This window comes from Streptomyces physcomitrii, assembly GCF_012273655.1.
GTDB lineage: Bacteria > Actinomycetota > Actinomycetes > Streptomycetales > Streptomycetaceae > Streptomyces > Streptomyces physcomitrii.
Genome location: NZ_JAAWWP010000030.1, coordinates 1 through 57671, shown reverse-complemented (window position 1 = coordinate 57671; position 57671 = coordinate 1). Strand labels below are relative to the sequence as shown.

The following is a 57671-nucleotide window of genomic DNA, read 5'->3' as shown; positions in this document are numbered from 1 at the left end:
TACAGCGTCCTCGCCTGAGCGCCAGTTCCCGACGGCGGAGCCGCGGTCTCCAACGGCAGAGCCGCGGACGGACAGGCCGGAGACGGACGGCCCGGAGACGAACAGGCCGGAAGACGAATGAGCGCGAAGAAGAACAGGCACGAAGACGAACGTGCACCGAGACGAACGTGCACCGAGACGCACCAGCACCAAGACGCACCAGCACCAAGACGGATAAGCACCAAAGCGAACAAGCATCAAGGCGAACGAGGAGGAAGCCGGTGAGGACCACCGTGGACACCTGGACGCGCAGGCGTTTTCTGAAGGCCAGCGGAGTGTCCGCGGCCGGGGTGCTGCTGGCCGGGGGCGCCGCCTACTCGGCGAGTGAACTCCTTGCCTCCGGTGACGGCGAGGGGGCCGGAGGCGAGGGGGGCGTACTCGTCCTGGTCACGCTGTACGGCGGCAACGACGGTCTCAACACGGTTGTCCCCGCGGCCGATCCGCACTACCGCGAGGCCCGCCCCGACCTCGCCTACGGGGAGGACGAGGTCCTGCCGCTCGGCGAGGAACTGGGCCTGAACCCCGGCATGAAGGGCTTCCACGGCCTCTGGAAGGAGAAGCGGCTCGCCGTGGTCCGGGGGGTCTCGTACCCGAAGCCGGACCACAGCCACTTCCGGTCCATGGCCATCTGGCAGACCGCCTCCCCGGAGAGCCCCGCGCCCACCGGCTGGCTCGGGCGCTGGCTGGACGCCCAGTCGAAGCCGGATCCGCTGACCGCCGTCTCGCTCGGCGCCACCCTGCCGCCGGTGCTCGCGGGGGAGAAGGTCTCGGGGGCCGCGGTCTCCCTGGGCCGGGCGCGGCTGCCGGACGCCTGGCAGACGGTGTGCACCCACCTCGCCGCGGAACAGGCCGGGGTCCATCCGCTCCAGCAGCGCGCCGCCGCCACCCTCGGTGACCTGGTCCGCGTCAACGAGGCCTTTGCCGCGGACGAGGAGCAGGGCTCCGGAGACGGCAAGGGCGGCGACAAGAAGAACGGCAAGGGCAAGGGCGAGGACGGCGAGGGCTCCGACCAGGACGGGCGGCAGAGCCCCGAGGAGGAGGACGAGGACGAGGACAAGCCGGCCGACGGCGCCTCGGCGGGCGGACAGAGCGGGCTCGCCGCCCAACTCGGCCTGGTGGAGCGGGCCTTGGCCTCGGGCGCGCGGACCCGGGTCTACTGCGTCAGCCTCGGCGGCTTCGACACCCACGCCAATGAGAAGGGCACCCAGTCCCGGCTGCTCGGCCAGCTCGACAAGGACCTCTCCGCCTTCCTCGGCCGGATCCGGCGCACCGAAGCGGGCAAGCGGGTGGTGGTCGCCGTCCACTCCGAGTTCGGCCGCCGGGTGCAGGCCAACGCGGGTCAGGGCACCGACCACGGCACGGCGGGCCCGGTCTTCCTCCTCGGCGAACCGGTACGCGGCGGCTTCTACGGGGACCAGCCCAGCCTGGCCAAGCTCGTCGACGGCGACCTCAGCACCACCACGGACTTCCGCGATGTGTACGCCACCCTCCTGGACCGGGTGCTCGACACCGAGCCGGGGCAGATCCTCGACGGCCACGAGAAGACCCTGGCGTTTCTCTGAGCGCGCTCTCCGGGCGGCTCCCGGCTCCCGGTTACGGGCCCGCGGGCGCGGTCCGTCCGCTCACCTCGGCCCCGGGCTCCCGCCTCAACTCCCCTGCGCCGCTACGCTCCCCGGCAGCTCCACCGTGACCGTGGTGCCCTGCCCGCGGGCGCTGCGGACCAGGCAGCGGCCCCGGTGGGCGGCCGCCACCGCGGCGACCAGGGCGAGACCGAGGCCGCTGCCGCGGGTGCGGCGTCCCGCTTCGGCGCGGTAGAAGCGGTCGAAGACATGCGGCAGGGCCTCCGGCGGAATGCCCTCGCCCTGGTCGGTCACCTCGATACGTATCCCGCCGCCGCTCTCCGCGGTGAGGCGCACCTCGGCGGGGGTGCCCGGGGCGGTGTGCACCCGGACGTTGGCGAGCAGATTGTCCAGGAGCCGCCGCAGTTCGTCCTCGTCGCCGGTGACATAGGCCGGGGTCTCCGCCTCGAAGCCGAGCCGCCGCTCCGGGTCGACCACCCGGGCCGCCTCGACGGCCTCCCGGGCCAGACGGGCGAGATCGACCTCCTCGGCCCGCAGTTCGCGCCGGGCGTCGAGGCGGGCGAGCAGCAGCAGGTCGTCCACCAGGCGTGACATCCGCAGCGCCTCGTCACCGATGCGGCCCACGGCCTGGGCGCGCTGGTGCTCCTCGGGCAGGGCGCCCTGCGCGTAGAGGTCCGTGTAGCCGAGTACCGCGCTGAGCGGGGTGCGCAGTTCATGGGAGGCGTCCGCCACGAAGCGGCGCAGCCGCTCCTGCATGCCCTCCTGGCGGGCGAAGGCCTCGCCTTGCTTCTGCAGCATCGTGTTGAGCGCGAGGCCGAGGCGCCCGACCTCGGTCTCCGCCGACTCCCGTATGCGCAAGGGTGCTTCACCGCGGGAGATCGCGTCCGCGTCGCGGGCCATCGCCTCCAGCGGCCGCAGCCCGCGCCGTACGATCCAGAATCCGGCCCCGGCGACCAGGGCGAGACCGGCCGCGGCGCCCGCACCCTCGATCAGCAGCAGCCGCTCCAGCGCGTCGTCGACGGCGGTGAGCGGCACCGCCACCACCAGGACGCCCTGGCGCCCCGGCAGTTTGCGGTTCAGCAGCCGGTAGCCGGGGCCGGAGCCGTCCGTGGCGGAGACCGTCACCGGGGAGCCGCCGGTGCCGCGCGGCGGCTTCGGCACCTCGGGCGGCGCCGCCCCGGGATCCCGCAGCTGGGGCGCCAAGGGGCGTATCGCGCCGGAGGGTTCGCGGATCTCGATGAAGTACCCCGTGCTGCCCAGCATCCGGGCGCCGGTGCCGAGGCCCTCCCCGGGGCGTTCGCCCTCCTTGATCTGCTGGACCACGCGCTGCTGCACCGCCCGCGCGGTGGTGTCGGTGCGGTCGAGGAGGTAGTCCCGCATCGTGGCGTACACGAAGGCGGCCACCGCGAGGAGCACCACGCCGACCGCCGCGAGGAGGGCGAGCAGCAGCCTGCCGCGCAGGGAGCGGGGGAGCGGGGGCCGCCTCATGTCCCCTCCGGCTCCGGCTCGCGCAGCATGTAGCCGACCCCGCGCCGGGTGTGGATCAGCGGTTCGCCGAGCGCGTCGAGTTTGCGGCGCAGATACGACACATAGGTCTTGAGCACCGCCGGGTCGCCCTCCCCGTAGTCCCAGACGCGGTCCATCAGCTGCTCCTTGGTCAGCATCAGGCCGCGGTTGAGGAGCAGGCAGTGCAGCAGCCGGTACTCGGTGGGGGAGAGGTCGACCAGGACGCCGCCGCGCCGCACCTCGTAGGTGGCCGTGTCCAGCTCCAGGTCCGCGCAGCGCAGCACCTGCGGGGCGGCGGCCGCCCCGGTGCGGCGGATCACCGCGCGGACCCGGGCGGCGACCTCGTCCAGCCGGAAGGGCTTGGTGATGTAGTCGTCGGCGCCCAGGTCGAGCCCGGTGACGACGTCCTTGCCGCTCTCCCGGGCGGTGAGGAAGACCACCGGCACCCCGCTGCCGCCCGCGCGCAGCCGCCGGACCACCTCGAAGCCGTCCATGTCGGGCAGCATCACATCGAGGAGGACCAGATCCGGCCGGTTCTCCCGCGCCGCGTGCAGGGCCGCGCGCCCGTCCACCGCCTCGTCGACCGTGTAGCCGAGGAAGCGCAGCGAGGTCGCGAGCACATCGACCAGCGCCGGTTCGTCGTCCACGACGAGCACCCGCCTGCCCTCTCCCTCGGCCACCTCGGCCCCCTTCCGCTCCTGGGCACCCGATCATGCCAGCCCGTACCGTTTCCCGTCGGGGGCGGCCCGAGCCTGTGGAAAACTCTCCGTCCGCGGCCCCGGGAGGCCTCCTCGGAAGGGGAGTTCACCGCATCGAAGCCCCGCGGACCGGGGGTTTTCCGGCGTTCCCCGGAGCGTCTCGGACAGCGGTGCCGATTCCGCGGCCACGACGGGCGGAACAGTGAGAAAGTGCCCCCACGGATGCCAGGGGACATCCGGGCTGCCCCGTTGTGGCGGCGGTGCCGCACGGTTCCCGCGGGGGCGCATCCGCGCCGGGGTGGGCGACTCCCGTACCGGGAAGCGGCGTAGGACAGGAGAATCGGGTCATGAGCAGGATCGAGTGGGTGCGTATCAGTACCGGGGCACGGTCGGTTCCCGAGCCGGTCGCCAACCCGGTGGTCTGGGCGGCGGCCTCCACCGGCGCGCTCATCCTGGTGGCCGTGCTCAACCATCTGGTCGGCCTGCGGCCCGCGTTGGCGCTCCTCGTGCTCTCGCTCTTCGCCGCCGTACTGGGCCTGTGCTCCCGGATGGACGCCGCGCCGGGGACCGCCCTGCTGTGCTGGCTCTTCCTCAACGGCTTCGCGATCCCGCCCGCCGGCACCCTCACCTGGACCGCCTCCCGCGACTCGGCCTGGCTGAGCTGCCTGCTGCTCTCCACCGTGGTCGGCACCGCACTGGCCCGGATCGTCAACGCCCGTGCCGCGTACCGGCGGGTGGGGCCGGGGGAGCGGTTCTAGCCGACAGGCGGGCGCGAGGGTTCAGAGGCACGAAGGCTCAGAAGACGGACAGCCCGGTGAGCGTCGTGAACCTGTCCAGGGCCGAGACCCCGGCCACCGAGTTGCCGCGCCGGTCGAGCCCCGGGCTCCATACGCACAGGGTGCACACCCCGGGCACCACGGCGATGATCCCGCCGCCGACCCCGCTCTTGCCCGGCAGCCCCACCCGGTAGGCGAACTCCCCGGCCGCGTCGTAGGTACCGCAGGTCAGCATCACCGCGTTGACCTGCTTGGCCTGGCTGCGGGTCAGCAGGGCCGAACCGTCGGCGCGGACGCCGTGCCGGGCGAGGAAGGACCCGGCGAGGGCCAGGTCCGCGCAGGACGCCTCCAGGGAGCACTGCCGGAAGTAGGCGGTGAGCAACTCGGGTACCGGGGTGGTGATGTTGCCGTAGGCGGCCATGAAGTGGGCGAGGGCGGCGTTGCGGTCGCCGTGCGCCGCCTCGGAGGCGGCGATCTCCGGCACGAAGTCGATCCCGGCGTTGCCGCTCTCGACCCGCAGCAACTCCCGCACCCGCTCCGCCGCGTTCCCGGTCAGCGACTGGAGCCGGTCGGTGACCACCAGGGCACCGGCGTTGATGAAGGGATTGCGCGGGATGCCGTTCTCGTACTCCAGCTGCACCAGGGAGTTGAAGGGGTTGCCGGAGGGCTCGCGCCCCACGCGCCGCCACAGGCTCTCGCCTTCCAGGGAGAGTACGAGTGCGAGCGCGAAGACCTTGGTCAGGGACTGCGCGGAGAAGGGCCGCCGCCAGTCCCCGGCGCCGTAGACCGTGCCGTCCGGCTCCGCGACCGCCATGCCGAAGCAGCCGGGGTCGGCACCGGCCAGGGCCGGGATGTAGTCGGCGGGGCTGCCGCGGTCGGTGAGCCGCGCCATCTCCCCGGCGATACGGTCGATCACCTCGCGGAACCGCCCGGCGGAGGACGGCACGGCGCAGGAGGGCCCGGCGGGCGCGACCGAACCGCCCGCGCCCGCGGCGCCCCCGGCGCTGCTCGTGCTCTGCGTACGGGCGGGGGCGGCGGCATCGGACACGGCGGTGTTCCTCGGCGTTCTGGGCGGCGGGCGCGGCGGAGGGCGGAGCGCCCGCGAACGGGAACGTACGCCGGTGGCCGGTCGGCCGCCGCCGGGGGCACCCCCGACCCTAACGTTCCCGCCGGTCATGCCCCCTGCCGGTGCCGGGCCCTCAGGCGAGGCCCTCGCGGAGGGTGCGGACGCGTGCGGCGCCCGCGTCGAAGCCGGCCCCGTCGAGCGTGCCGTCCGCGAGGGCGCCGGCCAGCGCGTCCACCGCGTCCTCGCCCTGGCCGACATCTCGGGCCGAGCACAGGATCAGGTCCATCCCGGCCCCGGCGGCCGCCACCGCACGCTCGGCCACCCCGCCGAAGTCCGCGAGGGCTCCGGCCTCCAGGGCGTCCGTGACGGTCACACCGGTGAAGCCGAGCCGGTCGCGCAACTCGCCGACCACGGTGGGGGACAGACCGGCGGGCAGCTCGGCGTCCAGCGCCGGATAGAGCGCCCAGGAGAGCATGACCAGCTTGACGCCCGCGGAGATCGCCGCCCGGTAGGGCGCCTCGTCGACGCTCCGCAGGGTGGCGGCGGAGGTGGAGAGGGTGACCGGCCGCTGGTCGGTGTTCTGGCTCGCCGTGGCGGGGCCGAGTCCGGGGAAGTGCTTGGCGGTGGCCGCGACTCCCGCGTCCTGCTGCGCGGTCACGAAGGCCGAGCCGAGCACGCCCACCGCCTGCGGGTCCTTGCTGTACGAGCGCTCGTACTGGTCGGTGAAGTCGCCCTCCTTGCGGTACACGTCGAGGACCGGGGCGAGGTTGACGTTCATGCCGACGCCCGCGAGGTTCTCGCCCGCGCCGGTCCCGGTGAAGGTCGCCTGGAACTCGGCGTCCGCGGAGGTGCCGACGTCCTTGGCGGAGGCCACCGGCGCACCCGGCAGACGGCGCACCATGCCGCCCTCCTGGTCGGTCATCAGCAGCAGCGGGGCCTTCACGGGGGCGGAGGCGTTCGCCTCGTTCAGCTCCCGGACGACATCCGCGATCTGGTCGAGGCTCTCCACGTTCTCGGTGAAGAAGATCACCCCGGCCGCGCGGCCCGCCCGGATCGCCGAGAGCAGCGAGGCCGGGGGCGTGAGCCCCGGGTACGAGTAGACGACGCGCTGACCGGCGCGCTGCTCCGGGGTGAGTGCCGACAGTCGCGCGGGGTCGGGGCGTCCGGCCGCGGCCGAGCGGTCCGCCAGTCCGAGACCGGCGGCGAGGGCGGCCGTCCCGGCGAGCAGAGCGCCGCGTCGGCTGAGGGGCTGCTGTGCGGAGCTCATGACCATCTCTCTTTCGCGAACGGCCGGTCGGGGCCCGGCCCGTGGGGGATCCGAAGGTGGGGGAGATACGGGGTGCGGGAGGTACGGGGGTGCCCGCGGGCACCGGAAAGACACTGGCGGAGCGGGCCCACACCGGCCCGCTCCGCCAGGGAGCCGATCAGACAGCCGTCACGCGGTGTTGTTCGCCAGGGCGAGCAGGCGCGAGCGGTCGCCGTTGAAGCGGTCCCGGTCGACGTTCCCGGAGACACCGGACACCGAGCCCGTGGAGGTGTACTGCCAGATCGTCCAGGACGAGAACCCGTTCGGGATGCTCGGGCTGCCCGCGGAGGTCCAGTGAGCCGTCCACAGCGGGCTCTTGGCCTTCATGCCGCTCCAGCCGCCGGTGCAGGAGTTCCACCAGCTCGGGCTGGTGTAGATCACCACGTCGCGGCCCGTCCTGGCCTTGTACGTGTTGTAGAAGTCGAGGATCCACGACTGCATCGCGGCGGGCGTCTTGCCGTAGCAGCTGCCCTCGATGTCCAGCACGCCCGGGAGCGTGAGGTTGTCGCGGGACCAGGCGCCGCCGTTGCTGGCGAAGAAGTTCGCCTGCGCCGCACCGCTGGAGGAGTCGGGCCGCGCGAAGTGGTACGCGCCCCGGATCACCTTCGCGTTGTAGGCGCCGCTGTAGTTGGCGCTGAACTGCGGGTCCTTGTACGTGGTGCCCTCGGTCGCCTTGATCCAGGCGAACTCGATGCCCGCGTTGCGGACCGAGCCCCAGTTGATCCCGCCCTGGTAGTGCGAGACGTCGATGCCCGCCGGGTTCGCCAGGAGGTCCGTGCCCGGGGCGCCCTTGAGGGCACCCTGGGTGTCGGGCTTGAAGTCCTTGCTGTCCTGCGTGTAGCCGACACCCATGTAGCCCTGGCCCACCGGCACCGGGTTGTCGTCGGGCAGCGGCGCCGAGGAGGCGGTGCCCGAGGTCATGCTGAGGGTCATGGCCACGCTCGCGCCAAGCACACCGGCCACAGTGAGTCTTCGCTGCACGGACTTCGCGGAAAGGATTCGGGAGAACAAGGCTTCCTCCTGCTGATCGAGGGGTGAGATGCAGTGGTGGTCGGTGATCCTTCGGTGCGGTGGCGCCTGCCGCGCCCCAGGGAGCGGAACGCGGCGGACAAAAGGGCTCAGGGGTTTCTTCCGCCGTCGCGAGCGGATGGTCCCGGATGCCGTGGAAATCGCCCCTTGCCCACATTTCCGGAAATGCTGCTCATGGCGCCGCCACCGCTGTATTGCCGTAGGCGAACGGTGTATTGCCGTGGACGAGCGACCGGGAAAAGCAGGACTCGGTCGGGAGCAACGCTGCCTCCTGGCGCATCTGTGGAGCACGCGGCACGGGGGCGGGACCCTCGTTGGCGCGCACGGCCGAGTGGGCGGAACGCATGGGCGAGCAGATGGGGCGCATCCTCCTCAAGCGGACCGCCGCGCGCTTCCCGCACTCCAACTGCGGTCTACGCGCGTCTACTTGAGGCGGACACGTCATAGTGAGCCATGAAACGAGGGTGCGGTAAAGGGGCTTCCGGCTCGTTAGTGGTCTAGACCAATTAGGCACTTCGGTGAGCTGCGGAAACAGAAGCAAACACACGGAACTTTTAGAAATGGCGAAGCGGCTCCCGCGTACCCCGAATTGGGCAAATGGCACATGGAGTTCGCCATGGGGGAGATCGGCCCGCCGAATGACCCCCGGCGCCGGGCGGTCCCGGACAGCACCGCTGCCGCACTCGTCCCGACTCGTACGTCAGAACAGGTGCGGCAGCGGTGAGCGGTCTGCCCGTTTCGGCGCGGGCTCCTACTCGGTGATCTGGACCAGCTTGTTCGGGGTGCCCTCGCCCGGGTCGGTGATGCGGTCGGCCGCGGCGGCGTCACCGAGCGCGGTGGCGACCTCCTCCGGGGTGGCCTCCGGGTGGCCGGCCAGGTAGACGGCGGCGGCACCGGCCACGTGCGGGGTGGCCTGCGAGGTGCCGGAGTACGTGGTGGTGGCGTCGTCACCGGTGTTGAAGTCGGAGACGATGTCCACGCCCGGCGCGTACAGGTCCACCGAGCTGCCGTAGTTGGAGAAGTAGGCCTGGCCGTCCGCGTCGTCACTGGCCGCGACGGTCAGTGCCTCCGACACCCGGGCCGGGGAGTAGTCGGCGGCGTCGTCGGCGGAGTTGCCCGCGGCGACGGCCACCGTCACGCCGGAGGCGACGGCCTCGCGGACCGCGGTGTCGATGGCCTCGTCGGCGCCGCCGCCCAGGCTCAGGTTGGCGACCGAGGGGCCCTGGTGGTTCTGGGTCACCCAGTCGATGCCCGCGACGACCTGCTCGGTGGTCCCTGAACCGTTGTCGTCGAGCACCCGCACGCCGACGACCTGAGCCTTCTTGGCCACACCGTGGGCCGCCCCGGCGAGGGTGCCGGCGACATGCGTGCCGTGGCCGTGGCCGTCCGAGGCGTCGTCGTCCCCGTCGACCGCGTCGTAGCCGGAGGAGGCGCGGCCCTCGAAGTCGCTGTGGGTGGTGCGCACACCGGTGTCGATGACGTACGCGGTGACGCCCTCGCCCGCGGAGTCGGGGTAGGTGTAGGCGTCGTTCAGGGGCAGGTCGCTCTGGTCCACGCGGTCCAGGCCCCAGGACGGCGGGGAGGGCTGGGTGGCGGCGATGGTGAAGGTCTTGCTCTGGACCACCTTGTCGACGGCCGGGTCGGCGGCCAGTCTCCGGGCCTCGGCGCCGCTGAGGCCCTCGGCCGAGAAGCCGTTGATCGAGGCGAAGCTGCGGCCGAGTTCGCCGCCGTACTTCTTGGCGATGTCCTTCTTCGCGGTGACACCGGCCTTGCCGTCGAGCAGGACGACGAACTGTCCCTTGATCGCACCGGGCGCGCCCGCGCCGAGCACGGTGCCCTCGGCGGGGGCCGCGCCGGCGGGCAGGGCGGCGATCGTGGAACCCGCGGTGAGGGCGACCGCGGTCGCCACGGTCACACCGAACCAGCGCTTGCCGGACCGCTGGAAAGCAGACATGTGAGGGGTCTCCTGTCTCGGGAGTGAGGGGGGAAGGAGCGTCGCGGCCACCCCTGTGGCGGTCGCGTACATGTCATGCTTCGCAACTCCCGGTGACGGCTCAAGAGTTGTACGTAGTCATCACGGCACTGCCAACCGCCCGCAACAAGAAGCCCCGCAAATGCCCCGAGCACGCGTGACCGTCCCCGGGCGCGTTACACCGCGGCCATACGCCGTTCCGATCCCGGGTTCCCGCCGCGGAGGCACTGCCCCTTGCTGTAGCCCGCCGCGGGTTCAACGGCCCGGAGGAGTCCCGGACATGGCGCCGCGCCCCTCTCCGGCCCGCTGGGCGGCGGGGCGGAGAGGGTCGCGGCGGTGACGCCCGGATCAGATGCCGCGAAAGAGGCCAGCGAGTGCGGTGACCTGCAGCGCTGGGCGGTTGATGGTCGCTGACCTGTGCGAATGACCGTTCGGCTATTTCACGTTCGTGCCGCGTGATGGGGCCGGAAGTCTGGTGAGGGCGTCCAAAGGCTCCACTACCGCCCGTCTGGTACGCCGCCCCGCTGGCCACCGTGCGCGGAGCCTGTCACCTCCGGTACCGCTGTGCCACTGCCGTGAAGGCGGCCTTGGGTTCCCATTCCATGTCGGGGTAGGTCTGTCCCCGGCGCCCTTCGAGGAGTTTGACGATGCCCAGGCCGGCCCGGTCCAGGTCGTCCCTGGGGGCGCCGTCCGGGCGGTGCGGGTAGCCGGGCAGGGCGAACAGGAACACGAACGCGCTGTCCACGCCCTCGGTCTCGAAGATCTCCAGCAGTTCGCTCAGATACGCGGCCTGGCCCGCCTCGTCGCGCTCGTATGTGCCGTTCAGCCGTAGTGGGGCCTTGGTCTTCGGGTCGTGCTCGACCACGTCCAGCACCCGTCCCCCGCGGTCTCCCGCGCCGCGGTAGGCGGCGGTGCCGAACCCGGTGACGGCGAGCGGCTTCGGGCCCTGGGCCAGGGTGCGCACCGCGTCCCGGAACCCGTCGGCGACCTCGGCGGAGCGGATCAGCTCGAACGTCACGATGTCGAAGGGGGTCCAGTCGACCTGCTCGAACTGGATGGACGCGTAGGTGAGTTCGCCGTGGAAGCTCTCGCGGACCGCGGCCGCGGCGTCATGGAGGAACGCGTTCATGCGCACGCCGAGTTCGCGCATCGCCTCGGCCCGATGCTCGCCTCGGCTCATCAGCTGCTCGACCCGCTCCTCGGGGCTCTCTCCGGAGAGGAACCCGCGGTTCATCACGCTCAGTTCGACCCCCGCGACGAACACGACTGCGGCCCCCTGTTGCCGGAGCCGTTCCGCTCGCTCGGCGCAGTCGCGGAAGAGCGTGAGGATCTGGTCCGGATCCAGCTCCAGCGGATAGGGCGAGAACCAGACCTCCAGGCCCAACTCGGCGGCGGCGCGGGCGGCCGCCTCCAGTCGGTCCGGGTCGCCGCCGATGATCTGGACCGCGTTGCAGTGGAGGTCGTCGCGGATGACGGCGAGTTCGCGCCGGACCACCGCGGGGTCGAAGTGCTCGCGGGATGTCCGGCCGTGCAGGACGAATCCGGTGTCGTAGGTCATTCCTCTTGCTCGCACGGTGGTGTCCTCTCTGCCGGTCTCGGGCGGGTCGAGACTGGCAGGAAAAGTGCGTGCACGCAAATTTACGTGTACGCAACTTTGCGCGTACGCAGTCCTGTGTGGAACGCTGACGCCGTGACGACACCACGGCCAGGGCTGCGGGAGCGGAAGAAGCAGGCCACCCGCGAGGCGCTGCGTGAGGCGGCACTGCGCCTTGCCGTGGAGCACGGACCCGACCGGGTGCGGGTGGAGGACATCGCCGAAGCGGCCGGGGTCTCGCCGCGCACGTACAACAACTACTTCGCCAGCCGGGAGCAGGCGATCGTCTCCGCCGTCACCGCGGACCGGGAGGCGCGTATCGCGGCGGCGGTCGCGGCCCGGCCCGCGGAAGTGCGCCTGGCCGACGCCGTCACCGAAGCAGTGGTCGCGCAGTACACCAACACCGGCGAGCGCGAGCAGAAGGCGCTGCTGCTGATCACCGCCCAGACCGCGCTGCGCGACGCGTTCCTCGAAGCCGCCGCCGGTATCGAGCCCCCTCTCACGGCGGTACTCGCCGAACGCCTGGCCGACGCCGAAGCACACACGGCCCGCGTCCTCGCGGCCAGCGTGGCCGCGGCAGTGCGCATCGCGCTGGAGGGCTGGCTCCGGCCGGTGCAGAGCGCAGAGACCGCCGAGAGGCACACCGCCGCAGGACTGGTCCTGCCCTCCGGCTCACTGCCCGACCGGCTCCGCGCGGCGCTGGCCCCGCTCGCGCCCGCGTTCGACGCCGCCGAGCAGCACACCCGGCCGTGAAGCCGACCCGACTGGGGCCTCCGCTGAACAAGCAGGAGATCCGGAACATGCCGATGCGCCCGGCCGGCATCCTCGGCAGCCGATTCAAGGTGGATGACGCCATGCCAGATTGCGATCCACGGCTGGAGCACTAGGTCGCAGTCGCCCCTACGCCTCGCGTCCGGCCCCGGCTGCCGTCCGCCGAAGCGCCCCGGGTCGAAGTCATACGGATCGGCCCACCGGGCGGGGTCGTGGCGGTACTCGTAGACCTTGAGCAGCAGGGCGTCGTTCGGGACCGCCCGCCCCTGCCGGCGCGACTCGCGCCCGGCGAGGCCCCCGGCGAAGCGGACGAACGGAGAGAAGCGCCGCACCTCGTCCGCCTCGGGCAGATCGTCCACCCGGGTGCGGCGGGCGAGCTCGGTGCCCCACGTCTCCTGGCGTGCCCGCGCACGCCGGGCGGTCAGATGGCGCGGGACGGGGATGGCGAAGCCGCGCCGTGCCTGAGTCAGTCGTGCTCGGATCGTGGTCGGCGGTCCTCTTCGTGGGCGGATTGCTGGGCACCGGGGTTCGGGCTGGTGGCGTCGCCCGCTTCGCCGTCGTGGCGGCGCTGCTCCTCGTCGTCCTCGACGCCCACCCGGGTCTCGGCGTCCTCGATCTCCTTGCGCACTTCCTCCGCGCCGCTGTCGCCGTCCTTGTGTTTGCCGCTCATCGTCACGGACTCCGTTCCTGCTGTCCTGCTGCCGCGAGTTGCCCCGACTGCCGCGGTCCAACCGTCGCCGTACGGTCCGGGGACTCCTGTCCCCTCTTGTCTCATGCCGAGGTGGGGTGCGCGACCCGACCGCGTACGCCCCACCTCGTACGTCCGACTGGGATCGCCGCCCCGGCCCTCTCCTCACCCGGCCGTGTTTGAGAAGGCCGGGCCGGTGAACCCGTCAGGGCACCATGCGGTGTCCCGGAGGGATATGACGGAGGCTTTCGTCCGCGCGGCTTAGCTTGTGCGAAGGGCCCCGTGTGGGGCGGTGGCCTCACTGTCCTTTGGCAGGCTCGATTCTTCTTCGTGCATTCCCTCCCGCGTATTCCCGCGCCCGTCCACCCACTCCGCCTGACCGACCGACCGACCGATCGAAAGGAAGGCCACCCCGTGTCGACGAAGGTCTCCGACTTCGTACTGCAGCGTCTGCGCGACTGGGACGTCGAGCATGTCTTCGGCTATGCCGGGGACGGAATCAACGGACTCCTCGCCGCCTGGGAACGGGCGGACGACCGGCCGCGGTTCATCCAGGCCCGGCATGAGGAGATGTCCGCCTTCGAGGCGGTCGGCTACGCCAAGTTCTCCGGCCGGGTCGGCGTCTGCGCGGCCACCTCGGGGCCGGGCGCGATCCACCTGCTCAACGGGTTGTACGACGCCAAGCTGGACCATGTGCCCGTGGTGGCGATCCTCGGCCAGACCGACCGCACCGCGATGGGCGGCTCCTACCAGCAGGAGGTGGACCTGCTGAGCCTGTACAAGGACGTCGCCTCCGACTTCTGCGAGATGGTGACCGTGCCCGAGCAGCTGCCGAACGTCCTGGACCGGGCGCTGCGCACCGCCCTGACCCGCCGCACGGTGACCGCCGTCGTCATCCCCGCCGATGTGCAGGAGCTGGAGTACGAACCGCCCCGGCACGCATTCAAGATGGTGCCCTCCAGCCTCGGCCTGCCCTCCTACGCGCCGGTGCCCGCCGAGGAGGACCTCACCCGGGCAGCCGCCGTCCTCAACGAGGGGGAGAAGGTGGCCGTCCTGATCGGGCAGGGGGCGCGCGGCGCGCGCGAGGAGGTCGAGGAACTCGCCGAACTGCTCGGCGCGGGCGTGGCCAAGGCCCTGCTCGGCAAGGACGCCCTGCCCGACGACCTGCCCTATGTGACCGGCTCGATCGGGCTGCTGGGCACCCGGCCCTCGTACGAGCTGATGCGGGACTGCGACACGCTCCTGGTCATCGGATCGAGCTTCCCGTACAGCCAGTTCCTGCCGCCGTTCGATCAGGCGCGCGCCGTGCAGATCGACATCGACCCGCACATGGTCGGCCTGCGTTACCCCTTCGAGGTCAACCTGGTGGGTGACGCGCGCGAGACACTGCGGCGGCTCCTGCCGCAGCTGGGGCGCAAGAAGCACGGCAAGTGGCGCAAGAAGATCGAGAAGGACACCGCCCGCTGGTGGGAGGTGATGCAGCGGCGCGCCGCGGTCGACGCCGAACCGGTCAACCCCGAGTACGTGGTGCACGCGCTGGACGAGCTGCTGCCCGACGAGGTGATCGTCACCGCCGACTCCGGCTCGTCCGCGAACTGGTACGCGCGGCACCTGCGGCTGCGCGGGAACATGCGCGGCTCGCTCTCGGGCACCCTGGCCACCATGGGTCCGGGCGTGCCGTATGTGATCGGGGCCAAGTTCGCCCACCCGGGGCGGCCCGCGATCGCGCTGGTCGGCGACGGGGCGATGCAGATGAACGGCATGGCCGAGCTGATCACCGTCGCCAAGTACTGGCAGGAGTGGGAGAATCCGCAGCTGATCGTCTGCGTGCTGAACAACGGCGACCTCAACCAGGTCACCTGGGAGATGCGCGCCGTGTCGGGCGCTCCGCAGTTCCTGCCCTCGCAGGCCCTGCCGGACGTGGCCTACGCGGACTTCGCCCGCTCCCTCGGGCTCGGCGGCCTGCGGGTGGAGAAGCCCGCCGAGGTGGCCGGCGCCTGGCGGCAGGCGCTCGCGGCCCGGCATCCCTTCGTCCTGGACTTCCGCACCGACCCCGCGGTGCCGCCCATCCCGCCGCACGCCACCTTCGACCAGATCGAGGCCGCCGCCGAGTCCGTCCTCAAGGGCGACAGCGACACCGCGGGCATGCTCCGCCAGGGCATCAAGGCGAAGGTGCAGGAGATGCTGCCGGGCTCCCGGCACCGGGGGGACCGGCCCGGCCAGAGCTAGGGCCTGTCGTCACACTCCCCTCTGCGTCGCGGCGCCTGGCACGCACTCTCGCCGCACCGGACAAGGCCCGAGTTGCTCCGCCACGAGAGCCTTCGCCCGGCACACCGGGTGCACGCGGACACCGCGGACACCGCACAGGACGGTGAAGACACCCCCTAGGTCTACTTCGTCACCTTGATCCGCTCGTACGCGGTGGACTTCGGCGCCAGGCAGACGAGCCAGTCGTAGGGCGAGTCCTTGGGGTAGGTCCGGTCGGCCGGGTGGGAGGACCGTGGCAGGGCCAGGGCGCATTCCGCGGTTTCGGCGAAGTGCGGTGCTGCACGGCCCGACACGGACGTCGCCATGGCGAGGAGCCCCAGGAGGCCGCTTCCGGCGAGGGCCGTGCTGTGCGTGCTCCTGGCGAAGTCGGCAGTCGGTTTCAGGACGTCGCGAAAGAGGTCCTGGGCGGCGGCTGCGTGCTGAAGCAACGCGGTGCAGGAGGGCGCGACCGGCCTTCGGTTTCCCGCCCGGTGCCCATGAGATCGGGCGCCGACTCCCCGGAGTGGTGCGGGTGGACGGGGAGCGCGGTCGGCACCGGCGTCTTTCGCCGTACGGTCGCGCACGGCCCGGCGGGCGTGGGGGCAGCGCGGCCACCTCGTGGGCCGCGTCCGGACCGGCCACCGCCGCGGGCGCGTGGTGCGGCGCGGGCGCGTGCAGGGCCGGTGGCTGGGGCGAAACAGGTCAGGAACCCGAGGAAGAGGATCGCGGGGAACCAAACAGCCTCCGTCAGTGTCCTGGCTCGCCGCCGCGCGGCACGGACCCCCGACCTGCGCGGAGCCGGTCCGGCAGCCCACTCTGCGTGCGGTGCTGCGTCTTCTTCCCTATGGGCTCCCTGTCCGCCGACGGCAGTCTGCTGCAAAACACGGCTTGGAGGCTCAACGTGACAGCAGGACCGGCCCCCGAGAGGGCCCTGGACGGCGTCGACACCCGGATCGCATCCTTCGCGCAGCGCCGGCTGTGGTTCATGGACCAGCTCGCCGGTTCCTCCAGCGGCTCCATGCTCCCGCTGATCCTGCGGCTGCACGGCCCGCTCGACCCGGAACGGCTGCACCGGGCCCTGTCCGCGATCGTCGACCGGCACGAGGTGCTGCGCACCCGGTTCACGGCCGTCGACGGCGAACCCGTCCCGGTCGTCGACGCCCCGCACGGCATCGCCCTGGAGCGCATCGAGGCCACTGGCCCCGACGACCTGTACGCTCGCCGCCTGGGACGCTCCGTCGATCTCGCGGCGCAGCCACCCGTCCGCGCCTGCCTCGCCCGCGTCGCCCCCGACGAGCACCTCCTGCTCGTCGAGGTGCACCACATCGCCGTCGACGGCTGGTCGTGGGGCGTACTGCTGAACGAGCTCGCCGCCGGATACCGCGGCGACTCCGTCGCCGCGCCCGCCCTCGCCTACTCAGACCTGGCCCGTACCCAGGCCGAACGCCTGCGCGGCCCCCGTCTGGAGCGCCTGCTCGGCCACTGGCGCGAACGGCTCACCGGCCTCACCCCGCTCGACCTGCCCACCGACCGGCCCCGCCCGCGCACCTGGGACGGCTCCGGGGACGTCGTCCGTTTCGACCTCCCCGCCGACCTGGTCGCCGCCGTCGACGGCTTCGCCCGCTCCCGACGCGCCACCCGCTACATGGTCCTGCTCACCGCCTACCAGGCGCTCCTCGGCCACTGGGCGGGCCGCGACGACATCGCCGTGTGCAGCACCCTCGCCGACCGCGCCCGCCCCGGCACCGCCGCCCTCATCGGCCCGTTCGTCAACACGGTGGTCCTGCGCACCGACCTCGCCGGGAGTCCCGGCTTCACCACCCTGCTCGACCGGGTGCGCGGTCGCGTCCCCGTGGACCTCGCCCACGCCGAGGCGCCCTTCGACCTGGTCGTCGGCGCCCTCGGCGGTTCCCGCGACCTGTCCCGCCACCCCCTCGCACAGGCCTCCTTCACCCTCCTCAACACTCCGATCCAGCCGATGCGGATGCCGGACCTGGAGGTGTCCCTGGTCGAACCGCCGCTCGCCGAGACCCCGCTGGACGTCTTCCTCGACCTCACCCTGCGCGCGGACGGCAGCATCGCCGCCCTCCTGCAGTACGCCACCGCCCTCTTCGACGCCGCCACCATGCGGGTGTTCGCCCAGGCGTACGTGGCCCTGGTGAGGGCCGTCCTCGCCGCACCCGACACCCCGGTACGGGAACTGGCCCGCGCCCTGCCGCCCCGACCCGGCACCCTCGCCCGGCCCCGCCCGGACTGGCACCGCGCCCCCGAGCACGCCGCTGCCCCGGCGCCGCCCCTTGCCTTCCGCGGCAGCCCCGGCGCCACCGCGCTGCGCTGCGGCGACGACACCGTCACCTACGCCGAACTCGACGCCATGACGGGTGGACTGGCCGCCGCCCTGACCGGCGCGGGCATCGCACCGGGCGACGCCGTGGGCGTCCTGCTGCGCCGCGGACCGTGGTCCGTCGCCGCCGTCGAAGGGATCTGGCGGGCGGGCGGCGTCTACGTGCCCCTCGACCCCGAACTCCCCGATGGGCGGCTGCGGTTCATGGCCCGGGAAGCCGGCCTCGCCTGTGTGCTCGGCGACCCGGCGACCGCCTCCGCCGCCGACGGCCTCGCCCCCGCGCGGATCGACGTCACCACGGTCACCCCGGCCGCCGACGGCCCCCGCCACCACCCGCACCCGCGCGAGCTCGCCCACGTCATCTTCACCTCCGGGTCCACCGGACACCCCAAGGCCGTCGGCGTCGAACACGCCGCCCTCGCCTCGCATGTCGCCGCCGCCCGCGCACGCTTCGGCATCACCGCCGCCGACCGCGTCCTCGCCTTCGCGTCCTTCTCCTTCGACGCCTCCCTCGACCAGATCCTGCCCGCCCTCACCGGCGGCGCCACCGTCGTCATGCGCCCGGACGAGCCCTGGCTGCCCACCCAGGTCCCCGAGATCGTCCAACGGCACGCCCTCACCGTCGTCAACGTGCCCCCCACCTACTGGGCCGAACTCACCCTCTCCCTGGACCGCCGCCTCGCCGCCGCCCTCGGCACCCTGCGCCTGCTCGTCCTCGGCGGCGAGACCGTCCCGCCCGACACCCTCGCCGCCTGGCGCGCCGCCGTCCCCCACGTCCGCGTCGTCAACGCCTACGGCCCCACCGAGACCACCGTCACCACCACCACCTACGACGCCGACGACCCGCCCGCCCACACCGTGCCGATCGGCCGCCCGCTGGGCGAACGCCGGGTCTACGTCGTCGACGGCGACGGCGAACCCGTCCCCGTGGGCGTCGGAGGGGAACTCCTCATCGGCGGCACCGAGGTGGCACGCGGCTACCTCGGTCAGCCCGCCCTGACCGCCGAACGCTTCGTGCCCGACCCCTACGGGCTGCCCGGCGGACGCCTCTACCGCACCGGCGACCTCGTACGCTGGACCCCCGGCGGGGACCTGGAGTTCCTCGGCCGCCGCGACGACCAGGTCAAGATCCGCGGCTTCCGTATCGAACTCGGCGAGGTCGAGACCGTCCTGCGAGCCTGCCCGCTCGTCGCCCAGGCCGCCGCCCGCCCCGACCGCGCCACCAGACGCAGCCTCACCGGATACGTCGTACCCGCCCCCGACGCCCCGGCCGCACCGGACCGGGCCGAGCTGCGCGCCTGGTGCGCCCGCCACCTCCCGCACCACGCCGTCCCGTCCGAGTTCGTCGTCCTCGACGCCCTGCCGGTCGGCGTCTCCGGCAAGCTCGACCGGTCCGCGCTGCCCGACCCCGAGCACACCCGCTCCGACGCCGGCCCCGCCTATGCCGCGCCGCGCGACGAGACCGAGCGGATCGTCGCCGACGTATGGGCCGACGTCCTGGGACGGGAGCGGGTCGGACTCGACGACAGCTTCTTCGACCTCGGCGGCCACTCCCTGCTCGCCACCATGGCCGTCTCCCGGATCGCCCAGCGACTGGGCCGCGAGATCGAACTGCGCACCGTCTTCGAGCACCCCACGGTCCGCGGGTTCGCCCCCCGAGTGGCCACCGCCCGTGCTGACGCCGGCACCGAGGTGGTGCCCGTCGACCGCGACCGGCCGCTGCCGCTGTCCTTCGCCCAGGAGCGACTGTGGTTCCTGGACCGCACCTCCGACCGGGGCGACTCCTATCTCCTGTGGTACTGCTGGCGGGTGCGCGGCGGCCTCGACCGCTCCGCCTGGCAGCAGGCCCTGGACGACCTGGTCGCCCGCCACGAGGTCCTGCGCACCGCCCTCATCGAGACCGACGGCCGCCCCGTGCAGGAGGTGTGCGACCCCGTCGGCGTGCCGCTCCGCTGGGAGCGGCTGTCCGAGGCCTCCGGCGGACAGGACCGCGTCGAGGCGCTGCGCCCCGCCGCCGCGGCCTTCGCCACCCGCCGCTTCGACCTCGCCAGGCCGCCCCTGCTGCGCTCCGGCGTGTGGGAACTGGCCGACGACGACCATGTCGTGCTGATCGCCCTGCACCACGCCGTCACCGACGGCTGGTCCAAGGGCGTTCTGCTCGACGAACTCGCCCAGCACTACCACGCGCGCACCCAGGGCCGCCCCGCCGGGCTGCCGCAACTGCCCGTGCAGTACGGCGACTTCGCGGTCTGGCAGCGCGACCGTGCCGACAGCGGCGCCCTCGAACCCCAACTCGCCTACTGGGAAAAGGCACTTGAGAACACCCCGGTGTTGGACCTGCCCACCGACCGGCCCCGCCCCGCCGCGTTCACCGGGCGCGGCGGCGCCGTCGAGGTCGCCCTGCCGCCCGGACTCCTCGACCGGGTCGACACCTTCGCCCGCGCCCACGGCGCCACCCGCTTCATGGTGCTGCTCGCCGCGGCCCAGGCCGTCCTGGCCCGCTGGACCGGACAGAGCGACATCGCCGTCGGCACCCCCGTCGCCGGGCGCGGACGCCTCGAACTGGAGCCCCTCGTCGGCTTCTTCGTCAACACCGTCGTCCTGCGCACGGATCTCTCCGGCCGGCCCCGGCTCGGCACCCTCGTGGACCGCGTCCGTGACGTCGTCCTCGGCGCCTTCGACCACCAGGACGTCCCCTTCGACAAGGTCGTCGAACGGCTGCGCCCCGAACGCGACCTGTCCCGCAACCCGCTCTTCCAGGTCATGGTCGACGTCCAGGACTCCTCCACCAGCCGCTCCGCGCTCCCAGGCCTGGACGCCACCGACCTCGCCCTGCCCTGGAACTCGGCCAAGTTCGACCTCACCGCCACCTACGTCGTCCGGGACAGCACCCTCGCCCTCAACGTCGAGTACGCCGCCGACCTCTTCGACCCGGCCACCGCCACCCGCTTCGCCGGTCACGTGGGCCGCGTCCTGCACACGCTCCTGACCAGCCCGGACGTCCGCGTCGACGAAGCGCCCCTCCTCTCGCCCGACGAACGCGACGCCCTGCTCTCGGCCGCCGGACACACCGTCGGCCGGGCACCTGCCTTCGCGGTGACGGGACCCCCCGACGCGACCGCCGTCGTGTGCGAGGGCACCACCCTCAGCTACGCCGGACTCGACGCCCGCACCGCGGGCATCGCCGCCGCCCTCACCGACGCGGGCGCCATGCCCGCCGACCGGGTCGGCGTGTGCCTGGGCCGCGGAACGGAAGCGGTCGCCGCCATGCTCGCCGTGTGGCGCGCGGGAGGCGTCCACGTGCCGCTCGACCCCCAGCTCCCGCCGGACCGCCTGCGCCACATGCTCCGGGAGGCGGGCGTGCGCCATGTGCTGTGCGACGCGCGCACCGAGGACACCGTCGTCCCGCTCGGCGTCCGGACCATCCGCGCCGACACCGCCCCGTCCCGTCTCGACGGACCCCGGCACACCCCCCGCCCCCTCGACCTCGCCTACGTCATCTTCACCTCGGGCTCCACCGGCAGGCCCAAGGCGGTCGGTGTCGAGCACCACGCCCTGGACGCCCATGTCGCCACTGCCCGCGACCTGTTCGGGCTGACCGGCGACGACCGGGTCCTCACCTTCGCCTCGACCTCCTTCGACGCCTCCTTGGAGCAGACGCTGCCCGCGCTCAGCGTCGGCGCGAGCGTCGTCGTACGGCCCGACGAGATCTGGACGCCGGAGGAACTCGCCGACCGGGTCGCCGCGACCGGCGTCACCGTCATGGAACTCACCCCCTCCTACTGGGCGGAGCTCGTGGCCCGCCTGGACGCGCTGGCCCCCCGGCTGGCCACGCTGCGGCTGCTGGTGACCGGCGGGGAAGCACTGCCCGCCGACCCCCTGGACCGCTGGTTCGCGCACCTTCCCGGCGTGCCCGTCGTCAACACCTACGGCCCCACCGAGACGGTTGTCTCCGCGACCGCGCACACCGTCCGGGCCCGCCCCGACGGCCGAGTGCCCATCGGCCGCGCCCTGGGCGGACGCCGCACCTATGTCGTCGACGCCCGCGACGAGCTCGCCCCGCACGGAGTCCCCGGCGAACTCCTCATCGGCGGCCCGGAACTGGCCCACGGCTACCTGCAGCGGCCCGCCCTGACCGCCGAACGGTTCGTGCCCGATCTCCACGGCGAGCCCGGCAGCCGGCTCTACCGCACCGGTGACGTCGTACGCCGACTGCCCTCGGGCGACCTGGAGTTCCTCGGCCGCAACGACGACCAGGTCAAGATCCGCGGCTTCCGCGTGGAACCCGGCGAGGCGGAGGCCGTCCTACGCGCCCACCCCGGCGTGCGCGGCGCCGCCGTCCTGGTCCGGGCACTGCACGGGGAACCCGCTCTCATCGGGTACGTCACCGGCGACGGACTCTCCGAGGAGGCTCTCGCCACCCACTGCCGGGCCCAACTGCCCCGCTACCTCGTCCCGTCCGGGTTCGTCCTGCTCGACACCCTGCCGCTCACCGTCCAGGGCAAGTTGGACACCGCCGCCCTGCCCGACCCCGCCGCCCGGGAACCGCACGCCCTCGTACCACCGCGGACCCCCGCGGAGACGGTCGTCGCCCAGATCTGGTGCGAGGTCCTCGACCTGCCCCGGGTCGGAGTCCACGACGACTTCTTCACCCTCGGCGGTCAGTCCCTGCGCGCCGTCTCCGTCGCCTCCCGGCTGCGCACCGCCTTCGACTGCCCCTTCCAGGTCCGCGACCTGTTCGAACACCCCACCGTCGAGCGGCTCGCCGCCGAGGTGGAGCGCCGCCTGCTGGAACTGATCTCGCAGATGAGCGACGACGAGATCGACCTGTCCCTGACCGCGGACCTGTGATCGGCCGCGCGGGCCGCCCCGACGCGGCCCGCGCCCGCACCCCGCCACCCTGTGCAGACCTGAGATTCGGAGTGCCCTCATGACCACGTCCGACGTACGCCCCGGTCCCCACCCTGCGGACGGCGGCCTCTCCCCGGCCGCCCGGCGCCTGCTGGAACAGCGGCTGCGCGGCCGGTCGGCCGTGTGTGACGACGGACCCGTCCGTGTCCGGCCCCGGCCGGAGCGGATCCCCCTGTCCGCCGCCCAGCAGCGCCTGTACTTCCTCGATCGGCTCGACCCGAAGGCCCCCACCTATCTGCTGCCCGCCGCATGGCGGCTCGCCGGCCCCCTGGACGTGCCGGCCCTGCGCGGCGCCGTGGCCGACCTCGTCGAGCGCCACGAACAACTGAGGGTCGTCTTCCCCGAGCACGAGGGCGTCCCGTACCAGCGTGTCCTGCCCGCCGGCGGCACCGCCCTCGACGTCGTCGACGTGAGCGCCTCCGGCCGGGAGAGCCGCTCCCGGCACCTGGACGCCGCCGTCCACGCCGCCGCCCTGCGCCCCTTCGACCTCGCCGCCGAACCCGCCTTCCGCGCCACCCTCGTCCGCGCGGCCGACGACGACCACGTCCTCGTGCTCGGCATGCACCACATCGTCTCCGACGGCTGGTCCCTCGACATCCTCGTGCGCGACCTGGCCGAGCTGTACCGCGCCAGGACCGGACGGCGCCGCGCGGAGCTGCCCGAACCGCCCCTGGACTACGCCGACTACGCGATCTGGCAGCGCGCCGACGACCAGAGCGCCGCCCTCGACCACTGGACCGGCCGGCTCGCCGGACTCACCCCGCTGGACCTGCTCACCGACCACCCGCGCCCCGACACCCCGTCCGGCCGCGGCGCCGTCCACACCGTCACCCTGCCCCCCGCCCTGAACGACGCGCTTGCCGCGCTGGGACGCCGGGCCGGGACGACTCCCTACATGACGGTGCTGGCCGCCTTCCAGGCCGCGCTCGCCCTGCACAGCGGCCAGCACGACATCGCCGTCGGCACCGTCGTCGCCAACCGGGAACGGACCGAGACGGAACACGTTGTCGGCTTCTTCGTCAACACACTGGTGCTGCGCGGCGACCTCTCCGACGACCCGACCCCCACCGCCCTGCTCGCCCGCACCCGCGAACGCGTCCTGGAGGCGTTCTCCCACCAGTCGCTGCCCTTCGAGAAGGTCGTGGACGCACTCAGCCCCGAACGCGACCTCGCCCGCAACCCGCTGGTCCAGGTGCTGTACACGCACACCGAGACCGGCTCGGGCACCCTCGCGCTCGGCGGGGCGAACGGCACGCCCTACCGGATCGGGCTCACCACCGCCAAGTTCGACCTCACCCTCGACCTGCGCGACGGCGCCGGACCCACCGAACTCGCCTTCGTCTACCGGCCCGACCTGTTCGCCGAGGAGTCCGTCGCGGCGCTCGCCCGGCACACCGTCGGTTTCCTGGAGGCCTTCCGTACCGCCCCCGACGCCCCGCTGAGCACCGCCGACCCGCTCGGCGCCGCCGACCGCGCCCACCTGCTGGGACCCGACGGCCCCGCACGCACCGTCACCGACAGCGGCCCGGCTCCGCGCACCGCCGCCGACCGCCTCGCCGACCACATCGCCCGCACCCCGCACGCGGTGGCCGTCACCGGTTCGGGCCGCTCCCTCACCTACGCCGAACTCGACGCCCGCGCCACGGCACTGGCCCGGCGCCTGCGCGCGGCCGGCGTCACCGCGGGCTCCCTCGTCGGCGTCTGCCTCGACCGCACCCCCGACCTCGCCGTCGCCCTCCTCGCCGTCTGGCGGGCCGGAGCCGCCTACCTGCCGCTCGACCCGAGCCACCCCACGGCCCGCCGCGCGTTCACCGTCACCGACTCCGGCATCGGACTCATCGTCACGGACACCGCGACCCGCCATGCCGTCGAGGCACTGCCGGCCCGGCTCCTGGAACTCGACGCCCCCGACGCGGCCGAGGCCGTACCCGAAGGACCGGACACCGTCCCCGCCCTGGACGACCTCGCCTATGTCATCTACACCTCCGGCTCCACCGGCCGTCCCAAGGGCGTCGAGATCACCCACGGCAACCTGGCCTGGCTGCTCGGTGCCGCCGACCGGCACTTCGACTTCGGCCCCGCCGACGTGTGGACCCTGATGCACTCGCCCGCGTTCGACTTCTCCGTCTGGGAGCTGTGGGCCCCGCTCGCCACCGGTGGCCGCGTCGCCGTCCTCACCGCCGACCAGGTGCGCGATCCGGCCGCCGTGCTGCGGGTGCTGCGCGAGGACGGCGTCACCGTCCTCAACCAGACCCCGGCCGCGTTCAAGGGGCTACGCGCCCATCTGCGGGAGACCGGGGCCGACTTCCGGGACCTCGCCCTGCGCACCGTCGTCTTCGGCGGAGACGCCTTCGACGTACGGGACTACCGCGACTGGTTCACCGCCGCCGGACCCCGCCCGGCGCTCGTGAACATGTACGGCATCACCGAGACCACCGTCCACGTCACGATCCGCACCATCACCGAGGACGACGTCCACGGCACCGTCCGCTCACCCGTCGGACGACCTCTCACCGGAGCCCACGGCTACGTGCTGGACACCTGGGGACGCCTCGTCCCGCACGGCACCGTCGGCGAACTCCACGTCTCCGGCGCCGGAGTGGCCCGCGGCTACCGCAACCGGCCCGAGCTGACCGCCGAACGCTTCCCCGACGACCCCTTCGCCGGCCCCGGCACCCGCATGTACCGCACCGGCGACCTCGTCCGCGTCCTGCCCGACGGGCAGCTCGCCTATGTCGGCCGCGCCGACCACCAGGTCAAGATCCGCGGCTACCGCATCGAACCCGGCGAGATCGAGACCGCCCTGCGCGCCCTGCCCGGTGTCGCCGACACCGCGGTCGTCGCTCGCCGCGACGACGGCACCGCGCGCCTGGTCGCCCATGTTGTCACCCCCGAGGGCCGCCCCCTGGACGCGCCCGCCCTGCGGGAACGCCTGCGGCTGGCCCTGCCCGAGTACATGGTCCCCGCCCTCTTCGTCCGCCACGAGCGGCTTCCCCTGACCGCCAACGGCAAGGTGGATCGCGCCGCCCTCACCGCCGTCCGCCCCACCACGGCCGTCCGCTCCGCGCACATCGCCCCCGAGGGAACCACCGAACGCACCCTGGCCGAGGTGTTCGGCCAGGTCCTCGGCGTCGAACACGTCAGCCGCACCGACAACTTCTTCGACCTGGGCGGCGACTCCATCCTCGCGCTGCGCCTGGTCGGCGTCGGCCGGCTCGCCGGACTCGGCTTCACCGTCGCCGACGTCTTCCGGGCCCGCACCCTCGCCGATCTCGCGGAACGCGTCACCGAGGCGACCGAGGCCCCCGAACCGGTCGCCCCCTTCTCGCAGATCGACCCGGCCGACACGGACCGCCTCCCGGACGGTCTCGCCGACGCCTACCCGCTCACCATGCTCCAGGCGGGCATGCTGCACGAGATGCTCGCCGACCCCCGGCGCGGCGCCTACCACAACGTCACCGATCTGAAGATCACCGTCCCCGAGGGCTTCGACGCCGCCGCCTTCCAGGCCGCCGCCGACGCGCTCGTCGCCGCCCATCCCATCCTGCGGACCTCCGTCGACCTCGTCACCTACCGCGAACCCCTCCAGCTCGTCCACCGCGCCGCCCACCTGCCCGTCGGCTACACCGATCTGCGTGGCCTGCCCCGCGAGGAACAGCGGGACCGGCTGCGCCTGTTCGTCGACGAGGAGTTCGACCGCCGCTTCGACCTCGCCACCGCCCCCCTCGTCCGGATCCACCTGCACCACATCACCGACCACGACCTGCGCCTGGTCCTCACCGACTGCCATGTCGTCCTCGACGGTTGGAGCCTGACCTCCCTCGTGGCCGACCTGCTGGCCCTGCACCGGGAGGCCGTCACCCATCGCACCGCCCCGCGCCCGCCGAGCGTCCCCGCCTTCGCCGAGTACGTCGCCCTGGAGCGGGCCGCCCTCGACAGCGAGGACTCCCTGGCCTACTGGCACGACCGGCTCGCCGCACTGCGCCCCGTCACCCTGCGCCGCCGCGCCGGGGCGGTCCCCGCAGGCGAACCGCCCGTGCACGAGGTGCGGCGCTCCTACGCCCACCTCGCCGCACGCATCGGCCGCCTTGCCAAGGAGGCAGGCGTGCCCCGCCGCACCGTGCTCGTCGCGGCCTTCCACCACACCATGAGCCTGTTCGCCGACCGGGACGACAGCGTCCGGGGCCACAGCGTCGGCCTCGTCACCAACGGCCGCCCCGAGGTGCCCGGAGCCGACCGGATGCGCGGCCTGTTCCTCAACACCGTCCCGTTCGGCGTCGACCGCCCGCGCGGCGACTGGCTCACCTACCTGCGGGACGTGTTCACCGCCGAGCAGGACATGCTCCCGCACCGCCGGGTGCCCCTGGTCCGCATCGCCCGGCTGCGCCCCACCGAACCGAACCTGACCGACGCCGTCTTCAACTACGTCAACTTCCACCGCCTCGCCCACGACTCCTGGGACGACTCCCTGGAGATCGCCCGCACCATGTTCCCCCTGCTGGTCAACGCGAGCGTCAACGCCTTCACCCTGGACGCCGACCCGGTCTGCGTCGCCCCCGTCACCGCCGAACAGGTCGCCGACGTGTACGTGGCCCAGCTGGAGGCCATGACCGCCGACCCGCACGCCCCCGTCACCCGCCCCACCGCCACCGGACCCGCCCGCGCCACCGTCCTCGACTGGGCGAGCGGCCCCGAACTGGCCCCCTCGCCCCTGCTGTTCCACGAGCACGTCGCCGCCCAGGCCGCCCGCACCCCGTACGCCGTCGCCGTCGAACACCGCGGCGAGACCCTGACCTACGCCCGCCTCCACGAGCAGGCCGAACAGGTGTCCCGGCGGCTGCGCCTCTTCGGCGTCGGCCCCGAGACGGTGGTCGGCATCTGCGTCGACCGGGGACCGGACTGGGTGCGCGCCGCCCTCGGTGTGCTGCGCTCCGGCGGCGCCTTCGTCCCGCTCGACCCCCAGCACCCCACCGAACGGCTCGCGTTTATGGCCGAGGACAGCGGCATGCGAGTCCTGCTCACCCAGCGCTCCTTGGACGCGGCCGTGCCCTTCGACGGTCCGACGATCCACCTGGACGCGCCCGCCGAACCCCTCGGACCGGTGCCGGGACGCGAACCCGACGCCGACACCTTCGCCTACCTGATCTACACCTCCGGCTCCACCGGCGTACCCAAGGGCGTCGCCATCGCACACCGCGGTCTGTCCAACATGCTCGAAGGCCAGCGCGACCTGGTCGACCCCACCCCCGAGGACCGGGTCCTGCAGTTCGCCTCCTTCGGCTTCGACGCCTCCATCCTCGAACTGACCTGGTCCCTCGCCAACGGCGGACGCCTCGTCACCGCGCCCAAGGAGGACCTCCGCCCGGGACCGGACCTGGCCCGTACCCTGCGCGAGGCCCGGATCACCGGCGGCATGCTGCCGCCCAGCGCCCTCGCCGTCCTCGGCGACGACACCTTCCCCGACCTGCGCGTCCTCCAGGTCGCCGGCGAGGCCTGCCCCGCCGAACTCGCCGACCGCTGGGCCGTCGGCCGCCGCTTCCAGAACGTCTACGGCCTCACCGAGACCACCGTGTGGTCCGTCGCCGCCGACCTCGCCCCCGGCGGAGGCCGCCCGCCCATCGGCACCCCCATCCGCAACACTCGCGTCCACGTCCTCGACGACGACCTCCAGCCCGTCCCCGTCGGCGTCCCCGGCGAGATCCATCTCGGCGGACTCGCCGTCGGCCGCGGCTACCTGGGCCGTCCCGCCCTCACCGCCGCCGCCTACGTCCCCGACCCCTACGGAGAGCCGGGCGAACGGCTCTGCCGCACCGGTGACCTCGGCGCCTACCGGCCCGACGGCACGGTGGAGTGGCTCGGCCGCCGCGACGCCCAGGTCAAACTGCGCGGCTTCCGCATCGAACTCGGCGAGATCGAGCACGCCCTGCGGCAACTGCCCGGCATCCGGCAGGCCGTCGTCCTGCACCGCACCGACCTGCCCGGCGGCGAACCGGCCCTCGTCGCCTACCTCGTCACCGTGCCCGGCGCCGACCGGCCCACGCCCGAGAACCTGCGCGGTGCCCTGCGCACCGGCCTCCCCGGATACATGGTCCCGTCCCGGTTCGTCGCCCTGGACGAGATGCCCGTCAACAGCAGCGGAAAGATCGACAAGCGGGCACTGCCCCTGCCGCCGGCCGAACTCGACCAGGACGGGACCGACTACGTGGCGCCCACCACCCCGGCCGAACGGATCCTCGGCGAGATCTGGCGCGAAGTCCTGGGCCTGTCCCGCATCGGAGTACACGACGACTTCTTCCGCATCGGCGGCAGCTCTCTGTCCACCGTCCGCGTCTCCCTCATGGCCGCCGGACGCGGACTCCCGGTCACCGTCGGCGACCTGATCGAACACCCCACCCTCGCCCGCCTCGCCGCCCACGCCACCCGCGCGACGGGCCAGACGCTGCCCACGACCGTGACCTCCGAGGTACGGCTGCGCGAGGGCACCGGGGAACCCCTGTGGTGCGTGCACCCCACCGGGGGCAGCGCCGCCTGGTTCGTCCCGCTCGCCCGGGCCCTGCCGCCCGGCCGTCCCGTCCACGCCTTCCAGGCCCGCGGACTCCTCGGCGGCGTCGACCCTTCCACCGTCACCGGCATCGCCGCCAACTACGCCGCCGAGATCACCGACCGCGGCGTGCCGGGCCCCCACGCCCTGCTCGGCTGGTCCATGGGCGCCAACATCGCCCTGGAGATGGCCACCCAGCTCCACCAGGCCGGACACCCCGCCGCCCCGCTCGTCCTCATCGAGCCCTATCTGCCCAACCCCGCCGCCCGCGCCCGCCTGGACGGCGTCGCCCGCGACCTGCGCGAAGCGCTGCGCCTGCGGGACCACCTGCGGGAGCTGCCGCCCTCACCGCAGCGCGACCGGGCCACCGCCGAACTCACCGCCACCCTCCTGGGCGCCGGCATGAGCCCGGCCGAGGCAGCCCTCGTCGAGAACGCCCCCATCGAGGTCTGGCACTCCCTGCTGGCCGCCCTGGCCTCCTACGAGGTCCGCCCCTACCCCGGCCACATCCACCTGGTCCTCGGCAGCGAGGCCGCCGGCCTGCCGCGCGGCGTCCCGATGCCCGGCCTCGACGTCGACCACGAGACGTACGTGGCCCGATGGCGGGAGACCGCCCGCGGCGGACTCACCCTGCACATCAGCGACGGCGATCACATGTCGATGATGGCCGAGCCCCGGGTCGCGGGCATCGCCGACCTGCTCACCGCCCTGGAACAGGGGGAGCCGCGATGACGACCGCCACCCCTGCCCGCACCGACCCGGGAGAGACCCGATGACCATCGCCCCCGCCCGCACCGAGCGCTACCTGCTCGCCCCCGACATGATCGCCGACCCCTACGACCACCTCGACGCCCTGCGGGAGGACGCGCCGGTCCAGTGGAGCCCGCTGCATCACGCCTGGCTCGTCACCGGATACGACCAGATCATGCGCTGCCTGCGCGACCGGGCCGTCTCCGCCGACCGGGTCCGGCCCTTGATGGACGCTGTGCCCCAGGGCGCCCGCGACGACGCCGAGCGCGCCTTCGGCATCCTGTCGCGCTGGATGGTGTTCAACGACCCGCCCCAGCACCGCCGGCTGCGGCAGGTCTTCCAGGAGGCGTTCGCCGCCCGCGCCGTGGCCCGCTACACCGCCTTCACCGAGAAGGCGACCCGCGCCGTGCTGACCCGCAAGGCCGTGCCCGGCCGTACCGGCGACCTCATGGCCGACGTCGCCAAGCCGCTGCCCGCGCTGGTCTTCGCCCGCTGGCTCGGCATCCCGCCCACCGACGGACCCTCCTTCTGGTACTGGAACACCCGCGTCGCCGACCTCGTCCTCGGCACCGCCCAGGAGGAGAGCGAGTACCGCGCCTCCCTCCAGGCTCTGGTCAGCCTGGAGGACTACCTCGGCGACCTGGTCGCCCGCCGGCGCGCCGCGCCGGGCGACGACCTGATCAGCCAGGTCCTGAAGGAGGGCCGGGTGGGCGAATCGGTCAGCGAGGAGGAGTTCGTCGGGATGCTCACCCAGATGGCGTTCGCCGGCGGCGAGACCACCAGCAACCTCATCGCCAACACCGTCCTCGCCCTGCACACCCGCCCCGACCAGCTGGCCGCCGTCCGCGCCGACCCGGACCTTGCGCAGGGCGCCGTGGAGGAGACCCTGCGGCTGGACGGCCCGTCGAAGATGTCGATCCGCACCGCCGCCCGGGACCTCGACCTCGACGGCCGCACCCTGCGCGCCGGGGACCGGATCTTCCTCGTCACGGCCGCCGCCAACCGCGACCCCGCCCGCTTCCCCGACCCCGGCCGGTTCGACGTCACCCGGACCGGCGCCACCCATCTGGGCTTCGGCTTCGGCGCCCACTTCTGCATCGGCGCCGCCCTCGCCCGGCTCGTCGCCGTCAGCGCCGTCCGCACGCTGGTGTGCGAACGGCCCGGGCTGGCCCTCGCCGAGCCGGACCGGCTCGCCTGGCAGCCGTCCCTGCTCAACCGCAGCCTCACCGCCCTGCCCGTCCACTACTGACCGGGCCCGACTCGGCGTTCGACGAAAGGCACCTCATGGCCACCACCCTCGCCGCGGACCGCCCGCGGCTGTGGGCGCCCGCCCGGCACCGCTCCTTCCGCCTCCTGTGGACGGGACAGGCACTCTCCCTGCTCGGCGACGGCTTCAGCGTCGTCGCGTTCTCCTGGATCACCCTGACCCTGACCGGCTCCACCCTCACCCTCGGCTACGTCCTGGCCTTCCAGGCCGTGCCCCGCGCCCTGCTCACCCTGGTCGGCGGCACCCTCGGCGACACCTGGTCCACCCGGACCCTCATGGTGGCCTCCAGCTGGACCCGCGCTGTGCTGATGGCCGCGGTCGGAGTCGTCGGCCTCACCGGGGACCTCACGGTGTGGATGCTGTGCGCCGCCGCCGCCGCGTTCGGCGCCGTGGACGCCTTCTTCCAGCCCGCCCGCGTCTCCATCCTCCCCTCGGTCGTCGACAAGGACCTGCTCGCCCCGGCCAACGCCCTGCTGGGCGCCGGGGCGCGCACCGCGGCCGTCGTGGGCCCGGCCGTCGGCGGCACGGTCATCGCGCTGACCCAGGCGCCGGTCGCCTTTCTCGTCGACGCCGTGTGCTTCGCCCTGTGCGGTCTGCTCGTCTCCCGCATCCGCACCCGCCCTCGGCCGGAGACTCCGAAGGACTCACCGGCCAAGACCGGCCCGTCCCTCGGGGCCCGTATCCGCGAGGGTGTCACCTACACGCTGCGGGACCCGCGCCTGCGGACCATCGTCGCCCTCGACACAGCGGTCAACTTCTGTTACGCAGGCCCCTTCACCGTCGGCTTCGCCACCCTCGCCGACCAGGTGCTGCGCGGCGGCTCGGCCACCCTGGGCGTCCTCAACGGGGCACTGGCCGGCGGCGCGGTGCTGGGCACCCTGGCGGGCGGTGCGGTCGGCGGGCGGCCCCGGGTGGGGCTGCTTGTGGCCGCGCTCGCCGGCTGGCTGGGCGTCGGGATGGCCGTCCTGGGCCTCGCCGAGAGCACCCCGGTCGTGGTGGTGACGGTCCTCGCCATGGGCTTCGCCATCGGCTACCAGGGCGTGTTCGGCCTCAGCTGGATCCAGCGGAACATCCCGCAGGACGTCCTCACCCGGGTCGTCTCCGTCGACATGGTCCTCGGCTACGCCGCCGCCCCGCTGTCGCTCCTCCTGTGCGGCGCCCTCGCGGGCACCGGTCATCTCGCCCTGTTCGGGGCCGTCGCCGCCGTCCTCGCCGTGACGGGCCTCGCCGTGCTCGCCTCCCGGGCGGTGCGGGAGATGCGCTGATCCCGCAGCGACCCCCTCTCAGCCGTCTCGCAGAGCGGCCGACCGCGCGCACAGATCCGCGCGGTTGGCCGCTCCCGTCTTGGTGATGAGGCTCGCGATGTGCTTCTCCGCCGTGCGCGGGGAGATGAACAGCCGGTCGGCTATGTCCTTGTTGCTCAGCCGCTCCGCGAGCAGCCGGAACACGTCGAACTCCCGGACCGTCACCCCCTGCGTGCGCAGGTGCTCGGGAATGCCGCTGGTCCCGCTGCGGTGCTGGTGCACCGGGGCGCCCAGCCGGCGCAGGCCCGCCCGGCAGGCCCCGGTGACGGCAGCGATGTCCCGCTCGTGGAAGTAGTGCTCCGCCCGCCGCAACCAGCCCACCGGATCGCCCCAGCCGTCCTCGTGCGCGGCGTCCGCGATCAGCCGCAGTCCCAGGTGCTGCGCCAGCGGGTACGGTTCCGCGACTGCGAGGGCCGTCTCCACGGCCGCCGCCGCTCGCGGGCCGGCGCCCTCACGCCCTAGCAGGACCGCCTCGGCGAGGTGCACGAACTGCCGGTTCCACCGCATCTGGGCCATCGCGGTCGCCCTGATCTCCTCGTGCCGCACCCGGTCGGCGTGCCCGGCCAGCACGTCCAGCAGCAGCACCAGACCGTGGGTGCCGCTGAGGTGGTACGTCGACGGGTTGTCGGCCTCCAGCGCCAGCACCGTCCCCAACTCCGCCCGGGCCAGCTCCCGGTCCTCCTCCAGCAGAGAGCAGAACACCCGTGCCAGCCCCAGGCTGAGCGGTTCCTCCTGCGAACCGGCGCCGTCCCATTCGGCGAACGCCGCGAGCGCCGCCTCCATCGCCACGCGGTCCCCGCGGTGCGCCTCCAGCGTGGCCCGCGCCATCAGGACGTAACGCACCGCGGGCGCGAGGCGCAGGCGGCGCACGACGGCCAGGCACTCCTCGGAGACCGCCCGCGCGGATGTGTTCTCGCCCCGCAGGACGGCGTCCAGGACGAGGATTCCGTCCACGGTGTGCACGATGTTCACCGAGCCGAGGCGCAGCGCCTCCTGACGGGCGGCCAGGAGACCGGAGGTGTCGCCCTCGGCGAGCCAGGCGTTGCCGCCCATGCGGGTGGCCGCGTACATGCGCTGCAACGGCAGGCGGTTGCGCTCCGCCGTGGTCAGGGCCTGCTGGAGCATGGCCGCCGACTCCTGCGGGTCCCGTTCCCGGGCCACCGTGGCGAGCAGTTCCCACGCCTGGCAGGCGACGACGGGCAGACCGTGTCGTTCGGCGATGTCGGCTGCGGAGCGGGCGAGTTTCTCAGCGTGCTGCGTGCGGTCCGGTCCGGGGGTGTCCAGGGCCAGATAGGCAGCCGTGACGTCCACGGCGGCCGTCGTCACCTCGGCGGTCTCGCCGGGAGCGGCCGTCAGGACCTCGCGGGCGCGCGCGATCTGCCGGTTGCCGTCGCTCCAGCGTCCTGCGGTATGCGCCACCTTGGCCAGCCGCGCGTGCAGGGTGGCCAGGCGTACCGCGCTGAGGCCGGCGCCGTCGAGCGCGTGCAGATCGTCCACCAGGTCGAGGGCGCGCGCGAAGTCGCCGGACTCGGCGAGCGCGGGCAGCAGGTTCTCCAGCACCGCGGCCCGCGCCTGCGGATCGCTCGCCTCGGCGAGCAGCCCCTCGGCGCGGCTCAGCAGCGTCACCGCGGAGTTCAGCGCGCCCGCCGCCAGGGCCCGTTCACCCGCGTCGGCGTACAGCAGCCCGGCCTCGACCCGGTCGCCCGCCTCGCAGCGCAGCCCGGCCGCAAGCGCGCACCAGTCGCTCTCCAGCGCCGGGTGCAGTTCCTCGACCGCCTCCGCGCCCCGCCGCGCCAGGTCGGCCCGCTGACCCGGCGTCATCTGGGTGAACAGGGCCTTCACGGTGGGGGAGTGGCGGAACGAGTACCAGTCGGGCGCCGGTTCGTCCGGGACGACCAGACGGGCGGCGACACTTGCGTGCAGATGACCGAGCAGGGCCCGGTCGTCGACGCCGGTCATGCGCTGGAGCACGGACAGCGGGAAGCGCCGGCCGAGCACGGCGGCGGCCGAGAGCAGCGTCAGCCCCTGGGCGCCCAACCGGTCGATGCGCCGCAGGATGCCGCGGGCCAGCGTCGAGGAAACGTCACGCCGCAGGTCCGCGACCGCGCGCCAGCCCCCGGGGCCCTGCACCAACGCCCCCGAGCCGATCATCGACTGGAGCAGCTCCTCGACCAGGTACGGGCTGCCCGCGCTGTCCTCCCAGAGCCGTTGCAGCACCTCGGCGGGGACGTCGTCGAGGCTGTCCGCGCCGAGCTGGGCGGCGATCACCTCGTGCACCTGCGGCCGGGTGAGCGGCGCCAGTTCGACCAGGGCGGCGGCGCCGCGGCGGCGGGCGGACTGCGCGAGGTCCAGCGCGTCGCTGATGTCCGTGCGGACGGTCGCCACGAGCAGGACGGGCGTGTACACCAGGTTGTCGACCATGTACTCCAGCACGCCGAGCGTCTCGGGGTCGGCGTCGTGCAGGTCCTCCAGGAAGAGCAGTTGGCCCTGTCCGCGTCCGGTGGCGATGAGCAGCCGCAGCACGGCCTCGCCCAGGATGACCATGGAGCTGCTGTCTCGTTCCCCGGTGTCCCAGTCCGGGATCAGCCGTCCCAGGACCGGGCGGTAGGGGCCGAGTGGGAGGTCGTCCATGGGCTCGCCGCCCCGGAACAGCGACATCAGGGCCTCGGTCAGCGGCCGGAACGGCACCGCGGGTCCCGTGGTGCTGCTGCGTCCGCGCAGCACCCGCATACCGGAGTCCAGTGCGCCGCCCACGGCCTCCGCCGCGAGCCGCGACTTGCCGACCCCGGCCTCGCCGACCAGGAACACGGCACCGCCTTGGCCCTGCCTCGCCTCGGCCATGGCGCGTTCGAGCTGGGCGAGTTGGGGGTCCCGCCCGACCAGGGAAGGCGTATGGGAACGCATGACCGCAGATGATAATCGGCATATATGAGCCAGGGGCAGGTGTCGCCCGGGTCCGGATCAACCGCTGTGCCGGTAGCGGCGGTTGCGCGGAGCCCGGCAGGATGTCCGGGAACGGCTCGCGGGAACACGGTGGTGCGGGCCCGCACCCTCACGCGCGACGACTGGGTGGTGTCCGTCAGTTGGGGGCGGAGACCGAGGTGTCCAGGGTGCTGAGCGTGATGACGATGCCGCTGGTGAGGACCATGCCGGCCAGCACGCGGGCGCGGGCGCAGGCGCGATTGCGGCCGGAGAGGGTGATGCCGCCCGCTGCGTCCTGCTCGGTGGTGGGGGAGGCGACGAGGGCGGTCTCGGTGGAGTCGGCGGCGATGAGGTTCTGGTCCATGACGGTGGTCCCCTTCTGGTGTCCCGTGCGCGAGGCACAGGCTGGAGGTGGGAGATGCCGTGGTGCTGAGGAGCTCAGGTGCGGGTGGATCGTCGGGCCGGGTGACGCAGGAGCAGGACCGACGGAACGGTCTCGGGGTGGGCCAGGCGCAGCAGCCCGTAGCCGATGCCGGACAGGCCGGTCATCAGCCCCGGTGAGGGAACGTGGTCGGGGGTGGCGCAGCGGTGGCCCTGCGCCTCGACGACGGCCAGGACCTGGCCGCTGTGCCGGTGCAGGGCCGATCGGGCCGTGGTGTCGCCGTGTTCCGCCAGGGCGGTCAGGGCCTCCAGCGTGCCGAGGGCACCTCGGGCGAGGCTGAGGTCGGATGCGGGCGGGGTGTCCGCGAGCCGGGCGGCGGCGTCGTACAGGGGGACAGTACGTCCGGGGAGCCGTGCGGCGGTCTGTCCGGCCAGCCCCTCCGTCCAGGACAGGTCCGCCTCGCCGCCCGCCGGCGGGAGTGCGTGGAGCAGGACGCGGGCCAGTTCCGTGGGACGCGCGGCGCGCTCCGGCCGGAGACCGGCGTACCGCAGCAGCGCCCAGGCGATCCCGGCCGTCCCGTCGGCGAAGCCCGCCGACGGCGCGGGGCCGTGACCGTCCGTGCTCTCTCCGGCCGTGTCGAGCAGCAGGTCCGCCTCGGCGTCCGCCAGGCGCAGGGCCGCCGGATCGCCGGTGGCCTCGTGCACGGCGACGGCCACGGCCAGCGCGCCCGCCCTTCCCTGGGCGAGTCCCGGGTCGGGGCACGCGGCTGCGGCGTGCCCCAGCGCGGTCAGGGCGTGCGGCAGACATGCCTCCAGCCCGTCGCCGAGCAGGTCCGCCAGCCGGACCACGGCGTACACGATCCCGCCGAGTCCGTCGTAGGCGCCGGGGCCGACCGCCGCGCTGAGCTGCGGATCGTCGGCGAGCGTCTTGAGGAGCGCGGGCAGCGGACGTACCGCCTCCCGGGCCGCCGCGGCGTACCGGCCGGCACCGGTGAGGGCGTCGACGTGGGCCAGGAACAGCGCCACACCGCAGTAGCCCTGGGCGAGGCCGGCCCCCATGGGCAGCACCGCCCAGTGGGGTCCCGCGACCCGTTCCAGACCGATCCAGTTGGTGCGTGAGCCGCCCCGCACCGCGCGGGCGGCGATCTCGTCGGCGATGCCGCACGCGGCGGCCAGCAGCCGGGAGGGCTCGGGCGCCACGGGCGGAACCGGCGCGACCGCGAGCTCGGACTTCAGGCGGTCGAGCGGTGAACCCGCGCCGCGCACCGCGAGGGTGGCCGAGATGATCCACTCCTGGTCGTGGCAGTCGACCTCGTCCATCCGGCCGATCTTCTCGCGCACGGCCGTCACCGCGGCCACCGGCAGCACACCGGGCACCAGGGTGCCGTCGTCGGAGAAGACCGCGGTGCCGCTGGGCCGGTGGGTGAAGAAGGGGATGTCGCCGCGCCACAGGGAGGCCGTCTCGTACTCGATCAGCCGCTCCCGCGCCGTGTCGTGCTCGGACTCGGTCCACAGCAACGCGAACACGCTCTCCCGGGCCAGCGCGTCCCTCAGCAGCGTCGGATGGGTGGACTCCTCCAGCAGCGTCGCGTACAGCCGGGTCGCGCGGGCGATCAGCCGGGCCGGGCGGTCCGCCCAGCGGGCCAACGGCCCCTCAGGGCCGAGGAGTTCGTGGCGGTGTCCGGCGATTGCCCGGTAGGCGGTGCGGAATCCGTCCAGCAGGGCCGCCGTGTGGTCGGCGCCTGCGAGGGACGTGCCCGCGGGCAGCGGATGGTTCTGCGCGGCCGGGCTGGGCAGCGGGCCGCGTACGGCCCGCATGGTGTCCCGGCCGCTTTCCTCCCAGCGCACCCCTTCGCTCGGGAAGGTGCCGTCGGTGTCGCGGCCGAGCGCCGAGATGTCCAGGGCACCGTGCTCGCCGATGAGGAGACAGGGGAGCAGACAGGTGCGGTGCACGGAGGCGGCCAGGGCGTCGGCGGCCGGGTCGGCACCCGCCGTCAGGGCCTGCCCGAGGCCGGTGTGCAGCAGTGTCTCGGCGTCCACGAGGACCGGCTGGTCACCGTGCGCGATGACGTTCTCGTAGTGCATGTCGGCGCCGTCCACCGCATACAACAGGGCCAGCAGTGCGCCCTGGCGGCGGTAGAACGCGTCGGTCTCGGTGACCGTGCCGCACCAGCGGTGCTCGATGAACTCCAGCCAGCCGTAGGCGTCGTGGCGCACGGTGCGCGCGGTGCGCAGGTCCAGTCCGGGTACCTTGGCGCCGAGCCAGGCGACCAGCGTGTCGAGCAGGGCGTGCTGGTCGAGCGGCCGGGGCTTGTGGACGATCCGGGTGCCGTCGGCGAAGTGCAGGACCGCCACGGACCGGTTGCCCTGGTGGGCGTCGCCGCGGCCGAGATCGACCCGGACCAGCGCGCCCGGCGCCCGGCCGTCGAGGAGGCCGGCGGCCAGGGACTCCCGGTCGGCCTGGAAGCGGGTGACGAGCTCGGCGGTGGCCGTGATGGCGTCCAGGGCGGTGCGGGCGAGCATCCTGGCCAGGACCGGGTAGGTGGTGAACAGCGCGGTCAGTCCTGGCCGGCTGCCGGTGGCCGCGGCGAAGGAGGCGAACCGCTCCTGGGGACCGGCCCCCGCCAGCCGCCCGGAACGGCGGGCCGCCTGGAGTTCGTGGACCAGGGTGCGCGCGGCCTGGCGGACCAGCTGACGGGTCAGCCGCTCGGTGAATCCCTCCAGCCAGACGGCCTGTTCGGCCGCCGGTACCCCGGTCAGCAGGTCCGCGAGGCGGGCGGCGGCGGTGGCGGTCACCGGCCGGACGACCGCGGCGAACACGTCGGGCCCCTCGCCGCTCACCTCGACCTCGGGGAGGTCGTCGGAAGCCGTCGCGAGGACCGTCTCCCCGAACGCGGCCCAGTCGGGCTTCGCCACCCGGGCGGCCAGCCGCTCAGCCGGTTCGGCCGCCAGCGCGCCCACCGCGGCCTCGTCGACGCCCAGACGGTCCAGCCGCAGCGCGAAGCCCTCCGCGTCCCCGGCGGTCCAGGGCATCGGCCCCGGGACCCCGGTTCCGGCGGACGCCGCAGGAAGCCCGGGGGCGGCGAGCCGCTCCGTGAGGGTCAGCGCCGGGGCCCACCAGGTGGCGGGGAGTCCGGCGCTCCGGGGAGTCGGGAGGCTTGCGGTGTCGGTCACGAGAGAGAAGGTCGCAGACCTCCATGGCCCCCCGCATGGGTAACCGTTCCCCATATTCTCCAGCGGCCCCTGCCCACCCGTGCGGGCAGTGGGGAGGGGCGGGGAGAACCGCAGGCAGGAGGCGTGCGCGCGGGGAACCGCCCTGGGGATGGCGCCGACTGCGCGGCCGGTTCCGACCGTCCGCACCGGGGTCCGGGCGGGCCCACGACCCCCATATGCCCCGTGCGGCGCCGGGGAAAGGCGTGTCTCCCCCCGGGACACCCCGCTTCTTCGGGGCCCGGACCTCCCCCCGGGCTACCCGGGCAGCGCCCGCCCGCCGACATGACCCCCGTCCCGCGGCTCGCGCATCCCCGCCGGGCCGTCATGGCACCCCCGGATCACCCGCCCTCCCCGCTCCGCTGGGGCTGGGGGCCGTCAGGACGGGGAGGGCGGCCGGAAAAGTGGGGGCGTCCTACCGATCCCGGCGGACTGCCGGTGACGGCACGGTGGACCCAAGTCCCCATGCCGGACCGCCCGATGCGCCTCAGGCCGGGCGGACGACCTTCCAAGGAGCAGCAGATGGGAGCACCCGTACCCGTCAGTGTGGTCGCCCTCGACCCCGTGTTGGAGGCAGGCACCCGCACCACTCTCCAGGGCCGCCCCGAACTGACCGTGTGCGAGCCCGCCGACGCGCGGGTCGCGGTCCTCACCGTGGACCGTCTCGGCCCAGCCGAACTCGACATGGTGCGGGCCACCCGCACCCAGCCCCACCGTCCGGCCGTCGTCCTGGTGGCGGGCACCCTCGCCTCGGGGGACATGGTGCACGCACTCGCCGCGGGCACACGGGGCCTGCTGCTGCGCCGGGAGGTCGACGCGTCGCGGCTCGCCCACGCCGTGCTGGCCGCCGCTCGCGACGACTGCACCCTGCCACCCGGCCTGCTCGAACAGCTCCTGGACCAGTCGGACACCGTCGTCCGCGGCTCCGGCGGCTGGAGCGACGGCATGCTCTCCGACCGGGAGCGCTCCGTGCTGCGCCTGGTCGCCGACGGGCACGAGACCGCGGAGATCGCCCAGCGGCTCGCCTACTCGCCCCGGACCGTGACCACGGTCGTGCACGACATCACCCAGCGCTTCCGGCTGCGCAACCGCGCCCACGCGGTCGCCTACGCGCTCCGGGCGGGCCTGCTGTGACCGCCACCCTCACCGCGCCGGTGAGCGCCCCCGCGGTCACGGTGCGCGTCGTGCCCGCCCCGGGAGCAGACCGGGTCCGGGCGCTCGCCGAACGAGCGGGACTGCTCCACGGCCCGGGTGAGTACGGGGCTGCCAGGGCCGTGACCGTCATCGTCGCCGCCGACCCCGAGCACGCCCTGCGTGGTGTGGGCGCCCCCGGACCACTCGTGCTGGTCTGCGACACTGTCGGACGCGCCGGCCGGCTGCGGGCGCTGCGCGCCGGGGCGGTCGTGCTCGGCGCCGCCGAACTGACCGCGGACACGCTGAGCACCGCCGTTCACCGTGCCGCCCACCCCCATCCGAGCATCCCCTACCCGGAGCTGACCCGGCTCCTGACCACCGGACCGCACCCGGGCGAACCGGTGGACGCCGCCGGTGTCCCGGCCCTGACCGCACGGCAGACCTCCGTTCTGCGGCTGATGGCCGAGGGCCATGGCAACGCCGACATCGCCCTGCTGCTGACCTGCTCCGAACACACTGTCAAGAACGTGATCTACGAGATCATGGCCCGCCTCCAGGCCCGCAACCGCGCCCACGCGGTCGCCCACGCCGTACGGCACGGCCTGGTCTGAACCGCGCGGGCGCGCGTCCACGACGCGGGGCATGGGGAACAGGGACCGGGTGCCGAGGCACCGGGGCCGACCCGTTGCCCCGCGCGGTCGTGTGCGCGGAGCCGGACGGACGGCCCGTCAGGGGCCGCCAGCCGCCGCGGGACGAGCCGTTCCTCCACGGTGCGCCCCTCCTCCTGCCGTACCACGTAGGCGCCCTTGTCCGGCAGTTCCGCCACCGCCTCGACGAGCCGGGTGCCGGGTAGACCAGCCCCACTCCGTCGTCGGTGCGGTGCGCCTCGGTGAAGACGCCGTCGGCGACCGGGCGGTGGGTCGGCGGGCGGCGGCCCGCGTCGGAGTCGCAGTGCACGCCGTTGCCGTACGGCAGCAGGCCGAACCCGCCGGTCACCGGCCGCAGTTCGGGGCCGAAGGAGCCGGTGGTTCCTCTCTCGAACCAGCAGATCGAGCCCGTGCCCACCCAGGCCGGCGCCCTCCCGGCGCGCCAGGCGCGGGCGCGTCACCTCGTCCGGGCCGTGCACCCGCCACACGGCGAGCGGATCGGCCGAACCGAGCCGCCCCCCACCCACACCGTGTCGTGGTCGAGCACCGTGCCCTCGACGCCGTCGACGTCGGGCATGGAGAACAGCGACGGCGGAGTCAGGCCGAAGCACGTCACCCGGGCCGCCTCGGCGACGCGCGCCGCGATGCGTTCGGCGTCCCCACCGCGGTCCCGACATGAAGGAGCCGCGGGCGCCTGCCGTGGACGCCGGACAGGTCGACCGCGTGGTGTGGACCAGAGCCTCGAAGAGCACCCGCGTGCGCGTACCGGGGCGATGGCCGCCGGACGTGGCCGGTGGGTTCGGGCGCTGTCGCACACGTGGTCGTATCCCGGCCGCAAGGGCGGAAGGTGCGGGTGATCGGTGAAGGTGGTGCGCGGGCCGGGCGCCGGTCGTGACAGCCCGGCGGCGCGGCGGGGACCGGATGTGTGTCCGGCTCCCGCCGCGCCGCCGTGAGCGGGGGTCAGGGGGAGCGCAGCGCCACTGCCGCCGCGTAGCCCGACGGGACGAGGAGATCCCGTACGGCCCACCCCGGCGCCGGATCGGTCGGCGTCGGGCCGGTGCCCAGGAAGTCGAGCGCCGGATCGCGCACCAGCCCCGTTCCCAGACCCTTCAGATAGGCCTCCTTGCGGACCCAGGCCCGGGTGAACGCCGCCGGACGGCCGTACGCGGGCAGCCGCGCCAGTTCGTCCGCCTCGGCCGGGTGCAGCGCGGCCTGCGCGCTGAGCATCACCTTCACGGTGGCCAGCTCCTCCACGTCCACGCCGATCGGCGCCGGCGCGAGCGCCACCAGCACCAGCCCGCCGCTGTGCGACAGGGAGAAGTGCACCCCGGGCGTGCGCAGCACGGGTCGGCCGTGCGGTCCGCCGCAGCCCGCGCACGGTTCACGCGACAGCGGAAGGGCCTCGGCGCGCACCCCGAGCAGCATGCTCAGCACGCCCCGCAGCCCCGCGTGGGCGACTACGTAGGCATCCCGGTCACAGTCATGGCGGAAGGCGCGGGCACGGGCCCGCTCCTCCTCGTCCAGGACTTCGCCGGCGTCCCGGAGCACCTGCGCGTCCTGCTCCGCGACCCGTGCCAGATACAGCTCCAGCGGTCCGCGCAGCGCACGCGGCCCCTGGACGCCCGCCCCGGCCCGCAGCACCGACAGGTCCAGCACCGCCGGGCACAGCCGCGAAGGGAGCACCGGCGCCGGCGGGGGCGCCAGGAGCGGGGAGCGCGACGCCGTCCCCGGCGGGTCGTGGGCCGACGGGCCCGGCAGGCGGCCCGGGAACCGCTCAGGCATCGGCCTCTGCCAGCCGCCGGCGCAGGCTGAGCGGACGCATGTCCGTCCAGATGACGTCGATGTGGTCCAGGCACGCCTGCCGACTGCCGCGCAGCCCCTCCGGGTACCAGCCCGCGGGCGGTTCGCGGTCCGCCCGCCAGATCGAGTACTGCTCCTCGTCGTTGCGCACCACGAGGTACTCCTCGGCGGTGCCCAGGTGGACCTCCTCGGTGTCCGCGCCGTGTCCGAAGTCGGGTTGCGTCATGGTGAACCTCCCGCGGGTGATGGGACCGGCCGTAGGTCACGGCCGACGCCGACAGCGTGCCCCGGGCCCGGCGGCCCCGGTCAGGGACGAACGCGCCGAACCCGCGGCGCGCGTTGCTGCCGGATCTTCTCTGTCGGCCCGGCCCCGGCACGCGGGACCGTGCTGTCCGGCCGGAGAACCCGGCGGACCCGGGGCGGACCACCGTCCGCCCCGGGGCCGGTCGTCTCCCGCACCCCTTTCCGGAAGGAGCACGCGATGTCGGACGAGCACGCACCTGTCCTGCTGCCGGGCGGAGGCTGGCGGCTGTGGGAACAGTTCGCGCTGCGCGGCCCCGGCTTTCCCGCCGACGGCGTGCTGCGCCTGTCCCCGCCCGGACTGGCCGAGGCCGCCGACAAATTCGACGCCGACAGCCCGCTGTCCGGCCCCGAATGGGACGCGTTCGGCGAGGAGCTGTCCGCCGCGGCCGTGGACACCGCCCGCCATCTTCAGGAGGTCGCCTCCCGCCCCCGCTTCCAGGCGGCACTGGCCTGGCAGAACCCCGCCGTGCTGCGCACCGGCATCGCTCCGTTCCTGCGCTGGCGGCCGGGTACCGATCCGCGCAGCAGCATGCCGCGCCAGCGCGAGGAACTCGTCGCCCACTACTGGCAGCGGTTCTGCGTCAAGAACGACACCATCGGCTTCTTCGGCCCCGTCGGCTGGGGCCGCTGGGACCTCACCGCACAGGACGCCGTCGCCCCCTCCGCCGGACAGGGCTTCCTCGCCGCCGGCGAGGTCTACTTCTCCGGCTGGGCGATCGACGCCCTGACCAAGGTGTTGGCCGAGGACGCGGACCTGATGCGCTGGATCCCCCCGCGCCGCGTCTCCATCGTCCGCGCCGCGGACGGAACCGTGCGGGTGCCCGGCCGTCCCGCGCAGCCGCTGGGGGAGCGCGGGACGGCCGTACTGGAACTGTGCGACGGCACCCGGCCCGTCGCCGCGATCGCCGCCGAACTGGACCTCCCGCTCGACGAAGTGACCGATTCCGTACGGGAGCTGGCGCGCCGCCGGTGGGTGCAGTGGCGCCTGGAGGTGCCCGCCGCCACCCACCCCGACCGGGCCCTGCGCGCCATCCTGGAGCGGGTCCCCGACGCGAAGGCACGCGACCGCGCGCTGGCCAAGCTCGCCGTCCTCGAAACGGGCCGCGACGCCGTGCGCGACGCCGGCGACGACGCCGAAGCGCTCAGCGCAGCGATCGGAGCCCTCGAAGCCGACTTCGCCGCCCTCACCGACACCGAGGCCCAGCGCGCCAAGGGAGCCCGGACCGCGCCCTGCCGCGGCCTCGTCTACTCCGACACCCGGCGCGCCGCCACCGCCACCGCCGGACCGGACCTGCTCGCCCTGATGGAACCCCTCCAGCTGTGCCTGACCGCCGCCCGCTGGATGACCAACCGCTTCGCCGACGGCATCCGCGCCCGCCTGCGCACCGTCCACGACCGGCTCGCCGCACAGGGCGCCCCCGTCGACCTCGCCACCCTGTGGCTGCACACCCTGCCCTCTCCGCACCCCGACGCGGGGGACCTCATCGACACCGTCCAGGCCGAACTCCGCGCCAAATGGGCCCGACTCCTCGACATCCCGTCCGGCGCGCGCAGTGTCCACCTGACCACCGCCGACCTCGCCGACCGGGTTCGCGAGGAGTTCGCGGAGCCCGGCGACGGCTGGTCCCTGGCCCGCTACTTCAGCCCCGACATCCTCGTCGTCGCCGACGACGAGGCGGCCCTCGCGCGCGGCGACGTCGACCTCGTCCTGGGCGAGATGCACTGCGCCCTCAACACCATGGGCGCCTCCCTCTTCGTACACCAGCACCCCGACCGCGACGAGCTGCTCGCCGAGACCACCCGCGACTTCCCCGGGCCCCGTCTGCTGCCCATGCTCGCCAAGGAACTGCCCCTGAAGTGGTCCACCCGCAGCCGCCCCTCCCTCGACCGCGATCAGGACCACTACGTGGCGCTGGTCGACCAGACCGGCGACCCGCACCGCCCGCGCACCGCACTGAGCGCCGACGTCCGGGTGGAGGACAGCGATGGCCGGCTGACCGCCGTCCTGCCCGACGGCACCCGCTACGACCTCCTCGACGCCTACGCCAACACCCTCACCCAGCGGGTCATGGACCGCTTCACCCTGCGCCCTGAGGGCGACCACACCCCGCGCATCACCGTGGACCGCATGATCCTGGCCCGCGAGACCTGGCAACTCCCCGTCGCCGAGGTCGACTTCGCCGACGAGAAGACGGAGGCCGCCCGCTTCGTCCGGGCCCGCCGGTGGCAACGCCGCCACGACCTGCCGCGGTTCGTCTTCGTCGTCTCCCCGACCGAACCCCGCCCCTTCTACGTCGACTTCGACAGCCCTGTCTACCTCACCATCCTCGCCAAGGCCGCCCGCAGGCTCGCCCGCAAGGACCCCGCCGCCCGGCTGAAGATCAGCGAGATGCTGCCCACCCCCGAACAGGCGTGGCTCACCGACGACCACGGGCACCGCTACACCTCCGAACTCCGCTTCGTCGCCGTCGACCGGACCGTCACCGGCGAGGAGTCCCGCTGATGCGCACCCTCGCCGACGACATCGCCGCCCACGCCACACGGCACCCGCGGCGGATCGCCCTGGACACCCCCGACGGCACGGTCACCTACCGCGAACTCGACGCCCGGATCACCGAACTGGCCCACCTGCTGCGCGCCCACGGAGTCCGGCCCGAGACCGTCTGCGCCGTCGCCGTGGAGCACGGGCGCGACGCGGTCGCAGCCCTGGCCGCCGTCCTGCGCTGCGGCGCGGCCTTCCTCACCCTCGACATCGGCCAGCCCCGCGACCGCCTCGCGTCCTTCGTCCGCACCGCGGGCGCCCGCCTTCTGCTCACCACCCGCGACCGGGCCCCCTCGCTCGACCTCGGTGTCCCCGTCGTCCACCTCGACCGCCCGGACCGCCCGGAAGCCACCCAGGACCTGCCGTTCCCGCCGGCCGAACCCCACGCCCTCGCCTATGTCAGCCACACCTCCGGCAGCACCGGCGACCCGAGCCCCGTCCTCGTCGAGCACCACGCCCTCGACGGCTACCTCCGCGACACCGCGCATGCCCTGGGCCTCGGCCCGGACACCGTCGTCCTGCAGACCGCGCCGCTCGGCTACGACGCCTCCCTCCGCGACACCTTCGCCCCCCTGCTGGCCGGGGCCCGTCTCGTCCTCGTGGAACGCGCCCGGCTGCTGCGCCCTGCCGAGTTCGTCCGCACCGTGCGCGAACACCACGTCACCGCCCTGCTCAGCGTCACCCCCTCCTTCCTCACCCACCTCACCGGACAGCGCGACCTTCCCGACCCGCTCGCCGGGGTCACCCTCGTCGCCTCCAGCGGCGAGTCGCTGAGGCCCTTCCTCACCGCCGGCGGACGCCGTCTCGTCCCCGGCCGCCTCGTCAACCAGTACGGGCCCACCGAGTGCACGATGACCACCACCCGCCACTCCGTGCCCCCCGCGCCCGACCCCGCCGACGACATCGTCGGCCACCCCCGTGCCGGCACCACGATCCGCGTCCTGGACGCCGGTCTCGTGCCCGTCCCCGACGGAACCGCGGGCGAGGTCTACATCGCCGGTGCCGGCGTCGCCCGCGGCTACGGCGCGCTCCCCGCCCGCACGGCCGACTCCTTCCTCCCCGACCCCTACGGCCCGCCCGGGTCACGCATGTACCGCACCGGCGACCTCGGCCGGTGGACCGCGCAGGGGCTGCGCTACGAGGGCCGCGGTGACCGGCAGGTCAAGATCCGCGGCTACCGGGTGGACCCCGCCGAGATCGAGGGCGCGCTGCTCACCCATCCCGAGGTGACCGGCGCCGTCGTCACGCCCGACACCGACGGCCGGGGCCGTGTCCATCTCGCCGCCCATGTCACCGGCGACATCGCGGCCACCGACGCCGCCCTGAGAGCCCATCTGGCCCGCACTCTGCCGCCCCACCTGATGCCGCGCCGCTTCCACCGCCACACCGCCCTGCCCACCACCCGCGGCGGCAAGGCCGACCGTGGCCGCCTGGCCGCCGGGAGCACCGCATGAGCACCACGACCGCCGGACGCCACCCGACCGCCACGACGCCCGTTCCCGTCCTGCCCGGCCCCGCCGACCTGGCGCGTGCTGCCGCCCGGATCGCCCCGTACATCGTCCGCACCCCGCTGCTGCGCGGCCCGGGGACCGGCGGGCACGGCCCGCGTCTGCTGCTGAAGGCCGAACACCGCCAGCTCGGCGGCTCGTTCAAGACCCGGGGGGCCGCCAACGCCGTCCTCGCCCTGGGCGCCGACCGTGTCGTCACCGGCTCCTCCGGCAACCACGGCATCGCCCTGGCCCGGATCGCCCGCACGCTCGGTCTGCGGCTGACCGTCGTCCTCGCGGCGGGCGCCGCCCCCGCCAAGGCTGCCGCCATCCGGGCCCTCGGCGCCGAGACCGTCCGGGTGACCGGAGGGGTGGCCGAGCGCGAGGAACACGCTGCGGAACTCGCCGGGGCGACCGGCGCCGTCCTCGTACCCTCCTCCGACCACCCCCTGGTGGTCGCAGGCCAGGGCACCGTCGGCACCGAACTCCTCGCCGACGCCCCCGACACCGAGACGGTCTACGTCCCGGTCGGCGGCGGCGGCCTCCTGGCCGGCGTCTGCCTCGCCGCCGCGGACCGGCCGGTACGGGTGGTCGGCGTCGAACCCGCCCTCACCCCGCGCTACGCCCGTTCCCTGGCCGCCGGGCACCCTGTCCAGCTCCCGCCGAGCGGCACCGTCGCGGACGGACTGCGCGGCCAGCGCCCCGGACACGTCACCTACCCGATCGTCCGCGACCGGGTGGACGACCTGATCACCGTCGGCGAGGCGGAGATCCTCGCCGCCACCGAACTGCTGCGCCGACACGGTGTCGACGCCGAGCCCAGCGGTGCCGTCGCCCTCGCCGGGGCTCTGCGTGCCGGCCGCCGCGAACACGCCGTGGCCGTGGTCTCGGGCGGCAACACCCCCGCCCGGCTGCGCGCACAGCACCGCCCGACCACCGCGGCGGACGCCCCGTCCGCCGCCGCACCAGGCACCCCTTCCACGCCCGTCACCACGCCCGACAACACCAAGGAGCACACGTCATGACCGAGAACACCGCCACCGCCGTCAGCACCCTCGACCAGCTCGTCGACGTCTTCCGCGACATCCTCGACTTCGCCGGGCTCACCGAGGACACCGACTTCTACGAGGCGGGCGGCGACTCCCTGACCGCCTTCCAGATCACCGGCCGCCTGGAGGAGATCCTCGGCGTCGACGACATCCCGGTCTCCCTGGTCTTCGCCTACCCGACCCCGCGTGACCTCGCCGAGGTCGTCGACGCCGACTACGGCCGCGCCTGACCCGGCGCCACGGCCCGCCCCGCGGCTCCCCGGCCCCCGCGCACCCGCCGTGCGGGGCCGGGTCCCGGCGGCCACCGCAGCCGCGCCGTCCCTCACCCTCACGACCCCGTCCCCGCGCGCCAAGGAGTGCCGCCATGACCGAAGACCTCGTTCCGTCCCTCGGCCGCTGGCGGCTGTGGAACCAGTTCGCGCTGCGCGGGCCGGGCTTTCCCGCCGACGGCGTGCTGCGCCTGTCCCCGCCCGGACTGGCCGAGGCCGCCGACAAGTTCGACCCCGACAGCCCGCTGTCCGGCCCCGAATGGGACGGCTTCACCGAGGAGCTGTCCGCCGCCGCCGTGGACACCGCGCACATCCTCCAGGACATCGCCCGCACCCCAGCGTTCCGGCAGGCGCTCGCCTGGCAGAACAGGCCCGTGCTGCGCACCGGCATCGCCCCGTTCCTGCGCTGGCGGCCGGGTATCGATCCGCGCAGCAGCATGCCGCGCCAGCGCGAGGAGCTCGTCGCCCACTACTGGCAGCGGTTCTGCGTCAAGAACGACACCATCGGCTTCTTCGGCCCCGTCGGCTGGGGCCGCTGGGACGGTTCCGTGCCCGGGGCCGCCGTCGACACCGGAACCGGGCTGATCGCCGACTCCCGCGTCTACTGGGCCAGTTGGGGCATCGACGCACTGGCGAAGATCCTCGACGCCGATCCGGAACTGCGCGGATGGATCGCTCCGAGGCGTGTGCCGTTCGTCGTGGTGGACGGCGACCAGGTGCGGGTGCCCGGTCGGCGCCCGACGACCGTGTCCGCCGCGCAGGCGGCGGTCCTCACCCGCTGCGACGGCGTCCGCCCCGCCCACGCCGTCGCCGCCGACCTGCCCGACACCGATGTCCCCGGGATCCTGACGGACCTGGTGTCCCGCCGATGGGTCACCTGGCGGCTGGAGGTCCCCGCGGGCACCCACCCCGAACGCGCCCTGCGCGCCTGGACGGAGCAGGTCGGCGACCCGGGCCCCAGGCGACGGGCGCTCGCCGCCCTGGACCTCCTGGAAGCGGGCCGAGCGAAGGTCGCCGCCGCCGACGAGGAGAGCGAACTCATCGCGGCGATGGAGGAGTTGGAACGCGACTTCACCCGCCTCACCGACACCGCCGCCGTACGGGAGAAGTCCGCCTCCACGGCGCCCTGCCGGGCCCTCGTCTACAGCGACACCCGGCGCTCCGCGACCGCCCGGCTCGGTCCCGCGGTGCTCGACGCCCTTGCCCCGCTGCGCCTGCTGATGGACAGTGCGGGCTGGCTCACCGCACGACTGGCCGCCACCGTCGCCGCCGGGATCCGCCCGGTCCACGCCCGGCTCGCTGCCTCCGGCCCCGTCGACCTCGCCTCCTTCTGGTTCGCGTGCCTTCCGGTGCTGCACGGCACCGCCCGCACCGCCGCGGACGACCTCCAGCGCGAGTTCGCCGCACGCTGGCAGCGAGTCCTGGACGTCCCCGAGGGAGCGCGCCGGGTGAGCGTGCGCACCGCCGACATCAAGGCGGCCGTCAGCCATGAGTTCACCGGCGGTGGGGGCTGGACCGCGGCCCGCTACCTCAGCCCGGACATCATGGTCGCCGCCGACGGCCCCGAGGCAGCGGCCCGCGGTGACCTCACTCTCGTCCTGGGCGAACTCCACCTCGCCGCCAACACCTTGGGCGCCTCGCTCTTCACCCACCAGCACCCGGACATTCGCGAACTTCTCGCGCTGACCGACCGGGACCATCCCGCCCCGCGCCTGCTGCCCCTGATCCCCAAGGAGCATCGCGCCCGTCTCTCCGCCCGGGTCCGGCAGACGCTGGTACGGCCCGAGGACTACCAGGTCGCCCTCACCGACTTCACCGCGGACCCCGCCCGCCAACGGGCTGTGCACAGCGCGGACGCCGTCGTCCAGGAGCGCGATGGCGAGCTGCTCGTCCTCCTCCCGGACGGCGCGGAGTTCCCGGTGGCCGACGTGTTCTCGCACGTCCTCACCACGCTGTCGATGGACCTCTTCCGGCTCCTGACGCCCGCCCCGCACACCCCACGCGTCACCCTGGACCGGATGGTCGTCGCCCGTGAGACCTGGCGACTGTCCGCCGCGGGGGTCGACTTCGCCGACGACAAGGACGAGGCCCGCCGCTTCGTGAGGGCCCGGCAGTGGCGCGCACGACAGGGACTGCCCCGCTTCGTCTTCGTCGTCTCCCCGACCGAGTCCCGCCCCTTCTACGTCGACTTCGACAGCCCGGTCTACGTGACGATCCTCGCCAAGGCCCTGCGTCGGCTGGCCCGGAAGGACCCGCACGGCACGGCCACATTCACCGAGATGCTCCCGACTCCGGAGCAGACCTGGCTGACGGACGACGAGGGACGGCGCTACACCTCAGAGCTGCGGTTCGTCGCCTTCGACACCCAGGAGACCTGAGCCTGGACCCCTCGATGCAGCGGACCCAGGCCGAGGCGCGCCGCTGCTCCACCGCCCGCAGCGGCCGACATCGCCAGGACAGATATGGCATCCGCAGTCGGGTATCGGAACTTGCCGAATAGCTCGGACAACTCGGACAACATGGAGCCCCTCTTGTTCGGCCCCTACGAAGGAAGTTGAGGCTGAGTGCTCCGGCCAGGCGATCACGAAGGGGATGAAGGCGACCGTTGCCCGCGTAGCGGTGCCTGGGGTGCCGTTCCCGCGGGTGCCCCTGTCGCCTCCCTGCTCGCCGACCGTGAGGCCAAGCGCGCCCTCCTCCGCCCCGCGGGCGCGGTCCGCAGCCCGCCGCGGGCCCAACGGCCCGGAGGAGTCCCGGACATGGCGCCGCGCCCCTCTCCGGGCCGCTGGGCGGCGGGACGGAGAGGGGCGCGGCAGTGACGCGCGGATCAGATGTCGCGGAAGATCTCGATCTGCGCCCCCACCGAGTTGAGCCGCTCCGCCAGCTCCTCGTAACCCCGGTTGATGACATAGACGTTGCGCAGCACCGAGGTGCCCTCGGCCGCCATCATCGCGAGGAGGACGACCACCGCGGGGCGCAGGGCGGGCGGGCACATCATCTCGGCGGCGCGCCAGCGGGTGGGGCCGTCGACCAGGACCCGGTGCGGGTCGAGCAACTGGAGCCTGCCGCCGAGGCGGTTGAGGTCCGTCAGGTAGATGGCCCGGTTGTCGTAGACCCAGTCGTGGATGAGGGTCTGCCCCTGCGCGGTCGCGGCGATCGCGGCGAAGAAGGGGACGTTGTCGATGTTGAGGCCCGGGAAGGGCATCGGGTGGATCTTGTCGATGGGCGCCTCCAGCTTGGAGGGCCGTACGGTCAGGTCCACCAGCCGGGTGCGGGTGTTGTCCGCGGCGTACTCGGCCGAGCGGTCGTGGTCCAGGCCCATCTCCTCCAGTACGGCCAGCTCGATCTCCAGGAACTCGATCGGCACGCGCCGCACGGTGAGTTCGGAGCCGGTGACCACCGCGGCGGCCAGCAGGCTCATCGCCTCCACCGGGTCCTCGGAGGGGGAGTAGTCCACGTCCACGTCGATCTCGGCGACGCCGTGCACGGTCAGCGTGGTGGTGCCGATGCCGTCCACCCGTACGCCCAGGGTCTCCAGGAAGAAGCAGAGGTCCTGGACCATGTAGTTGGAGGAGGCGTTGCGGATGATGGTCACCCCGTCGTAACGGGCCGCCGCGAGCAGGGCGTTCTCCGTCACGGTGTCGCCGCGCTCGGTCAGCACGATCGGGCGGCCGGGGGCGACGTCCCGCTCGACCTGGGCGTGGTAGAGGCCCTCGGTCGCGGTGATGTCCAGGCCGAAGCGGCGCAGGGCGATCATGTGCGGCTCGATGGTGCGGGTGCCGAGGTCGCAGCCGCCCGCGTAGGGCAGCTTGAAGTGGTCGAGGCGGTGCAGCAGCGGGCCGAGGAACATGATGATCGAGCGGGTGCGCCGGGCGGCGTCCGCGTCGATGGCGTCCAGGTCGAGCCGGGCCGGGGGCACGATCTCCAGGTCGGTGCCGTCGTTGATCCAGCGGGTGCGGACGCCGATCGAGCCGAGCACCTCCAGGAGGCGGTAGACCTCCTCGATGCGGGCGACCTTGCGCAGCACGGTGCGGCCGTTGTTGAGCAGGGAGGCGCAGAGCAGGGCGACGCAGGCGTTCTTGCTGGTCTTGACGTCGATGGCGCCGGAGAGGCGGCGGCCGCCGACGACGCGCAGATGCATGGGGCCCGAATAGCCGAGCGAGACGATCTCGCTGTCCAGGGCCTCGCCGATGCGCGCGATCATCTCAAGGCTGATGTTCTGATTACCGCGCTCGATGCGGTTGACCGCACTCTGGCTCGTGTTGAGCGCCTCGGCCAGCTGCGACTGTGTCCAGCCCCGGTGCTGACGTGCGTCACGGATGAGCTTGCCGATGCGTACGAGGTAGTCGTCTGCCATAAGGGCAAGGCTATCTCAGATATGAGATGACGCCTGCGCGGGGCGGCCGAACGGGTGAGTCCCCGTGTCGCCGCGAGGCGGCCGCTTCTGACGGTACGTCGCCTCCCGCCCGGGCGCCTGCGGAGCCGTGTGGTGGTCGGCTCGGGGCGAGGTGTTGCCGCGCCGGGGTCGCCGGTGGATCCGGGCAGCGTGCGGCGCCCGCGGTCGCCGCGGGGCGGGTCCGCGCATGACCCGGCGGCGGGGATGTACTAGAGTTATCTCGACATCGAGATATCTGCCGAGGCGTCCCGCAGCCGCCACTCGGTAAGGGTGACCTTACTTAGTCTTACCTCAGTAGGCCAGTCGGAAATCGTGGCGGCAGGATTGCGGTGGTACGCGCACACATATGAAGGAGACTGTCGTGTCGGCGAACAGCTTCGACGCCCGCAGCACGCTGCGCGTGGGCGACGAGTCGTACGAGATCTTCAGGCTGGACAAGGTCGAGGGCTCCGCTCGCCTTCCCTACAGCCTCAAGGTGCTTCTCGAGAACCTTCTCCGCACGGAGGACGGCGCGAACATCACCGCCGACCACATCCGCGCGCTGGGCGGCTGGGACTCGCAGGCCCAGCCCAGCCAGGAGATCCAGTTCACGCCGGCGCGCGTGATCATGCAGGACTTCACCGGCGTGCCCTGCGTGGTGGACCTCGCGACCATGCGTGAGGCCGTGAAGGAGCTGGGCGGCGACCCGGCGAAGATCAACCCGCTGGCCCCGGCCGAGCTGGTCATCGACCACTCGGTCATCGCCGACAAGTTCGGCACCCACGAGGCCTTCGCCCAGAACGTCGAGCTGGAGTACGGCCGCAACCGCGAGCGCTACCAGTTCCTGCGCTGGGGCCAGACCGCCTTCGACGAGTTCAAGGTCGTCCCGCCCGGCACCGGCATCGTCCACCAGGTCAACATCGAGCACCTGGCCCGTACCGTCATGGTCCGCAAGGGCCAGGCCTACCCGGACACCCTGGTCGGCACCGACTCGCACACCACCATGGTCAACGGCCTCGGCGTGCTCGGCTGGGGCGTCGGCGGCATCGAGGCCGAGGCCGCGATGCTCGGCCAGCCGGTCTCGATGCTCATCCCGCGCGTCGTCGGCTTCAAGCTGACCGGTGAGCTGAAGCCCGGCACCACCGCCACCGACCTGGTGCTCACCATCACCGAGATGCTGCGCAAGCACGGTGTGGTCGGCAAGTTCGTCGAGTTCTACGGCGAGGGCGTGGCCGCCACCTCGCTCGCCAACCGCGCCACCATCGGCAACATGTCGCCCGAGTTCGGCTCCACCGCCGCGATCTTCCCGATCGACGACGAGACCCTGAACTACCTGCGCCTGACCGGCCGCGACGAGCAGCAGGTCGCCCTCGTCGAGGCGTACGCCAAGGAGCAGGGCCTGTGGCTGGACCCGGCCGCCGAGCCGGACTTCTCCGAGAAGCTGGAACTGGACCTGGCCTCCGTGGTCCCGTCCATCGCCGGCCCGAAGCGCCCGCAGGACCGCATCGTCCTCGCCGCCGCCGCGCAGCAGTTCGCCCAGGACGTGCGCAACTACGTCGTCGAGGACGAGGAGGCGGGCAAGGAGTCCTTCCCGGCCTCCGACGCCCCGGCCTCCGCCGACGGCGTGCCGACCCGCCCGACCACGGTCACCGCCCCCGACGGGTCCACCTACGAGATCGACCACGGCGCGGTCACCGTCGCCGCGATCACCTCCTGCACCAACACCTCGAACCCGTACGTCATGGTGGCCGCCGCGCTGGTCGCCAAGAAGGCGGTCGAGAAGGGCCTGTCCCGCAAGCCGTGGGTGAAGACCACCCTGGCCCCGGGCTCCAAGGTCGTCACCGACTACTTCGACAAGGCGGGCCTGACCCCCTACCTCGACAAGGTCGGCTTCAACCTGGTCGGCTACGGCTGCACCACCTGCATCGGCAACTCCGGCCCGCTGCCGGAGGAGGTCTCCAAGGCGGTCAACGACCACGACCTCGCCGTGACCTCGGTGCTCTCCGGCAACCGCAACTTCGAGGGCCGGATCAACCCCGACGTCAAGATGAACTACCTGGCCTCCCCGCCGCTGGTCGTCGCCTACGCGCTCGCGGGCTCCATGAAGGTGGACATCACCAAGGACGCCCTCGGCACCGACACCGACGGCAAGCCGGTCTACCTGGCGGACATCTGGCCCACCGAGGCCGAGGTCAACGACGTGGTGGCCAACGCCATCGGCGAGGACATGTTCAACAAGTCCTACCAGGACGTCTTCGCGGGCGACGCCCAGTGGCAGGCGCTCCCGGTGCCGACCGGCAACACCTTCGAGTGGGACACCGAGTCCACCTACGTCCGCAAGCCCCCGTACTTCGAGGGCATGCAGATGGACCCGGCCCCGGTCGAGGACATCTCCGGCGCCCGGGTGCTCGCCAAGCTCGGCGACTCGGTCACCACCGACCACATCTCCCCGGCCGGTGCGATCAAGGCCGACACCCCGGCCGGTACGTACCTCACCGAGCACGGGGTGGAGCGCCGGGACTTCAACTCCTACGGCTCGCGGCGCGGCAACCACGAGGTCATGATCCGCGGCACCTTCGCGAACATTCGCCTCCGCAACCAGATCGCGCCGGGCACCGAGGGCGGCTACACCCGCGACTTCACCAAGGCGGACGCCCCCGTCTCCTTCATCTACGACGCCTCGCGGAACTACATCGACCAGGGCACCCCGCTGGTCGTCCTCGCGGGCAAGGAGTACGGCTCCGGCTCCTCGCGCGACTGGGCCGCCAAGGGCACCGCCCTGCTCGGCGTGAAGGCCGTCATCGCCGAGTCCTACGAGCGCATCCACCGCTCGAACCTGATCGGCATGGGCGTGCTGCCGCTGCAGTTCCCCGAGGGCCGGACCGCCGAGACCCTGGGCCTGACGGGCGAGGAGACCTTCTCCTTCACCGGGGTGACCGAGCTGAACAACGGCTCCACCCCGAGCACCGTCAAGGTCACCACCGACTCGGGCGTCGAGTTCGACGCGGTCGTCCGGATCGACACCCCCGGTGAGGCCGATTACTACCGCAACGGCGGCATCATGCAGTACGTGCTGCGCAACCTGATCCGCGGCTAGTACCGCGGACCGCCGCGCGGAGCACCGTACGGCGGCGAGGGCCGTATCCCCGTACGAGGGGGTACGGCCCTTTCGCGCGCCCGCGGGGAGGCGGCCGGCGGTGGCCGGAACATTGCCTCCGCCGCCATCCGGGGGAAAACGCTGCAGTGGCGAACAGTGAGGCGGACACGTATTTCTTGAGGATGCTCAGGAGCGTGCGAAAACCGGCTGGGGAGTGCCCCATGGCTGATTGCCGAGGTCTCAACTCGGGAAAGACTCGGGGCCAAACCTGCACCCGATCTTGCTCAGGTTTCGCGAGTGGACTATACCTATCCGCGTCCCGTCTGGTGGTTGACCGCCAGGGGGACGGCCGGGGGCTGGGGAGCACGGACGCATGGGGGCGTCGGCCCGGTCCAGCAGGGAACCTCGGCCTCAGCGCACTACCCCGCTCATATCGCCGCGGTGCCGGAAGGGTCCGGTACACCGCTTGAGTCCTGGAGAAGGCGAGGACTTAGCATGGGATCCACTTCCGCCACCGGTCATGAGGGCGTCGGCCGTCGCGATCTGATCAAGCGGTCTGCTGCACTCGGTCTGGCCGCAGTTCCGACCATGAGCTTCCTGTCCGCCTGCGCGAGCGGCGGCGACGACGACAGCAACCAGGTCGACAAGGGCAAGAAGACCGCGAAGAACCCGCTGGGGGCCAACGAGACGGCGCCCGTCGAGGTGGTCATCTTCAACGGCGGCTTCGGCGACCAGTACGCCAAGGACGCCGAGGCGGTCTACAAGAAGCGCTACCCGAAGTCCAAGGTCGAGCACCGGGCGACGCAGAAGATCCAGACGGAGCTGCAGCCGAGCTTCAACGGCGGCACCCCGCCGGACCTGATCGACAACTCCGGCAAGGAGCAGATGGACATGGGCGTCCTGGTCGGAAAGGACCAGCTCGCCGACCTGACCCCGCTGCTCGACGCCCCCTCCCTCGACGACCCGAACAAGAAGGTCCGCGACACCCTGCGGCCCGGCGTCATCGAGATGGGCCAGTTCGACGGCAAGCCGGTCTGGGTCATGTACTACGCGTACACGGTCTACGGGGTGTGGTATTCGCAGACCCAGCTGGAGAAGCTGGACGCGGAGTACCCCGAGACCTGGGACGACATGATCGCCCTGTGTGCCAAGGCGAAGAAGCAGGGCATCGCGGGCTGGACCTACCCGGGCCAGTACCCGTACTACCTGCCGTTCTCGCTGTACCCCTTCATCGGCAAGATCGGTGGCCGCGAGGTCCTCGACGCCATCGACAACCTGGAGCCGAACGCCTGGAAGCACTCGGCGGTCAAGTCGGCCTTCGAGGCGTACTACGAGCTGGTCCGCAAGGGCTACATCCTCAAGAACACCTCGGGTCTGAGCCACATCCAGGCGCAGACGAACTGGAACCAGGGCAAGGCGCTGTTCATCCCGAACGGCTCCTGGGTGGAGAACGAGTCCTCCAAGACCACGCCCAAGGACTTCAAGATGTCCATCGCGGCGCCCTCCAGCCTCGACAAGAGCGACAAGATGCCCTTCGGCACGCTCTGGGCCTCCGGCGGTGAGCCCTTCATCGTCCCGGCCAGGGCGAAGAACCCGGTCGGCGGCATGGAGCAGATGCGCATCATGCTCGGCAAGGAGTCCGCGCAGAACTTCTCCAAGCAGGTCTCCTCGCTCACCTCGGTGCAGGGCAGCGAAGAGGGCCTGGAGCTGCCTCCGGGCCTCAGCTCCGCGGTCGCCGCGCTGAAGAAGGCGGGCGACAACATCCTCAACCCGCGGCTGCAGGACTGGTACGTCGAGCTGAACAAGCAGCGGATCGGCGTGGCGTGTCTCGGCGAGATGATGGCCGGACGCATGACGCCCGCGGAGACGATCAAGAAGATCCAGGGCTACGCCGACGCCACCGCGAAGGACGGCGACATCAAGAAGTACAAGCACGCGTGAGTATGTGTCCCCAGCGGCGGCTATCGCGTAGAGACCAGGACCGGTAGATCATGGAGCATGGTAAGTACCGTTTCATTGTGGGGTTTTTGGTTGCTCCACTGGCCTTGTATGCCGTCTTCGTCATCTGG

The 57671-nt window shown here is 73.2% G+C and carries 33 protein-coding genes and 1 pseudogene (1 of these 34 running past the window's edge); 18 read left to right on the top strand and 16 right to left on the bottom strand.

Features of this window, described 5'->3' with window-relative positions; all coding sequences use genetic code 11:
- Together HFV08_RS29405 and HFV08_RS29400 are read left to right on the top strand one after the other, a co-directional pair.
- Nucleotides 1-18: the end of a DUF1800 domain-containing protein gene (locus tag HFV08_RS29405; RefSeq protein ID WP_168543622.1), read on the top strand. 1545 nt of this gene lie to the left of the window's left edge; 18 of the gene's 1563 nt are visible here — the last part of the coding sequence; the start codon falls outside the window, past its left edge; it ends in the stop codon at nt 16-18.
- Nucleotides 19-260: 242 nt separating this feature from the next.
- Complete coding sequence (locus tag HFV08_RS29400) at nt 261-1601, top strand: DUF1501 domain-containing protein (RefSeq protein ID WP_312885880.1); 1341 nt, start codon at nt 261-263, stop codon at nt 1599-1601.
- A gap of 84 nt (nt 1602-1685) precedes the next feature.
- On the opposite strand, the gene HFV08_RS29395 is transcribed toward HFV08_RS29400, so the two are convergent.
- Nucleotides 1686-3107 (bottom strand): sensor histidine kinase, encoded by a 1422-nt coding sequence (locus HFV08_RS29395; protein WP_168543621.1) that lies wholly within the window; start codon nt 3105-3107, stop codon nt 1686-1688.
- Nucleotides 3104-3805: a response regulator transcription factor gene (locus HFV08_RS29390; RefSeq protein ID WP_168543620.1), complete on the bottom strand. Its 702-nt coding sequence runs from the start codon at nt 3803-3805 to the stop codon at nt 3104-3106. The genes HFV08_RS29395 and HFV08_RS29390 overlap by 4 nt, the downstream gene beginning before the upstream one ends.
- Before the next feature lie 365 nt (nt 3806-4170).
- On the opposite strand from HFV08_RS29390, the gene HFV08_RS29385 reads away from it, so the two are divergent.
- On the top strand, nt 4171-4581 hold the full coding sequence (locus HFV08_RS29385; RefSeq protein ID WP_168543619.1) for a hypothetical protein: 411 nt from the start codon (nt 4171-4173) through the stop codon (nt 4579-4581).
- A gap of 37 nt (nt 4582-4618) precedes the next feature.
- Here the strand turns inward: HFV08_RS29385 and HFV08_RS29380 are convergent, their stop codons facing one another.
- From HFV08_RS29380 to HFV08_RS29360, 5 genes are all read right to left on the bottom strand, one after another.
- Nucleotides 4619-5491 (bottom strand): glutaminase, encoded by an 873-nt coding sequence (locus HFV08_RS29380; RefSeq protein ID WP_210430937.1) that lies wholly within the window; start codon nt 5489-5491, stop codon nt 4619-4621.
- Nucleotides 5492-5798: 307 nt separating this feature from the next.
- Nucleotides 5799-6932, bottom strand: a complete 1134-nt coding sequence (locus HFV08_RS29375; protein ID WP_168543618.1) for a glycoside hydrolase family 3 N-terminal domain-containing protein — start codon at nt 6930-6932, stop codon at nt 5799-5801.
- A 168-nt stretch (nt 6933-7100) separates the two neighbouring features.
- Nucleotides 7101-7904, bottom strand: a complete 804-nt coding sequence (locus HFV08_RS29370; protein ID WP_168543628.1) for a GH25 family lysozyme — start codon at nt 7902-7904, stop codon at nt 7101-7103.
- Nucleotides 7905-8751: 847 nt separating this feature from the next.
- Complete coding sequence (locus HFV08_RS29365; protein ID WP_168543617.1) at nt 8752-9954, bottom strand: S8 family peptidase; 1203 nt, start codon at nt 9952-9954, stop codon at nt 8752-8754.
- A 565-nt stretch (nt 9955-10519) separates the two neighbouring features.
- Nucleotides 10520-11530: a hypothetical protein gene (locus tag HFV08_RS29360; RefSeq protein WP_168543627.1), complete on the bottom strand. Its 1011-nt coding sequence runs from the start codon at nt 11528-11530 to the stop codon at nt 10520-10522.
- 132 nt (nt 11531-11662) lie between these two features.
- Between HFV08_RS29360 and HFV08_RS29355 the strand changes: the two genes are divergently transcribed.
- Nucleotides 11663-12319, top strand: a complete 657-nt coding sequence (locus HFV08_RS29355; protein WP_168543616.1) for a TetR/AcrR family transcriptional regulator — start codon at nt 11663-11665, stop codon at nt 12317-12319.
- A gap of 484 nt (nt 12320-12803) precedes the next feature.
- Here the strand turns inward: HFV08_RS29355 and HFV08_RS29350 are convergent, their stop codons facing one another.
- Nucleotides 12804-13007: a hypothetical protein gene (locus HFV08_RS29350; RefSeq protein ID WP_168543615.1), complete on the bottom strand. Its 204-nt coding sequence runs from the start codon at nt 13005-13007 to the stop codon at nt 12804-12806.
- Nucleotides 13008-13439: 432 nt separating this feature from the next.
- Here HFV08_RS29350 and HFV08_RS29345 point away from each other — a divergent pair, with 432 nt between their 5' ends.
- Nucleotides 13440-15254, top strand: a complete 1815-nt coding sequence (locus tag HFV08_RS29345) for a thiamine pyrophosphate-requiring protein (RefSeq protein WP_168543614.1) — start codon at nt 13440-13442, stop codon at nt 15252-15254.
- Between the two features lie 161 nt (nt 15255-15415).
- Here the strand turns inward: HFV08_RS29345 and HFV08_RS29340 are convergent, their stop codons facing one another.
- The gene (locus tag HFV08_RS29340) at nt 15416-15721 is read right to left on the bottom strand and encodes a hypothetical protein (RefSeq protein WP_168543587.1); all 306 of its coding nucleotides are present in this window, start codon (nt 15719-15721) and stop codon (nt 15416-15418) included.
- A 452-nt stretch (nt 15722-16173) separates the two neighbouring features.
- On the opposite strand from HFV08_RS29340, the gene HFV08_RS29335 reads away from it, so the two are divergent.
- From HFV08_RS29335 to HFV08_RS29320, 4 genes are all read left to right on the top strand, one after another.
- On the top strand, nt 16174-22467 hold the full coding sequence (locus HFV08_RS29335; RefSeq protein WP_168543613.1) for a non-ribosomal peptide synthetase: 6294 nt from the start codon (nt 16174-16176) through the stop codon (nt 22465-22467).
- A gap of 79 nt (nt 22468-22546) precedes the next feature.
- Entirely contained in the window at nt 22547-29800 is a 7254-nt protein-coding gene (locus HFV08_RS29330; RefSeq protein WP_168543612.1) for a non-ribosomal peptide synthetase, read from the top strand.
- A gap of 40 nt (nt 29801-29840) precedes the next feature.
- Nucleotides 29841-31067 carry a cytochrome P450 gene (locus HFV08_RS32200; protein ID WP_168543611.1) on the top strand — a complete coding sequence of 409 codons (1227 nt, stop codon included), beginning with the start codon at nt 29841-29843 and terminating at the stop codon, nt 31065-31067.
- Nucleotides 31068-31102: 35 nt separating this feature from the next.
- Nucleotides 31103-32350, top strand: a complete 1248-nt coding sequence (locus HFV08_RS29320) for an MFS transporter (protein WP_168543610.1) — start codon at nt 31103-31105, stop codon at nt 32348-32350.
- Between the two features lie 18 nt (nt 32351-32368).
- Here HFV08_RS29320 and HFV08_RS29315 read toward each other — a convergent pair whose 3' ends face one another.
- The 3 genes from HFV08_RS29315 to HFV08_RS29305 all read right to left on the bottom strand — a co-directional run bounded on the left by HFV08_RS29315 (nt 32369) and on the right by HFV08_RS29305 (nt 38866).
- Nucleotides 32369-35293 (bottom strand): helix-turn-helix transcriptional regulator, encoded by a 2925-nt coding sequence (locus HFV08_RS29315; protein WP_168543608.1) that lies wholly within the window; start codon nt 35291-35293, stop codon nt 32369-32371.
- 175 nt (nt 35294-35468) lie between these two features.
- The gene (locus HFV08_RS29310; protein WP_168543606.1) at nt 35469-35675 is read right to left on the bottom strand and encodes a hypothetical protein; all 207 of its coding nucleotides are present in this window, start codon (nt 35673-35675) and stop codon (nt 35469-35471) included.
- Between the two features lie 74 nt (nt 35676-35749).
- The gene (locus HFV08_RS29305; protein ID WP_312885879.1) at nt 35750-38866 is read right to left on the bottom strand and encodes a type 2 lanthipeptide synthetase LanM family protein; all 3117 of its coding nucleotides are present in this window, start codon (nt 38864-38866) and stop codon (nt 35750-35752) included.
- A gap of 558 nt (nt 38867-39424) precedes the next feature.
- On the opposite strand from HFV08_RS29305, the gene HFV08_RS29300 reads away from it, so the two are divergent.
- Together HFV08_RS29300 and HFV08_RS32195 are read left to right on the top strand one after the other, a co-directional pair.
- On the top strand, nt 39425-40036 hold the full coding sequence (locus tag HFV08_RS29300; protein ID WP_168543604.1) for a response regulator transcription factor: 612 nt from the start codon (nt 39425-39427) through the stop codon (nt 40034-40036).
- Nucleotides 40033-40647: a helix-turn-helix transcriptional regulator gene (locus HFV08_RS32195; RefSeq protein WP_168543603.1), complete on the top strand. Its 615-nt coding sequence runs from the start codon at nt 40033-40035 to the stop codon at nt 40645-40647. The genes HFV08_RS29300 and HFV08_RS32195 overlap by 4 nt, the downstream gene beginning before the upstream one ends.
- Before the next feature lie 119 nt (nt 40648-40766).
- Here the strand turns inward: HFV08_RS32195 and HFV08_RS31985 are convergent.
- From HFV08_RS31985 to HFV08_RS29280, 3 genes and pseudogenes are all read right to left on the bottom strand, one after another.
- Nucleotides 40767-41498: pseudogene (locus tag HFV08_RS31985) on the bottom strand (Type 1 glutamine amidotransferase-like domain-containing protein); the annotation flags it as partial.
- Nucleotides 41499-41643: 145 nt separating this feature from the next.
- Nucleotides 41644-42339: a 4'-phosphopantetheinyl transferase family protein gene (locus tag HFV08_RS29285; RefSeq protein ID WP_312885878.1), complete on the bottom strand. Its 696-nt coding sequence runs from the start codon at nt 42337-42339 to the stop codon at nt 41644-41646.
- Nucleotides 42340-42457: 118 nt separating this feature from the next.
- The gene (locus tag HFV08_RS29280) at nt 42458-42709 is read right to left on the bottom strand and encodes an MbtH family protein (protein WP_168543601.1); all 252 of its coding nucleotides are present in this window, start codon (nt 42707-42709) and stop codon (nt 42458-42460) included.
- Nucleotides 42710-42964: 255 nt separating this feature from the next.
- On the opposite strand from HFV08_RS29280, the gene HFV08_RS29275 reads away from it, so the two are divergent.
- The 5 genes from HFV08_RS29275 (at nt 42965) to HFV08_RS29255 (ending at nt 50511) form a co-directional block, all read left to right on the top strand.
- Nucleotides 42965-45289: a lantibiotic dehydratase gene (locus tag HFV08_RS29275; RefSeq protein WP_168543600.1), complete on the top strand. Its 2325-nt coding sequence runs from the start codon at nt 42965-42967 to the stop codon at nt 45287-45289.
- Nucleotides 45289-46782, top strand: coding sequence for an amino acid adenylation domain-containing protein (locus HFV08_RS29270; protein ID WP_168543599.1), 1494 nt, complete (start codon nt 45289-45291; stop codon nt 46780-46782). The genes HFV08_RS29275 and HFV08_RS29270 overlap by 1 nt, the downstream gene beginning before the upstream one ends.
- On the top strand, nt 46779-47840 hold the full coding sequence (locus HFV08_RS29265; protein WP_168543598.1) for a threonine ammonia-lyase: 1062 nt from the start codon (nt 46779-46781) through the stop codon (nt 47838-47840). The genes HFV08_RS29270 and HFV08_RS29265 overlap by 4 nt, the downstream gene beginning before the upstream one ends.
- A complete protein-coding gene (locus HFV08_RS29260; RefSeq protein ID WP_168543597.1) occupies nt 47837-48094 on the top strand; it encodes an acyl carrier protein in 258 nt (85 codons plus the stop codon). Before HFV08_RS29265 ends, HFV08_RS29260 begins: the two co-directional genes overlap by 4 nt.
- Nucleotides 48095-48228: 134 nt before the next feature.
- Nucleotides 48229-50511: a lantibiotic dehydratase gene (locus HFV08_RS29255; RefSeq protein ID WP_168543595.1), complete on the top strand. Its 2283-nt coding sequence runs from the start codon at nt 48229-48231 to the stop codon at nt 50509-50511.
- A 446-nt stretch (nt 50512-50957) separates the two neighbouring features.
- Here HFV08_RS29255 and HFV08_RS29250 read toward each other — a convergent pair whose 3' ends face one another.
- Nucleotides 50958-52487, bottom strand: coding sequence for a helix-turn-helix domain-containing protein (locus HFV08_RS29250; protein WP_168543593.1), 1530 nt, complete (start codon nt 52485-52487; stop codon nt 50958-50960).
- A gap of 400 nt (nt 52488-52887) precedes the next feature.
- Here HFV08_RS29250 and acnA point away from each other — a divergent pair, with 400 nt between their 5' ends.
- Nucleotides 52888-55602, top strand: a complete 2715-nt coding sequence (gene acnA, locus HFV08_RS29245; protein ID WP_168543591.1) for an aconitate hydratase AcnA — start codon at nt 52888-52890, stop codon at nt 55600-55602.
- Between the two features lie 495 nt (nt 55603-56097).
- Nucleotides 56098-57543 (top strand): N-acetylglucosamine/diacetylchitobiose ABC transporter substrate-binding protein, encoded by a 1446-nt coding sequence (gene ngcE / locus HFV08_RS29240; protein WP_168543589.1) that lies wholly within the window; start codon nt 56098-56100, stop codon nt 57541-57543.
- Nucleotides 57544-57671: the final 128 nt, after the last annotated feature.

Excerpts from the sequence above, each read along its gene's own strand:
- HFV08_RS29255 (WP_168543595.1), top strand. The coding sequence starts at position 48,229 with ATGACCGAAGACCTCGTTCCGTCCCTCGGCCGCTGGCGGCTGTGGAAC.
- HFV08_RS29385 (WP_168543619.1), top strand. The coding sequence starts at position 4,171 with ATGAGCAGGATCGAGTGGGTGCGTATCAGTACCGGGGCACGGTCGGTT.
- HFV08_RS29375 (WP_168543618.1), bottom strand. The coding sequence starts at position 6,932 with ATGAGCTCCGCACAGCAGCCCCTCAGCCGACGCGGCGCTCTGCTCGCC.
- HFV08_RS29260 (WP_168543597.1), top strand. The coding sequence starts at position 47,837 with ATGACCGAGAACACCGCCACCGCCGTCAGCACCCTCGACCAGCTCGTC.
- HFV08_RS29360 (WP_168543627.1), bottom strand. The coding sequence starts at position 11,530 with ATGACCTACGACACCGGATTCGTCCTGCACGGCCGGACATCCCGCGAG.
- HFV08_RS29350 (WP_168543615.1), bottom strand. The coding sequence starts at position 13,007 with ATGAGCGGCAAACACAAGGACGGCGACAGCGGCGCGGAGGAAGTGCGC.
- ngcE (WP_168543589.1), top strand. The coding sequence starts at position 56,098 with ATGGGATCCACTTCCGCCACCGGTCATGAGGGCGTCGGCCGTCGCGAT.
- HFV08_RS29265 (WP_168543598.1), top strand. The coding sequence starts at position 46,779 with ATGAGCACCACGACCGCCGGACGCCACCCGACCGCCACGACGCCCGTT.
- HFV08_RS29275 (WP_168543600.1), top strand. The coding sequence starts at position 42,965 with ATGTCGGACGAGCACGCACCTGTCCTGCTGCCGGGCGGAGGCTGGCGG.
- HFV08_RS29280 (WP_168543601.1), bottom strand. The coding sequence starts at position 42,709 with ATGACGCAACCCGACTTCGGACACGGCGCGGACACCGAGGAGGTCCAC.
- HFV08_RS32200 (WP_168543611.1), top strand. The coding sequence starts at position 29,841 with ATGACCATCGCCCCCGCCCGCACCGAGCGCTACCTGCTCGCCCCCGAC.
- HFV08_RS29370 (WP_168543628.1), bottom strand. The coding sequence starts at position 7,904 with ATGACCCTCAGCATGACCTCGGGCACCGCCTCCTCGGCGCCGCTGCCC.
- HFV08_RS29300 (WP_168543604.1), top strand. The coding sequence starts at position 39,425 with ATGGGAGCACCCGTACCCGTCAGTGTGGTCGCCCTCGACCCCGTGTTG.
- HFV08_RS29250 (WP_168543593.1), bottom strand. The coding sequence starts at position 52,487 with ATGGCAGACGACTACCTCGTACGCATCGGCAAGCTCATCCGTGACGCA.
- HFV08_RS29395 (WP_168543621.1), bottom strand. The coding sequence starts at position 3,107 with ATGAGGCGGCCCCCGCTCCCCCGCTCCCTGCGCGGCAGGCTGCTGCTC.
- HFV08_RS29320 (WP_168543610.1), top strand. The coding sequence starts at position 31,103 with ATGGCCACCACCCTCGCCGCGGACCGCCCGCGGCTGTGGGCGCCCGCC.
- HFV08_RS29330 (WP_168543612.1), top strand. The coding sequence starts at position 22,547 with ATGACCACGTCCGACGTACGCCCCGGTCCCCACCCTGCGGACGGCGGC.
- HFV08_RS29270 (WP_168543599.1), top strand. The coding sequence starts at position 45,289 with ATGCGCACCCTCGCCGACGACATCGCCGCCCACGCCACACGGCACCCG.
- HFV08_RS29315 (WP_168543608.1), bottom strand. The coding sequence starts at position 35,293 with ATGCGTTCCCATACGCCTTCCCTGGTCGGGCGGGACCCCCAACTCGCC.
- HFV08_RS29365 (WP_168543617.1), bottom strand. The coding sequence starts at position 9,954 with ATGTCTGCTTTCCAGCGGTCCGGCAAGCGCTGGTTCGGTGTGACCGTG.
- HFV08_RS29310 (WP_168543606.1), bottom strand. The coding sequence starts at position 35,675 with ATGGACCAGAACCTCATCGCCGCCGACTCCACCGAGACCGCCCTCGTC.
- HFV08_RS29380 (WP_210430937.1), bottom strand. The coding sequence starts at position 5,491 with ATGGCGCGGCTCACCGACCGCGGCAGCCCCGCCGACTACATCCCGGCC.